Raw genomic sequence first — 45,248 nt, 5'->3', positions numbered from 1 at the left:
GGCCCAGCCCCCGCCCCGCCCGCCGCGCCATGACCCGCGCCGAAGTCCGCGCCTTCATCGAACAGCTTGCCGCCGCCAATCCGGACGCACGCAGCGAACTGAACTTCGTCGATGACTTCACGCTTCTGGTCTCCGTCGTGCTGTCGGCGCAGGCAACCGATGCGTCGGTCAACCGCGCCACGGTGGGCCTGTTCGCGGACGCGCCCGACCCGGCGGCGATGGTGGCCCTTGGCGAGGAAAAGGTCGGCGCGCATATCCGCTCCATCGGGCTGTGGCGGACCAAGGCGCGCAATGTCGTCGCCCTGTCGCAGCAACTGCTCGACCGCTTTGGCGGGAAGGTGCCGCATGATCGCGCGGCGCTGGAATCCCTGCCCGGCGTGGGGCGCAAGACCGCGAACGTGGTGATGAACATTGCCTTTGGCGACAGCACCATGGCGGTGGATACGCATATCTTCCGCATCGGCAACCGCACCGGCCTCGCCCCCGGCACCACACCCCGCGCGGTGGAGGAACAACTGGTCAGACGCATCCCCGCCGACATGCTGCGCCCCGCCCATCACTGGCTGATCCTGCACGGGCGTTATGTGTGCAAGGCGCGTAAGCCGGAATGCTGGCGCTGTCCCGCGTTTGAGCCGTGCCAGTACCGCCTGAAGGAGGATATCCGCAACGAGGCCCCTGCGGCGAAGACATAAGGAAGCGGATGTTCTTTTTTGCAAAAAAGAACCAAAAAACTTTTGTTAATTAAGAACCTTCCAGCTCCCGTTATTTTTTCAGAATTCAAAAGTTTTTGGTGAAGCTTTTTCCAAAAAGCTTCGAAAAACGCAGCCCTTCTGAAAAAAGTCCGCCCCCCCGAACACCCCTCACCGTTCACTCCGCCCGCGCCATCGGCAGGTTGGGCATCCCATGCTGCCCCGGCCCCATCACCCATGGCCGTGCGCCACGCACCTGCCGGTCGGTGCGCACCTCCACCCCCCGGGACGGGTCGAGGTACAGGGCCTGCGCCCCGGAACGCCACAGCGTCAGTGCATCGATCCGCACCACATCGCGGCACACCGCATGCCCCCCGGACAGCGTAACAAGCACATCCACCCCGGCGCAGGAGGGATCCGCCCCGCCGCGCAACTCCATCATGATGCGATGCGCCCCACGGACCAGCACGCACACCCCTGCCTGGCAGGTCAGGCGCCCGTCCGGCGTGGCCATGCCGTCGGCCAGACTCCCGGCCCGGCGGTCCAGCACACGCGCCCAGTCGCCAAGGACAAACCGGTCCACATGCCCCCGTGGCCCGGCCAGCAGGTCGGGACCATCCACAACCGCCAGCATCCGCCCCTGCGCCGGGACCAGCACATCGGGCACGCGCACCATCCATGGCGTCATCATGGCAAGGGCGATCGGTGCGACACCCCACAGCCGCCATGCCGGGCGCGTCCACAGGCACAGCCAGCACAGGCCGAGGAAGAACAGCGCCAGCCCCCATGCGGGCATCTGCGGCACGCCCACATGCGCGCCCGGCCATGCCGCGACATGGTGCGCCATCCAGATGACCACCGCATTGCCCCACCCCATCGGCACCAGCGCCAGCGCCTCCAACCCGAAGGGCATCAGCAGGAGTGCCACCATCCCGCATGGCATGATCCAGAAGGCCGCCAGCGGCACGGCAATCAGGTTGGCCAGCACGAACCACGCGCCGACATCCGCGAAATGCGCCATCCCCACCGGCAGGCACGCCACCCCGGCAAGGATGCTGGCCAGCGACAGGTGTCCGATGCGCCCGGCGGTGCGCTGCCACGCATGTTCCCCCTCGCGCAGCAGGCGCAGCGGGGTGGCGCAGGCCTCGAACCCCGCCACCAGCGCCATGACGGCGGCCACCGACATCTGCATCGGCAGTTCGAGCATCTCCTCAGGCTCCAGCAGCAGCAGCACTCCCGCCGCCAGCGCCAGTGAGCGCAGCGAGACGACCCTGCGCCCCGTCAGGATCGCCAATGTTGCCACCACCGCCATCACAAGGCTGCGCTGCGCCGGAAGGTGCGCGCCCGTCAGCAGCACATACCCGCATCCCAGCACCAGCCCCGCCACCGCCGCGATCTGCCGGCAGGGCCAGCGCAGCGCCGCATGTTCCGACAACGCCAGCATGCTCCGCACCGCCGCGATGCCAAGCCCCATGACGATGCCAAGGTGCAGTCCCGCCACCGCCAGCAGGTGCGCCAGTCCCGAATCCGCGAAATCCGCGCGCGTGCGTGCCGAAATGCCGCCCGAACGCCCCGTCAGCAACGTCACGGCCATCGCCCCGCGCTGCCCCGGCAGGACGTCCATGACGCGACCGGCAATATGCGCGCGCACCCGCCCCAGCCATGTGGCCCATCCCCCTGCCCCGCCTGCGGTGATGACGGGCACGTCCAGCGCACGGGCGGATCCCCCGATCCCGGCGAACCAGGCCCGTCGCTGCGCATCATACCCGCCCGGCAGGTCAGGCGGCCCCGGCGGAGCGAGCAGCGCGCGCACCGTCACCCACATGCCCGGCGCCAGCGCCTGCGTATCGTCATCACGCAGGCGCAGCCGGATCACACGCCGCATCGGCGGCATGCCCGCATCAATGCCGTCCAGCAGTTGCACATGCCCAAGGTCCACGCGACGGCGCGTGCCACCACCGGGTGCGGCCACGTCCTCCACCGCCCTGACCTGCCCGCGCAGGTGGGTCGCGCGATGCGGCAGGTCGGGAAAAGGCGGGGCATGGTGCGCCGCCACCCATGCGGCAAGAAACCCGCACGCCGCGGCACACGACAGGCCCGCACCGATGCGCACACGCAGCAGGTCGCCACGCCAGCGCACCAGCACCGGCCCCGCCAGCGCGGCCATGCCAAGGGCCACGACCCACCCCATGGCGGGTTCGCGCGACAGGGTGAAATAGGCCGCGTTCCCCATCCCCATCGCCACCGGCAGCCACAGCACCAGCCGCCCCCGCTGCGCCCACAGCCGCCCCGACAGAGTCGCCACGAGCGCAGGGAATATCCGCACGACATGCTGCCACAGGAAATGCCATCGGGCGTGGGGAATGGGGCGGCTCCGTCAGGTTGCGCGAAAGGGCGGCGATTCGTGCCTGTATATCATGGTCGGCACGCGTAACATCGGCAGGCCTGCGGGCGCGATATTGGCGGGCACGGACGCACCTGCCCCCTGTTGGCAGGGTCCAACACATGCTAAGGAGCCGTTTCATGACTGTCCGTACACGCTTCGCCCCCAGCCCCACCGGCCTGCTGCATATCGGCAATGCCCGTGCCGCCCTGTTCAACTTCCTCTATGCCCGCCACCACGGCGGCAAATTCCTCCTTCGCGTGGAGGATACGGATCGCGAACGCTCCACCCAGCAGGCGGTGGATGTGCTGTTCGACGGTCTGGCATGGATGGGAATCCAGTCGGACGAGGAACCCGTGTTCCAGTCCACGCGCCAGGCGCGCCATGCCGAGGTCGCGCACGAACTGCTCGAACGCGGGCTGGCCTATCGCTGCTACTGCACGGCCGAAGAACTCAAGGAAATGCGCGAGACCGCGATGGCGGAGGGACGCCCCCCCCGCTACAACGGCATGTGGCGCGACCGTGACCCGTCCGAGGCCCCGAAGGACGCGCCCTATACCGTGCGCATCAAGGCCCCGCGTGAGGGGGAGACGGTCCTTCACGACCTTGTGCAGGGCGAGGTCCGCGTCGCCAATGCCGAAATGGATGACATGATCATCCTGCGCGCCGACGGCACCCCGGTCTACCAGCTTGCGGTGGTGGTTGATGACCATGACATGGACATCAACCATGTCATCCGCGGCGACGACCACCTGACCAATACCTTCCGACAGGCGATGATCTATCGCGCGATGGGCTGGGACCTGCCGAAATTCGCGCACCTGCCGCTGATCCACGGCCCCGACGGCGCAAAGCTGTCGAAGCGCCATGGCGCGCAGTCGGTGGTGGAGTTCCGGGAGATGGGCTACCTGCCCGAAGCCCTGAACAACTACCTCCTGCGCCTTGGCTGGGGGCATGGCGATGCGGAAATCCTGTCGCGTGAGGAACAGATCAAGCTGTTCGACCTCGACGGGGTGGGACGTTCGCCCTCGCGCATGGACTATGCCAAGCTGCTGCACATCAATGGCGTGTGGATGCGCCAGGCCGATGATACGCGCCTGACCAACGATGTGATGGAACGCCTGTCGCACATGGAGGGCGTGGACACCGGGGATGCGACGCGCGCGCGCGTGCTGCGCCTGATGCCCGGCCTGAAGGAACGGGCCAAGACACTGGTGGAGCTTGCGGAAAACGCGGCGTTCCTTGGCCGTTCCATCCCGCTGCCGTTCGATGCGAAGGCGCAGAAACTGCTGACGCCCGAAAACCGCGCGATGCTGGCGCGCCTCGGCGCGGCGCTGGCGGCGCTCGACCCGTTCGACGGCCCCGCCATCGACGCGGCCCTGCGGAAGTTTGCCGAAGAAAACGAACTCAAGCTCGGCAAGGTGGCGCAGCCACTGCGCGCGGCGGTCACGGGGTCGAGCATGTCGCCCGGCATTGATGACACGCTGCTCGCGCTGGGCCGTGACGAGGTCCTTGCCCGGATAAAGGCTGTTGCCGATGAATGAGCGCGCGACACACTCCCCCGCCCCACCGCGTGCGACGGGGGGGCAGTTCTTTCGCGCGTCCCCCCGGCACCTGCTGGGGGTGCAGGGCATGCACCCGACCCGGATCACCCCGATCCTTGACCTCGCCGACAGCTATACGCTGCTGAACCGGTCGCGAAAGACGCCGCGCGACCTGCTGCGGGGCCGCACGGTCATCAACCTGTTCTTTGAGGACAGCACCCGCACCCGCACGTCCTTCGAACTGGCAGGCAAGCGTCTGGGCGCGGACGTGGTGAACATGTCGGTCGCCAATTCGTCGGTCAACAAGGGCGAGACGCTGCTGGATACGGCGGCGACGCTGAACGCCATGCATACCGACCTGCTGGTGGTGCGCCATTCGCAGTCCGGCGCCCCCGCCCTGCTGGCGCAGAAGGTGGAGGCCAGCGTCGTCAACGCAGGCGACGGCACGCACGAACACCCCACGCAGGCGCTGCTCGACGCGCTAACGATCCGCCGCCATTTCGGCGGGTTCCATGGCCTGACGGTCGCAATCTGCGGCGATATCAGCCACAGCCGCGTCGCACGGTCGAACATCCACCTTCTGACGGCCATGGGATGCACGGTGCGCGTGGTCGGCCCCCCGACACTGGTGCCCGGCGCGATCGCGGCACTGGGTGTCACCATCCATCACACGATGGAAGAGGGCCTGCGCGACGCCGACGTGGTCATGATGCTGCGGGTGCAGCGCGAACGCATGAAGGGCGGGCAGGTGCCCAGCCCGCGTGAGTATTTCCGGTATTTCGGGCTGGATAACAAACGCCTCGCCCTTGCACGGCCGGGTGCGCTGGTGATGCATCCCGGCCCGATGAACCGGGGGGTGGAAATCGACAGCCGCGTCGCCGATTCCGACCAGAGCGTGATCCGCGAGCAGGTGGAGATGGGGGTGGCGGTGCGCATGGCCGTGCTCGACCTCCTTTCCCGCGGGGAGGACACGCGATGAGCACGACCGTCTTTGAAAATGTACGCCTGGTCGATCCCGCCAGCGGGCTGGACCGGCCCGGCCGCCTGCTGGTGCGCGATGGCGTGATCGCGGGCGTGGACCTGCCGCAGGCCGAAGGCACGCCCGAAGGGGCCGCCATCGTGCGCGGCGACGGGCGCATGGTGCTGTGTCCCGGCCTTGTGGACATGCGCGTCACCATCGGGGAGCCGGGATTCGAATATCGCGAAACCGTGGCCTCGGCCGCGCGTGCCGCCGTCGCGGGCGGGATCACGACCATCGCGGTACTGCCCAACTGCCTGCCGACGATCGACGATCCCGCGCTGGTGCGCCTGCTCCGCACGCGGGGCGAGGAAACCGGCATGGTCGGCATCCTGCCCTATGGTGCGCTGACACGCGGGTGCGCGGGGGCGGAAATGGCGGAAATCGGCCTGCTGAACGAAGCGGGCGCGGTGGCGTTTACCGACGGCATCCGCGCGATTGGCGATACGCGCCTGATGCGGCAGTTGCTGACCTATTCCCGCGCGTTCGGCGCGATGGTCGTACAGCATCCGGAGGACCCGTCGCTGGCGCGTGGCGGGTGTGCGACCGATGGTGAACTGGCCACGCGCCTTGGCCTGCCGGGCATCGCCCCCGCGGCGGAGGCGATCCTGATCGCGCGCGACCTGCGCCTTGCACGCATGACGGGCGGGCGGCTGCATTTCGGCCATGTCTCCACCGCCGAGGGGCTGGACCTGATCCGGCAGGCGAAGGCGGACGGCCTGAATGTCACCTGCGACACGGCCCCCCCCTATTTCGACCTGAACGAGACGGTGATCGGGGATTTCCGCACCTATGCCAAGCTGTCGCCTCCGCTGAGGGCGGAGGCCGACCGGCGTGCGGTATGCGCGGCACTGGCCGATGGTACGATCGACGCCATCGCCTCCGACCACACACCCTGCGACGCGGATGACAAGCGACAGCCCTTTGCCGTGGCCGCGGCAGGTGGCACGGGCCTTGCCACGCTTTTGTCGGTGACGCTGGCGCAGGTGCATGCCGGCAGCCTCACGCTGGCTGATGCGATCGGCCTGCTGACGCACCGCCCCGCCGCCCTGCTGCGCAGCAAGGCGGGGACGCTGGCGGTGGGTGCGGCCGCCGACCTGTGCCTGTTCGATCCCGAACGCGCGTGGAAGGTGGAGGCCGGCGAACTGCCGGGCAAGGCGCAGAACACCCCCTTTGACGGCCGCGCGCTGGAGGGACGGGTGCTGGCGACATGGAAGGCCGGGCGGCAGGTGTTCAGCCTGGATCGGGCATGATCTACGGCATCCCGTCCTATGACCTGCCGCTCATGGCGGCGGTGGGGTTCCTGTCCTACCTGATCGGCAGCATTCCCTTCGGGCTTGTGCTGACCGCGCTGTCGGGCGGGGGGGATATCCGCAAGATCGGGTCGGGCAATATCGGCGCGACCAACGTCCTGCGCACGGGCAATAAAAAACTGGCGGCGGGCACGCTGGTGCTCGACGGGACCAAGGGGGCGTTCGCCGTCTTCTGCGCCTTCGTGCTGTGCCCGTTCCATACCGACGCGGCCGAGGCACTGGCGGCGGTGTGCGCGGTGGCCGGCCACTGCTTCCCGGTCTGGCTGAAGTTCAGGGGCGGCAAGGGTGTCGCCACGGGGCTTGGTTCCGTCATCGCGCTGTCGCCCGCCATCGGGCTGTGCTGCTGCGCCATCTGGCTGATCTTTGCCCGTGCGACGCGCATTTCCTCCGCCGGGGCGCTGGTGGCGTTCGCAACCCTGCCGCTGGTCATGATCTGGCCGGGGCATGTGCCGCCCTCCTCTCCCGTCTATCTGTCGGGGGTGCTGATCGCGCTGCTGATCCTGATCCGGCATCATGCCAATATCACGCGCATCCTTCACGGGACCGAACCCCGGATCGGCCAGGACAGGACATGACCGCGCCGGACCATGCCCATGTGGCCGCCTGCCTGCGGCTTGCACGCACACGGGGCATCGGTCCGGTTTCCTATCACCGCCTGATCCGCGCGCATGGATCGGCGCGCGCGGCGCTCGACATGCTCGCACGCGGGCGCGAGGCCGATCGCGTGCCGCCCATCGACGACATCGCCCGCGAGATGGAGCGCACGGCGGCCATCGGCGGGCGGATCCTTGTCCATGGTGACCCGGATTACCCCCCTGCCCTTGCGGTGGTGGCCGACGCGCCGCCGGTCCTGTCGGTCATCGGCGACGCGGGCCTGCTGCGCGGGCGGATCGTCGGCGTGGTCGGCGCGCGCAATGCCTCCGCCGGGGGGATGCGCATTGCGCAGAGCCTTGCGACCATGCTGGCTGCGGCGGACGTGACCGTCATGTCCGGCCTTGCCCGCGGGATTGACGCCGCCGCCCACCGCGGCGCGCTGCCGGCGCGGCGGACGGTGGCGGCCATCGCGGGGGGTCTGGACTGTCCCTATCCCCCCGAACATGCCCGCCTGCATCGTGAAATCGCCGAACAGGGCGCGCTGGTGACCGAGGCCCCGCCCGGCACCCTGCCCCAGGCGCGGCATTTCCCGCGTCGCAACCGCCTGATCGCGGGAATCAGCCTGGGCTGCGTGGTGATCGAGGCTGCGTTGCGTTCAGGCAGCCTGATCACGGCGCGCATGGCGCTCGACTATGACAGGATCGTGTTCGCGGTTCCCGGGTCCCCGCTCGACCCGCGCTGCCATGGCAGCAACGACCTGTTGCGCCAGGGCGCCGTACTGACGGAGAATGAGCGCGACATCCTGCGTGAACTGCCGTCGGGGCCCGTGCCGCCGCCTCTTTTCGCGCCAGTGCCCGATGCGGACCCGATCGTGACGGAAATGGCGGAAAACACGCCTTCGTCCCCCCGGATGGACGCGCAGGGGGCACATGCGGCGGTGCGCGAACTGCTGTCTTTTGCACCATCGAGTGTTGACGATCTCGTACGGCGCTGCCAGTTCTCGACGGCAACCGTCCTTGCGGTGCTGTCGGAAATGGAAATGTCGGGCCTGATCGACGTCCTTGCGGGGGACATGGTCGTCCTGTCTTCCGCCCCCCCGGCATGACCACGGACAACCGATGGATTGAAACGCGTGATCCGGAGACACAATGACTGACGTCGTGGTGGTCGAATCGCCAGCCAAGGCGAAAACGATCAATAAGTATCTGGGTGACAACTATACCGTTCTCGCCTCCTTCGGGCATGTGCGCGACCTTCCGCCAAAGGACGGCAGCGTCCGCCCCGACGAGGGGTTCGCCATGGTATGGGAAGCCGACGAACGCGGCGCCAAGCAGATGGCGGCGATCGCGCGCGCCCTGCGCGGGGCGCGGCACCTGTACCTGGCCACTGACCCTGATCGCGAAGGGGAGGCGATCTCGTGGCATGTCCGCTCCATGCTGGAGGAGAAGAACCTCCTCAAGGGCGTGGACGTGCAGCGCGTGACCTTCAACGAGATCACCAAAAGCGCCATCCAGACCGCCATGGCGCATCCGCGCGACCTCGATTTCCCGCTGATCGAGGCGTATCTGGCACGCCGCGCGCTGGACTACCTTGTCGGCTTCACGCTGTCGCCGGTGCTGTGGCGCAAGCTGCCCGGGTCGCGCAGCGCGGGCCGCGTGCAGTCCGTCGCCCTGCGCCTGATCTGTGAGCGCGAGGCCGAGATCGAGGTCTTCCGCCCGCGCGAATACTGGTCCATCGCTGCCACCTTCGCCACGCCGAAGGGCGCGACGTTCACCGCGCGCCTGACGCACCTTGACGGCGCAAAGCTTGACCAGTTCGACCTCAATGACGAAGCCCGCGCCATGGCGGCCAAGGCCACGGTCGAGGGCGGCAGCTTCAGCGTCGGCGCGGTGGAACGGCGCAAGGTCAAGCGCAACCCGCCGCCGCCCTTCACCACGTCCACCATGCAGCAGGAGGCGTCGCGCAAGCTCGGCATGGGCGCGCAGGTCGCGATGCGCACGGCGCAGCAGCTTTATGAAGGCATCGACATCGGCGGCGAGACGGTCGGCCTGATCACCTATATGCGAACCGACGGCGTGCAGATGGCGGGCGAGGCCATCGGCGCGATCCGCGCGCATATCGGCACGACATTCGGCGATGACTACGTGCCCGCCAAGGCGCGCGTGTATTCCACCAAGGCCAAGAACGCGCAGGAAGCGCATGAGGCCATCCGCCCCACCGATGTCCGCCGCAGTCCCGCCGACATGGCGCGTTACCTCAACGCGGACCAGAAGCGGCTGTATGACCTGATCTGGAAACGCTCCGTCGCCAGCCAGATGCAGTCGGCCGAACTGGACCAGGTCGCGGTCGATATCCGCGACGCAAAGGGACGCTGCACCCTGCGCGCCACGGGGTCGATGATCGCGTTCGACGGGTTCCTGCGCCTCTACAGCGAAGGGCGCGACGACAGCGCGACGAAGGCCGAGGACGATTCGGATCAGGACCGCATGCTGCCCGCCATGAGCGAGGGCGATGGCCTGAAACGCGGCGACGTCACGGCGGACCAGCATTTCACCCAGCCGCCGCCACGCTATTCCGAGGCGTCGCTGGTGAAGAAGATGGAGGAAATCGGCATTGGCCGTCCCTCCACCTATGCCTCCATCCTGACGGTGCTGCGCGATCGCAACTATGTCCGCCTCGAAAGCCGCCGCTTCATCCCGGAGGATCGCGGACGGCTGGTGACCGCGTTCCTGACCTCGTTCTTCGAACGCTATGTCGATACGCAGTTCACGGCGGGGCTGGAGGAGCAGCTTGACGACATTTCCGGCGGCCGGGCGAACTGGCGCGATGTGATGTCGGCGTTCTGGACCGACTTCTCCCACGCGGTGGACCAGACCAAGGACCTCAAGATCTCCGACGTCATCAGTGCGCTGGACGCGGACCTTGCACCGTATTTCTTCCCCCCGAAGGGCGACGGCGGCGACCCGCGCGTATGCACCGCATGCGGCACCGGGCGGCTGGGGCTGAAGCTGGGACGGTATGGCGCGTTCATCGGCTGCTCCAACTATCCCACGTGCCAGTATACCCGCCGCCTTGTGGCTGACCCCAAGGAGGCGGAGGATTCGGATTCCCTGAAGGAAGGGATGCGCGTGCTGGGCAACGCGCCCGATGGCGGCCCGGAAGTCACGGTGCGGCGCGGGCCGTGGGGGCTGTATGTGCAGCTTGGCGAACCCGACCCCGAGGACAAGAAGGCCAAGCCCAAGCGCGCGACCATCCCGCGCGGGATCGAGGGCGACAAGATCACGCTGGAACAGGCGGTGGGCCTGCTGTCGCTGCCGCGCATCGTGGGCATCCACCCCGAAACGGGGGAACCGATCGAGGCGGGACTTGGCCGCTTTGGCCCCTATGTGAAGATGGGGGCGGTGTACGGATCGCTCGACAAGGATGACGATGTCCTGACGGTGGGGCTGAACCGCGCGGTCGATGCGCTGGCGAAAAAGCTGGCCTCCATCCGCACCATCGGCCCGCACCCCAAGGACGGGGAGCCGGTCATGGTGCGCAAGGGCCGCTTTGGCCCGTATGTCCAGCATGGGCAGATCGTCGCCACCCTGCCGCGCGGGCAGGACATGAACGACGTCACCATGGACGAGGCGCTCGCCCTGCTGGCGGAAAAGGGCAAGCCGCTGAAGGCCAAGGGCAAGACCACCAAGGCAAAGGCAAAGACCACGACGCGCAGGACGAAGGCGACCAAGGCCACCGACAGCGCGGCCGAAGGCGACGCCCCGGCGAAACCCGCCCGCAAGGCGGCGGCGAAGACCACCGCGAAAAAGGCCACCACCACGAAGAAGGCAGCCCCGAAAAAGGCCGCGACCCCGCGCACCCGCAAGACCACAGCCACCAAGGCCGCGTCGGACAAGGCTACGTCGGACACGGACAGGGCCGACTGACGATGCGACAGCCGCGCTGGAACGACGCGGTGCCGGACATGCGAACCGACAGCACCCCCGACGGGCCGCGACCGATGCCCGACCGTGACAGCGTGCGGCAGTTCATCGCCAGTGCGAGCGGCCGCGTGGGCAAGCGCGAGATCGCGCGCGCCTTCGGCCTCGGGCCGGAGCACAAGGGCGCGATCCGCGACATGCTGCGTGAGCTGGCACTTGAGGGCACGGTCGTCCCGGCGGGGGCGAAGCGCTTCCGCGTGTCCGACCGCCTGCCGGAATCGGCGGTGGTGCAGGTCACGGGCACGGACCCCGATGGCGATCCCATCGCCCGTCCCGTGGCATGGGCGCAGGAAGGGGCAAGCCCCGTCATCTTCATGCATGCCGAACCCCGTGGCCGTCCCGCGCTGGCGCCGGGGCAGCGCGTGGTCGCGCGCCTGAAGAAGATCGGGCCGGGCAAGTACGAAGGCCGCACCCTGCGCCGCCTTGACGATGCGCCGCCGCAGGTCGTGGGGCTTTACCGCGTAACGCCCCCCCCCGATGATCTCGACCTTGCCCGCACGCCCGCGCGCTACCGCGAGGCCGGGCGCCTGATCCCCGCCGACCGCCGTGCCCGCGCGCAGTGGAGCATCCCCGCGGGCGAGGCGATGGATACGCCGGACAACGAGATCGTCATTGCGACCCCGCTGCCGCAATCCGGTCCCGGCCTGCACCCGGCGCGCATCATCGAACGGATTGGCCCCGCCGACAGCGCACGCACCATCAGCCTGATGTGCGCGTGCGCCCACGACATCCCCCATGTCTTCCCCACCGAGGCCATACAGCAGGCCGACGCCGCGCGCGCCGTGCCCGCGACAGGGCGCGAGGATCTGCGCGATGTGCCGCTGGTCACCATCGACGGGGCGGATGCACGCGATTTTGATGATGCGATCTATGCCGAACCTGACGGCACGGGGTTTCGCCTGATCGTCGCGATTGCCGACGTGGCGTGGTATGTCCGCCCCGGCAGCGCGCTGGACCGCGAGGCCCTGCGGCGCGGCAATTCCGTCTATTTCCCCGACCGCGTCATTCCCATGCTGCCCGAATCGCTGTCGAACGGGTGGTGTTCGCTACGCCCCGGGGAGGATCGGGGCTGCCTGTTCGTGGACATGCGGGTCGATGCCGGGGGGGCGGTCACGTCGCACCGGTTCGGCCGTGGCCTGATGCGCAGCGCCGCGCGCCTGACCTATGAACAGGCGCAGGCCGACTCCGAAGGGCACGGCGACAGCATCACCGCAGCCCTGCCCGACGGGATGGTCAGTTGCCTGTTTGCGGCATGGCGGGTGCTGGCCGCCGCGCGCGCACGGCGCGGCACGCTCGACCTCGACCTCGCGGAACGCAGGGTCATGCTGGATTCCTCGGGCCATGTGGAGGAGATCGGGCCGCGCATCCGCCTCGACAGCCATCGCGTGGTGGAGGAATTCATGATCGCGGCCAATGTCGCCGCCGCACGGGAACTGGAAAACCGACATTATCCGTGCCTTTATCGGATTCATGCCCCGCCTTCGCCCGAAAAGCTCGAGTCCCTGCGCGCCGCCCTCGCCACGCTCGACATACGCCTGCCGGCGGCCGGCATGATCGGGGCCTCGGACCTTGAGGGCGTGCTGCGCGCGGCGCGCGGCCTGCCATGTGCGCCACTGGTCAATGAACTGATCCTGCGCGCGCAGAACCAGGCGGAATACAGCCCAGACCCCATCGGGCATTTCGGCCTGACGCTGACGTCCTACGCCCATTTCACCAGCCCGATCCGCCGCTATGCCGACCTTGTGACGCATCGCGCGCTGATTGATGCGACCGGGCTGGAACGCGGCGGCCCGGACCATGGGCGCGCGGCGCTGGGACAACTGGAGGAAATCGGCCGCGCCGTCACCGCCACCGAACGCCGCGCCGCCGCCGCCGAACGCGACGCCATCGAACGCTATGCCGCGTCATGGCTGTCGGGGCGGGTCGGCACGGTCATGACGGGCCGTGTCACCGGCGTTTCACGTTTTGGCGTGTTCGTGACGCTGGACTCCACCGGCACGACCGGGCTGCTGCCGCACGGTGCGCTGCCGGTGGACCAGTGGCACCATGACGAGGTGACGCAGACCCTGTCGGGCCGCAATAGCGGGCTTTCCTTCCGGCTGGGACAGGAAGCCGCAGTACGGCTGACCGAGGCCTCGACCCTGACGGGGGCGCTGGTGTTCGGCCTGCCCGAGGAGGTAGCCGGGGCGAACAGGCTCCCGCCGCGCACACATGCCCGCAGGCGGCGCGGATGAAACGCCGCTCCCTGCTGCCCCCCCTGCGCGCCATGGTGTCCGTCACCATCCTGCGCCCCCCGCGGGAGGACATGCCGCGCGGGCTGCGCATGATCCTGCAGGTGCCGCGCGATACGTTCATCATGATCCTGGTCGTCGCGCGCCTGACGACGGCGGCGCATGCCGATGACGCGCTGGTCTCGACCACGCCGGCCGCCCCACCCCGGCCGCAGCCGGTACAGGCGACCGACGCCCCCGCGTCGGAGCATTTCGACCCCACGCTGACCTCCTCCGTCCTGCATGCCAGCCTGTCCTTCCTCCTGCCCCGCACGCTCGACAGCCATACGGTGCGCGATTTCAGCCTGTGGGGCCTGAACGGGCTGAGCGCGATCGACCCGTCGCTGACGGTGGAGGAGCAGCACGACATGCTGCACCTGTCGGTGGCGCAGCATACGGTCCTTGCGCTGGCCACGCCCGCCGCCGACGACCTTGCGGGCTGGACCGATGTCATCACCCGGATGATGCAGACCGCGTGGGACCGCTCCTCCGACATGCGCGCCACCGGGCAGGATGGCATGCTGCAGGGGTTCTTTGACGAACTGTTCAACCACCTCGACCCCTATTCCCGTTATGTCGCGCCCGACGCGGCGGTGTCCGACCGTGGCATCCGCACCGGCGGTACGGCGAGTGCGGGCCTGACGCTGGGGCTGGACCACCATGCGATCATCATCACGGCGGTGAACGCCAATGGCCCGTCATGGCCGACCGCGCTGTCGGCGGGACAGGTGATCTACGCCATCAATGGCCGCTCCACCCAGGACCGCACGGTGGAGGCGGTCAGCGCATGGCTGCAGGGACCGCCCGGCAGCCTCGTACGGCTGCTGGTCGCAGCACCCGGGCGACGGCGCATGACGGTCTCGGTCCGCCGGGAATCGGTCCCGCCGGAAACGGTCTTCGCCTATACCAGCGGCCATCACGTCGTCCTGCACATCACCGCATTTTCGGCCAACACCGCCGAGGAGATGAGCCAGTACCTTGATGAGGCGATGAGCATCGCGCATCTGAGCGGCCTGATCCTCGACCTGCGCGGCAATCGCGGCGGCGTGCTACAGCAGGCGGTGACGACCTCGGCGCTGATGCTCGACCACGGGGTCGCGGCGATCACGCAGGGGCGCGACCCGCAGGCCAACCATGTCTGGGCGGTGCAGGGTGGCGACATGACCAATGGCCTGCCGATCGTCATCCTTGTCGATGGCCGTACCGCCAGTGCCGCGGAAATCCTGGCCGCCGCCCTTGCGGACCAGAAGCGCGCGGTCGTCGTCGGCAGCGCGACCCTGGGCAAGGGACTGGTGCAGACGATCGGGCAGATGCCCAATGGCGCGGAACTGTTCGTGACGTGGAGTCGGGTGCTCGCCCCGCTGGGATGGCCGCTGCAGGGGCTTGGCGTCATGCCGCAGATCTGCTCCAGCCTTGGCGAAGCCAGCCTTGAGCGCCAGCTTCAGGACCTTGCCGAAGGGAACGCGGAAAGCGCCACATGGGTGCGGGCGTCGCGGCAGGCGCGCTATCCCATGGAGGTGTCGCGCACGCTGGCGATCCGCAAATCCTGCCCGGCGGCGATCGGCACGGACAACGACCTTGATGCCGCGCATTCGCTGCTGGACAACCCCGAGGAATACCGCGCAGCGCTGGCGACCATTCCCGAAGACCCCGCGATCCCCCCCGCCCATGCGGAATAGGGGTCGCAATATATTGTGTTATTCCTGCATGCCTCCCTTTGTATTTATGCAAAACTGGAACAGTCATGATGGATGAAGAACCCAGGCTGCGCACCGCGATCTGGGTCAGCGCGATGCTGCGGCAGGCCAGTCTGACGGGGAATCCTGCCGTTGTGCTGCATCGTGGCGACGCGGACGCGGGCGGCGTGGTGGTGGTGTTGCGTGACCGTCACGACGCGATGTCTGTACTGGCACAGACGCGTGCCCCCGATGGACGGCGGGCATGGTTCCGGGCTACAGGAGAGGCGGCCGTGGATCAGGCCGCCGTGGATGCGTATGTTGAACGGCAGAGGAAACGCGATCCCGATCTGTGGGTTGTGGAATTCGAGACGCCTGATCTGGCGCCACCATTTGAGGCAAGGCTGATATGAAGCGCGTGATCTTGCAAAGGTAACAAAGCGTCATCGAATACGCTGTGATGTGTGACATCTCGCACACAGTTGAAAATGACAGTAGGTCATGCCGCCGAAAGCGGCAGTATGGTCACCGCTTATGGATTGTCAGGGTGCGCATCTTTCCGCAAAAGAATGCACAGACTGACCGCCCAGAGGAACATGGCACGTTCACCCGACCGGGCAACATGTTGGAAATGGCCCGTCGAAGGGAGAAGAAGAGTATGAATCTGCGGTACGGACTGCTTGCAGGGTCTTTATTGGCTGGCTCGGTTACCCTGGGCTCCGTGCTTGTATCGGTTCCAGCATTCGCACAGCCCGTTCAGGGCCTGTACATGGCAGGTGAAGGCGGTGCCAGCCTGCCGCAGGGACAGGTCGTGCGCCATTCCGACGCACGTGACAAGTACAGCCCCGGTGACATCGGGGTCGGCAGTATCGGCTATGGTCTGGGCAATGGCTTCCGTGTCGAGCTTGAAGGTCATTTCCGGCATAACAACCTCGAATCCCTTGGCTCGACGGGTGGGAAATACAACGCCCACACCAATGGACGGCAGGAAGAATCCGGCCTGATGGCCAATGCACTGTTCGACCTCGACATCGGCAAAAGCTGGCTGTTCCCGTATTTCGGCGCGGGCATCGGCTATGGCTGGCAGAACATGAACGCGCTCATCACCGGCAATTACCAGGGGCAGGCCTACAGCCAGCATGTCGGCGGGACGTACGGCAACTTCGCCTATCAGGGGATCTTCGGCCTTGCCTTCCCGATTCCCTGGGCGGTCGGGCTGTCGGCCACGGCGGAATACCGGTTCTGGACCATGCTGGGGCCGCAATCCCACCATTCCGTCATCTCCGGCCCTGCCACGGCGGCGCTGAATTCGGATTACGGGTTCCGCAACGGCAACCGCGACACGCGCACGGACTTCAACCATTCGCTGATGCTGGGCCTGCGGTATGAGTTCAATCCCGCGCCGCCGCCGCCGCCGCCCGTCACCACGCCCGCGGCCCCCGCGCCGGTGGAAAACCGCACCTATCTCATCTTTTTCGACTGGGACAAGAGCACGCTGACCGATCGGGCCCGCGCCATTGTCGCCGTCGCGGCGCAGGCCTCGACCAATACGCAGACCACCCGGATCGAGGTCAACGGCTATACCGACAATTCCGCCAGCCATCCGGGGCCGCAGGGCGAACATTACAACCAGGAACTTTCCCTGCGCCGCGCCCAGACCATCAAGGCGGAACTGGTGCGTGACGGCGTGCCCGGCCCGTCGATCGACATCCATGGCTTTGGCGACGCCAATCCGCTGGTTCCCACCGGCCCCAACACGCGTGAGGCGCAGAACCGCCGCGTGGAAATCATCCTGCACTGATCCCCGCCCACATCCCCCTCTGGTGGGAATTGCGGACATGAAAAAGGCGGCCCCATTTCCGGGAGCCGCCTTTTTCATGTCCGGGTCAGGGAACGCTGCCTTTCCAGTCCGAAAGGCGGCCCCCAAAAAACTTTCACCCGTTTTCAGACATCCCCTCAGACAAGGCCGTTGAACAGCGACGTGGAGAGGTAACGCTCCGCAAAGGACGGGGCGATGGTGACAATCGTCTTGCCCGCGTTTTCAGGCATCTGGGCCAGTTGCATGGCCGCATGCAGCGCAGCCCCCGACGAGATCCCCACCGGCACGCCATCAAGGCGCGCGCACCGCCGTGCTGCGGCGATCGACTCCCGCTCCGACACCGTCATGATGCCGTCGAGGCTGTGCAGGTCGAGCGTATGGGGGCAGAAGCCGGGGCCGATCCCCTGGATGCCATGCGGGCCGGGTTCGTCACCGTTCAGGACGGCGCTTTCGACCGGTTCGACGCCAAAGACCTGCAATCCCTTCTTGCGCGGCTTCAGGCCATGGGCGATGCCGCTTGCGGTGCCCCCGGTGCCGACACCGGCGACGACAATATCGACCTCGCCACGCGTATCGACCCAGATTTCCTCCGCCGTGGTGGCGGCATGGATGGCGGGGTTGGCGGGATTGTCGAACTGGCGCGGCATCCATGCGCCGGGCGTGTTCTTCAGGATCGCCTCCGCCCGGGCGATTGCCCCCGCCATGCCAAGGCGCGCGGGCGTCAGTTCCAGTTGCGCATCCAGAAGGCGCAGCATCTTGCGCCGCTCGACTGACGCCCCTTCGGGCATGGTGACGATCAGGCGGTATCCCCGCGCCGCCGCGACAAAGGCCAGCGAGATCCCGGTATTGCCCGATGTTGGTTCCACCAGCGTCGTCTTGCCCGGCGTGATTTCCCCGCGCCGTTCGGCATCCATCACCATCGCGGCGCCGATCCTGTCCTTGACCGAACCAAGGGGATTGAAAAACTCCAGCTTCATCAGCAGGCGGCTTTTCAGTTCGTCCTCGCGCATCAGGTGGGGCAGTTCCACCAGTGGCGTTCCGCCGACCGTCTCTGTAATCGACCCGTACACCCTGCCGCGTGGCTGGGCGAAGCCGAATGTCATATCCTGGTCGGTCGAATCATTCATACGTCGGACTCCTGTTGGTGGGATCATTGTGGATCGTGCCCCCTGACATAATCCACTGTCACGATGAACAGAAGCGTGGATTATCCGGGCAATTGCTGATAAATTCACCGCCAGCTACTTTGTTTCACAAACGGGACCGTACGATATGCTTCTTCGGTGTGACAGGACGATGATCGCAATACTGATCATGCTTGACGTGGCATTTCATGCGGGACGCAACGGAACCGTCAGCGCGGCGGACATCGCCGACCGCGCGAACCTTGCCCGGCGCGGGATCGAACCGCTGTTGCAGACGCTGTCACGTTCGGGTTTGCTGGAAAGCATCCGTGGCCCGCGCGGGGGCTATCGCCTTGGCCGTCCGCGGCGTGACATCCTGCTGTCGGATGTGCTGGAGGTGGTGACGGCGGACGAATCCACCGACGGCGGCCCCACGGGCCAGCTTTTCGAGAAGGTGATCGAGCCGTGCTGGAAGGAGCTTGACGACATGGTTGAAAAACGATGCCGCAAGCTGACGCTCGATGATCTGGTGAAGCGGGCGGAACATAGCGGCATGCGCCGTCCCCTGCCCGAACCGATCACCTTTTCCATCTGAGCCATGCTGCCCCCCTGCACCGGGGGGACGGGCGCATCCGCCGCGTGCTGCCGCGGATGCCTGTGGTCACAAATCAGTGAGTCGCGTTATTTCGCCGCCGTGCCGACGCCCGGTGCCTCGACATGCGCCGTGATGTTCAGCGTATCGCGCGGTTCCTTTTCCCCACGGATCAGTTGCACGCGGAACGTATCATTGCCAGCGTACGCCGTGTTGGGCGTATAGGTCACATAAGTGTGATCGTTATAGTTGTAGATGAAGGCCTTGCCATGTTCCGGCGCGGGCGACACCCCGAAGGAAGCATAGGCACGGCCATCGGGCTTGCGCACCTCTACCGCGCAGTAGCCGTCATCGCTGCGCACCTGCATCGTGGTGGCCTGCGTATCCTTGCCCGTGGTCGTCAGCGGGTCCACATGGCACAGGCCCGACACCTTCATGTAGTTGTAGGGGTTGGGGGGGCCGCCGAGATTCACAGCCGGCTTGTTCATACATCCGGCGAGCAGAACGCCCGTCGTCATCATCATTGCAGACAGTCGCAGTCGCACTCGATCAGCTCCGCTCTCTAATAATCGTATCCATCCGGCATGCCCGCCCGGCCCGAACGCACCCGGCGCGGGACACATGCAAGGCGGACTGCCACCGCCCCGCTCTAGAGCAACATGGCCGCAGGCGAAAGACCTATCCTTGGTGCACACGAGTCGGTGACCATGACGACAGGGCATGCACTTTTTTTGTCCGGGGGCATGTCCCCTCCCTTTTGGCCGATATCCGATTAGGGTATAGAGCCTTTCAGCATTTCAATTCTGCCGGTTCATGTGGGGCTCCACGGATCCGGCGACACCCACGCCGCAAGATCTGGAGAACCGTCCTGATGTCTTTGTCCTTTTGGCGCGCCGCGGCCGCTGGCCTGGCTCTTGCCGGTCTTGTCAATTCCGGCCATGCGCTGGCCGCAGGTCCCTGCTCCCCCTCCCCCGCGCACGAGGCGTTCGACGTGCAGGGCCTCAAGAGTGAACTGATGGTCACCGCGCTTTCGTGCGGCGCGCAGGACAAGTACAACAGCTTCGTCACCAAGTTCCGCCCCAAGCTGGCGAACGAGGAAAAGGTCCTGACGTCCTATTTCCACACCACCTATGGCCGCAGCGCGCAGCGCCAGCATGATGACTACATCACGCAGCTTGCGAACGTGCAGTCCGAGCGCGGGCTGAAATCCGGCACCGCCTTCTGCCAGCAGCGCCTGTCGATGTTCGACGAGGTGCAGGTCCTCGACAGTGCCGCGGACCTGTCGAACTATGCGCAGGCAAAGGACATCCTGCAGCCCGCCTCCTACCTGACCTGCACGGCGCCGAACCATCCCGCGCCCGCGGCCGCGCGTTCCACCACGCGCTCCACACGCCGCACGGTGCGTAGCTGATAACGGGTCGCTGATACGGGCACGCCCGGCGGCCATGGCGCAAGATCGCCATGGTGCGAACTGAAAAGGAAGGCCGGTCCATGCGTCCGGCCTTTTTTGCGTGCATCCCCCGGCGCATCGGGCATTATTGTCGCGCGCAGGCATCCCGGTCTTGACATCCCACGGTCCGAAGGCACAAAGAACAGTTCATGAACGACGATCTTTTCTCCAAGCCCGCAGCCCAACGCCGGACGCAGGCGCGCAAATCCCGCGCCCCCGCTGACACCCCACGGGCCGGGAGCGAAGATTACGACGCCAGCGCGATCGAGGTGCTGGAGGGGCTGGAGCCTGTGCGCCGTCGCCCCGGCATGTATATCGGCGGCACGGATGAAACCGCCTATCACCACCTGGCGTCCGAAATCCTTGACAACGCGATGGACGAGGCCGTGGCGGGCCATGCCTCGGTCATCGATGTGTCGCTGGAGGCCGGGAACTGGCTCACAATCCGCGATAACGGGCGCGGCATCCCGGTCGATCCCCACCCCAAATTCCCGCAGCGTTCCGCGCTGGAGGTCATCCTGACGACGCTGCATGCGGGGGGCAAGTTCTCCGGCAAGGCCTATGCCACCTCCGGCGGCCTGCATGGCGTGGGATCGTCGGTGGTCAACGCCCTGTCCGCCCGCATGGAGGTGGAGATCGCGCGTGACCGCACGCTGTGGCAGCAGGTCTATGAACGCGGCGTCCCGCTTGGCCCGGTCGAAGAGGTCGGCCCGACGCAGAACCGGCGCGGCACGCAGATCCGCTTTGTCCCCGACCCGCAGATTTTCGGCAAGCTCCACTTCTCGCCCCTGCGCCTGTACCGGCTGTGCCGGTCCAAGGCGTTCCTGTTTCGGGGGGTCACCATCCGCTGGTCATGCGATCCATCGCTGATCAAGGGCACGGACGTCCCGGCGGAGGCCGTGCTGCACTTCCCCGGCGGCCTGGCCGACAGCCTGCGGGACGAACTGGGCAATACCGCGCTGCTGACGGATATCTGGGCCGGGGATGCGGACCTGCCGACCACGGCGGATGGCGAAAGCACCGGGCGCATGGAATGGGCCATCGCGTTTGTCGAACGCGGCACGACGGGGCTGTCGTCCTACTGCAACACCATTCCCACCCCCAATGGCGGCACGCATGAAACCGGCTTTCGCACGGCCCTGACCAAGGGGCTGCGCAACTGGGGGGAGCAGCGCTCCAACAAGCGTGCGGCCACGATCAATGCCGATGACATCATGGGCCTGATTTCGGCCAAGCTGTCGGTCTTCATCCGTGATCCGCAGTTCCAGGGCCAGACCAAGGAGAAACTGACCAGCAGCGAGGCCAGCCGCCTTGTGGAGACGGCGCTGCGGGACCGTTTCGACCACTGGCTGGCGGGCAACCCGCCGCAGGCGGACAACCTGCTTGCGGTGGTGATCGAGCGCGCGGAAGAGCGCCTGCGCCGCAAGGAGATGAAGGACACCCCGCGCAAGAGTGCGACGCGCCGCCTGCGCCTGCCGGGGAAGCTGACGGACTGCACCCGCGAAAACGCCGCCGAGACGGAAATCTTCCTCGTGGAGGGGGATTCGGCAGGCGGTTCCGCCAAGCAGGCGCGCAACCGCGAGACACAGGCCGTCCTGCCGCTGCGTGGCAAGATCCTCAACGTCGCCAGCGCCTCGGCGGAGAAACTGCGCGCCAACCAGGAACTGCGCGACCTGGTGGAGGCGCTGGGCTGTGGCATTGGCGAACGCTTTGACGCCAGCCGCCTGCGCTATGGCCGCATCATCATCATGACGGACGCCGACGTGGATGGCGCGCATATCGCGTCGCTGCTGATGACGTTCTTCTATCGCGAACTGCCCGCGCTGATCCGGGGCGGGCATCTCTATCTTGCGCAGCCGCCGCTCTATCGCCTCACGCAGGGGGGCAAGACGGTCTATGCGATGGATGATGCCGACCGCGAACGCAGGCTGAAGCGCGAGTTCAAGCCCAATGCGAAGGTCGAGGTCTCACGCTTCAAGGGGCTTGGCGAAATGCCACCATCCGACCTGAAACAGACGACCATGGACCCGAAGCACCGCACGCTGCTGAAGGTCGTGACCCCGATGGAGGACAGCAACCTGACACGCGAACGGGTCGAGCACCTGATGGGACGCAAGCCCGAACTGCGTTTCCAGTTCATCCAGGAACATGCGCGGCAGGTGGAAAACCTCGATATCTGAGGCAACGGACTGCCTTTAAGTTCAAAAAGTTTTTGGTGAAGCTTTTTCCAAAAAGCTTCAAAAGACGCCGCCTTTTTCGATCAAAAGGCGGCACCCAAAAACTTTTATCCGTAAAAAAAGGACGCCCCACCCGACAATGCGGTGGCGGCGTCCTTTTTCCTTGGAGCAGCCTTACCCGGCGGCGGTCCGCACCACAGGGGCCACACTGTCGGAGGCCACGACCGGCGCAGGCTGCACGAGGCTTGTGACCGTGGGGTTGAACACCCGCAGGAACGTGCCCGGATGGATGCCCATCCACAGTGTCACCACCGCAAGCGGCACCAGCACCGCAAGTTCCGGCCCCGTCAGGTCCCGCAACAGGGCGACCATGCCGCCCGCCGCCTGCCCGAACATCACGCGGCGATACAGCACCAGCATGTAGACCGCGCCGAGGATCATGCTCGACCCGCCAAGGAACGCCAGCCAGAAGGACACGTGGATCGCGCCGACCATCACCAGCAGTTCGCCCACGAACGCCCCGGTGCCCGGCAGGCCGATATTGGCCATCACGAACAGCATCGTCAGCGTCGCCAGCACCGGCATCTTGTGCGCCACCCCGGCAAAGGCCGAGATTTCGCGCGTTTCCGCCCGCCACGACACGGCAGAGACACAGAAGAACAGCGCCGCGATCACGATGCCATGCGACAGCATCTGGAAGATCGCGCCATCAATCCCCTCCGGCGTCAGGGTGAACAGCCCGATCGCGATCACCCCCATGTGGGAGAAGGAGGAATAGGCAATCACCCGCTTCATGTCCGTCTGCGCCAGCGCGATGATCGCGGCATAGATGACGGCCACGACCCCGAGCGTCAGGACATAGGGCGCGAACACCCGCGCCGCGTCGGGGAACATCAGCACGCCAAAGCGCAGCAGGCCATAGGCCCCGGCCTTGGACAGCACGCCCGACAGCATGACGGAGGCAGGGGTCGGGGCCTCGGTATAGGCATCGGGCAGCCACGCATGCAGCGGGAACAGCGGCAGCTTGACCCCGAACGCCAGGATGAAACCCGCCAGCAGCCAGCCCTGCATCGAATGGGAGAAGGTGGTGTGCTGCAATGTCGGGATATCGGTGGTGCCCGCCACATTCCACATCACCAGCAGCGCGACCAGCATGAACAGCGACCCGCCAAAGGTGAACAGGAAGAACTGCAGCGAGGCCCAGACCCGCTTCGGTCCGCCCCACACCCCGATCATCAGGCTGCCGGGCAGGAGCGTCGCCTCGTAAAAGACATAGAACAGCACGAGGTCCAGCGCGGAAAACAGGCCGATCAGCGTGGTTTCCAGCAGCAGCATCGCGACCATGTAGTCACGCACCCGCGTATTCACCAGCTTCCACCCGCCAATGATGGCAAGCGGGGTGAGGAAGGTGGACAGCAGCACGAACATCAGGCTGATGCCATCGACGCCCGCATGGTACGACACGCCAAAGGCGGAGGCCCATGATGCGCGCTGCTCGAACTGCACCCCGGCATGGGTGGGATCGAACTGCGCCCACATCACCAGGGACAGGACGAACACGATCGCACTGGTCCACAGCGCCACCCAGCGCGCGGAGGTTTCGACCGCTTCGGTCGTACCTCGCGTCAGCATGATGGCCAGAACGCCCCCTAGGGGCAGATATGTGACGAGGGAAAGCAGGATCGGGTGCACGTCAGTCTCATCGCCATGAAAGGATGGACCGAACTTAGGGACATTACGGAAATGAAATCCAGCCGCCCGCCGCTCACGTTCTGCCGAGCAGCCCGCCCCGGCACCCCGTACACACCGCCCGCGCGCACCGGAATGGCGGGGTGCGCCATGGGGTCAGCGGCGTCCGAACATCCGCTCCAGATCGCCTTTTTCCAGCTTCAGCCATGTCGGGCGACCATGTGAACAGGTCCCGGCGCGGGGGGTTTTCTCCATGTCACGCAGCAGGGCGTTCATTTCCTCGTGTGTAAGGCGCCGGCCCGCGCGCACGCTGCCATGGCAGGCCATGCGCGCGATGATCGCATCCAGCCGCCCGTCGATCGCCTGCGCCTGCGCGGGGGCCAGCAGTTCGTCTTCGGCCAGTTCCTCCGCCAGGTCACGCAGCATCGCCGCCGCATCCCCACCGCCCAGCAGCGCGGGCACGGTGCGCACCATCACGGCATCACCCCCGAAGGCGTCGATCTCGAGTCCCAGCGCCGACAGCGTATCGGCAAAGGACACCAGCAGGTCGGCCTGCCCCCGCCGCATGGTCACCACCTCGGGCAGGAGCAGGCGCTGGGCACGGATTTCCCCGCCAAGATACTGCGCACGCAGCCGTTCATGCGTCAGGCGTTCATGGGCCGCATGCTGGTCCACCAGCACAAGTTCCCCGCGCGCCGTCTGGGCAAGGATATAGGTATCCAGCACCTGCGCCACGGCCGCCCCAAGGGGAAAATCGGCTGCCGCTTCGCCATGGGACTCGGGGTGGGACGCTGCGGGGATATCCGCTTCGGACCATGCGACGGTGCGGCGCGCGCCCGGTGCTGCATCCATCAGCGGCAGGCGGCGTTCCGCCACGCCTTCGGCCATGACCGGCGGCGCATCGGGCAGGTCATCCGGGGATGGGGGCGCATGGGCCGGGATGTCCCGGCCGGACGATGCCGCCGCGGGTTCCGGCGGATACCAGATGCGCGCCCCGCTGCTGCCACGTGACTGCAACAGGCCGGGGCGCACGCCTGCAACGCCCGCGCCGATTCCCAATGCCCGGCCCAGCGAACCGATGACCAGCGCCCGCACGGCCGCCGCATCCGCGTAACGCAGTTCGGTCTTGGCGGGATGGACGTTCACGTCCACCTGTTCGGGCGGGATCTGCAATGACAGCGCCACGACGGCATGGCGGCCATGTTCCATGACGTTGCGATAGGCCACGCGCACCGCCGTACGCAGCACCGGGTCCACCACCGGCCGGCCGTTGACCAGCAGCAACTGCCCGTTGGCCGTCGCGCGATGCACCGATGGCGCACAGATATAGCCCGACAGGCGCAGGTCGCCGCGTTCGCCCTCCACCGGGATCAGGCCATCGGCCTGCCCCGCCTCAAGGATGGCCGCCGCCCGCGCCGCCATGTCCTGCGCCGGGAGGTCGAGGACCACGCGCTGGTCGAACTGCAGGCGGAAGGCCACATGCGGAGCCGACAGGGCAAGGCGGCGGACCGTGTTTTCCGCATGCCCCGATTCCACGCGCGCGCTCTTGAGGAACTTGCGCCGGGCGGGGGTGGCGAAAAACAGGTCCTCCACCACCACGCGGGTGCCCGCGACCCCGGCACAGGGACGTGGCTCCTCCACCCGTCCCCCTTCCACGCGGATCGACCATGCGCTGGGCGCGCCATGCGGGCGTGACGTGACACTCAGCCGCGCGGCCGCCCCGATTGACGGCAGCGCCTCCCCCCGAAAGCCAAGGGTGGAGATCCGCACCAGTGTCTCGTCCGACAGCTTGGAGGTGCAGTGACGCTCCACCGCAAGGCGCAGGTCCTCCGGCGTCATGCCACACCCGTCGTCCGTCACCTCGATCCGTTCGATCCCGCCCTGCTCCAGATGGACCGAAATCCGCCGCGCCCCGGAATCGAGCGCGTTTTCCACAAGTTCCTTCAGCGCCGCCGCCGGACGTTCGATCACTTCGCCCGCCGCGATGCGGTTGACGACCCGTTCGGACAGGCGACGGATCACAGGACGATCCGGGGAGGGGGAATGTTCGGTCATGGCGATATCATGGACATCCCGTGCCACCGCCGCCACCCCTTGCAGGTGGAACGAAAGGACGGGGTGGCCTTCATCAGGTCAGGAATGGCCGGGCGGGATGGTCCCGGCCCGCCCATCGCGACGGGTTATTTCTTGGGCGGGGCGGCCACGGTCGGGGTCGCGCCCTGCGTCAGGTTGCGGCCCAGCGCCGAATCCTCCCGCAGGCGGGCATTCTCGGCCTTCGCATTGACCACGCTGCCGGCGCCACCGCCATGCCAGAACATCAGGCGATCGACAAAGCTGGTGCCCGCCTTGCCCAGTTCGCCGTTATCCGGCGCGTTGGAGGCTTCCTTCGCCTCCCCCACCAGCGCGGTCTGGCCGGGGCTGTCATCGCCATACGTGCCCTGCAGCGCGACATTGGGCGACAGGGTTTCAAGCGCCTGCATGCGCGGGTTGGAATCCTGCGCGCGCTGGATCGCCACGCTGCTTGGCGCGCCCAGTTCGTCCGAAGGCGGCATCGACAGCGGCGTGCGGGTCGTTACGGTATATTCGTCGGGCATGCTGCGTTCGAGGCCGAACGCGCGTGAAACGTCCCCCCCCGAACACCCGGTCAGGGAAAGACCACCCGTGGTGACCAGCGCAAGAGTAAGGGTTCTGAAAGCCGTGGATGCCATGATTCGCCTCTTACCGCCCCTGCAACAGTTAGACAAGCACCGCTTTGACATTCTGTCCTATCCCCTGTCGCGATCGAGAAGATTATCAATGATCAGCACGGCCACGCCGCAGTCTATCGCCGCATCGGCAAGGTTGAACACCGGCCAGGACCACCCATAGGCATGCAGGTGCACGAAATCCACCACGGCCCCGAACTGCAGCCTGTCGATGACATTGCCCACGGCGCCACCCATGATCGCACCCAGCGCACCCGCCACCCACGGGCGCGGCGTGCGCGCCGCCCACAGGCCCAGCAGCACGACGATGAACAGCGCCACGACCGAGAAGATGATGCGCCCGGCACTGCCCGCGCCGCCCAGCATCCCGAACGTGATGGCATGGTTCCAGACCATGGTGAAATTCAGCCCCGGCATCAGGGCGACGCTCTGCCTGTCCGGCAGGTCGTAGCCATGGAGCATCCAGTGCTTGCTCCCCTGGTCGAGGGCGAGGACAAGGCAGAAGAACAGCACCGTCCACCCCACCCTGCTGACCCTGCGCCGGCGTCGCGGCGCAGGGTCCAGCATGCCGGATCCTGACATGATGGACGAACTCACGCCCGGCCCTGCACCACGTCCGCGCACCGCAGGCACAGTTGCGGGTGGGCGGACACGGTGCCGACTTCCTCCAGCACCTTCCAGCAGCGTGCGCATTTGTGTCCCGGCGCCGCGCAGATGACGGGGCCGCCATGCGGCGCGCCCTGCGCATCGGTGGGGGTGTCGAGGTAGATCGAAGCGCTCCCCGCCTCGATGTCCACGTCAACCTGCGAGACGATGGCCAGTTCGCACCAGTCCACCTCGCCAAAGGTCGCGGCCTCGTCCTCCGACAGGGGCAGCGTCACCGCCGCCTGCAGGGACGATCCCACCACGCCGTCGCGGCGCGCGGCCTCGATCTCGGTCGTGATGATGCGCCGCACCCCGCGCAGCGTGGCCCAGCGATCCTCCAGCGCAGGCTGGTGCCACTGCGCCGGAAGGTCGGGGAACGGCTGGAGATGGATGCTCTGCGTATTGCCCGGCCGCGCCAGCCACGCTTCCTCCGCCGTGAAGACCAGCACCGGAGCCAGCCATGCGCACAGGCAGCGGTGCAGGTGGTCAAGCACCGTGCGCGCCGCCCGCCGCTTCAGGCTGCTGGCGGCATCGCAGTAGATCGTGTCCTTGCGCACGTCGAAATAGAACGCCGAAAGGTCGGCGGCGCAGAAACCGTGCAGCGCGGGATAGACGCCCACCCATTCATGCGTCTCCACCGCGCGCGCCACCAGGCCGCCCAGTTCGCACATCCGATGCAGCACCCAGCGCTCAAGCTCCGGCAGGTCGTCATAGGCGACGCGCTCCTCTTCCGAAAAGCCATCCAGCGCGCCGAGCAGCCAGCGCAGCGTGTTGCGCAGGCGGCGGTAAAGCTCGCCCTGCTGCTTGAGGATGTCCTTGCCGATGCGCAGGTCCTCGTTGGTGTCGGAGTTCATGACCCACAGGCGCAGGATATCCGCGCCGAGCGAGTCATTGACATCCTGCGGCGCGATGACATTGCCCAGCGACTTGGACATCTTGCGGCCCTGCTCATCAAGGACAAAGCCGTTGGTCACCAGCGCGCGGAACGGCGCGACACCCTTCGTCCCCACGCTTTCGAGCAGCGAGGACTGGAACCAGCCACGATGCTGGTCCGAGCCTTCGAGGTAGACATCGGCGGGGAACGGCATGTCGCCATGGCCCAGCACGAAGGCATGGGTGGAGCCGCTTTCGAACCACACATCGACGATATCGAACACCTGTTCGTAATCATCGGGGTTGCGCCCTTCGCCAAGGAAGCGCGACGCGGGCGAGGCATACCACGCATCCGCGCCCTCGGCCGCAAACGCATCGACCACGCGCTTCATCACCGCGGCATCGCGCAGGACCTCGCCCGTGCGCTTCTCCACGAACACGGCAATCGGCACGCCCCATGCGCGCTGGCGGCTGATGCACCAGTCGGGACGTCCCTCCACCATGGAGGTCAGGCGGTTGCGCGACTGCGCCGGGACGAACGTCACGTCATCAAGCGCCCTGAGCGCACGTTGCCGCAGCGCGCCTTCGCCATCCATGCGGATGAACCATTGCGGCGTCGCGCGATAGATGATCGGCGCGCGCGACCGCCATGAATGCGGATAGGAATGGACCAGCGTCGCCCGCGCCACCAGCCCGGCCGGGGTCTGCCCGGCGCCTGCCGTGCGGCGCATGACCTCTTCAAGCGCGGTGCAGACCGGCTCCGCCGCCTTGAAGACATGGTTGCCCGCGAACAGCGGCACCCAGTCGGCATAGCGCCCGTCATCCATCACCAGTTCGGTGATCTCCAGCCCATGCTGGCGGCCAAGGTTGAAGTCGTCCTCGCCATGTGCGGGGGCGGTATGGACCAGGCCCGTGCCCGCCTCGGTCGTGACATGCCCGCCCGGCAGCATCGGGACGTCGAAGTCATAGCCCTGCCCGCGCAGCGGATGGGCGCAGACGGCCCCCGCCAGCGCGCTGCCCGGCAGGGTATAGAGGACATGATGCGCGCTGATGCCCGCGGCGGTGCAGAATGGCTCGATCAGGTCCTCGGCCACCAGCACCTTCGATTCCGGCTCCAGCAGGGCGCCGTCGGCCACGTCATCGACCCGCACCACGGCATAGGTGATGTCCGGGCCATAGGCGATGGCGCGGTTGGCCGGGATCGTCCATGGCGTCGTGGTCCAGATGACCGCCGCCACGTCCTCCAGCGCATGGGCCGGGGTGGGGTCGTGGATGATGGGGAAGGCCACGTGGATCGCGGTGGATTCATGGTCGCGATATTCGATCTCCGCCTCGGCCAGGGCGGTCTTTTCCACCGGACTCCACATCACCGGGCGCAGGCCGCGATACAGCAGGCCGTTGAGCAGGAACTTGCCGATCTCCCCCGCGATCGCCGCCTCGGAGGAGAAATCCATCGTGGCGTAGCGGCGCGCCCATTCCGCCTGCACGCCAAGGCGGCGGAATTCGGCGGCCTGGATATCCAGCCATTTCTGTGCATAGGCACGACATTCGGCGCGGAACTGCAGGACGGGCACGCTGTCCTTGTCCTGCCCGCGCTTGCGGTATTCCTCCTCGATCTTCCATTCGATCGGCAGGCCGTGGCAGTCCCAGCCCGGCACGTAATGGATGCCATAGCCCGACATGCGGTGCGCGCGGTTGATGACGTCCTTGAGGATCTTGTTCAGGGCATGGCCGATATGGAGGTGGCCGTTGGCGTAAGGAGGGCCATCATGCAGCATGAAGACCTGACGCCCCTGCGCCTGCGCGAACAGGCTGTCGTCAAGCTTCTCCGCCGCCCAGCGCTCCAGCATCTCGGGCTCCCGCTTCGGCAGGCTGCCGCGCATGGGAAAGGAGGTGGTGGGAAGAAACACCGTCTCCCGGTAGAGATCCTGTGGTTTTGACTCGGTCATGACCCTGTTTTCTGACTGCTTGATCCAAAGAAACATGGAGGGACGGGACACGCCCCGTACAACCGCAACGCAACGTTATGGGGAGGGTGCGGGCCTGCGGTCAAGCTTTCGCGACACCGCCACGCCCCACCCGTCATGCCCCGCCCGTCGCCAGCAGGTAGTCGCGCGCCGCCTGCGTATCGCGCGCGATCTGCGCACGCAGGGCGTCAAGCCCGTCAAACCGCCGCTCCTCCCGCAGGAGGGTATGCAGCGCGACCGACAGGGTCTGGCCATACAGGTCGCCCTCGAAATCCAGCAGGTGGACCTCAAGCCGGCTGATCTGCCCGTCATTGATGGTGGGACGACGCCCGATATTGGCGACACCGGGACAGACGCGGCCATCGCCCATGCGCACGCTGACGGCATAGACCCCGCGCGCGGGTTCCAGATGTCGGCCCAGCGCGATGTTGGCGGTGGGAAAGCCCAGCAGGCGCCCGCGCTTGTCCCCATGTTCGACCACGCCGCGGATCGACCATGCACGGCCCAGTTCCTCCGCCGCGCGCTCGGGATACCCCTCCTGCAGCAGGCGGCGGATGCGGGTGGAGGAATACGGCCCCGCCGCGTCACACAGGGCAGGTACGACCGTAAGCCCGATGCCAAGGTCATGCGCCTCCTGCGCAAGGAAGGCGACATCGCCGCGCCTGCGGTGGCCGAACGCAAAATCCGCGCCACAGGCGACATGCTGCACCCCAAGGCCCGCATGCAGGACCCCGGTGACGAATTCCTCAGCACTCATGGCGCTGAATTCGGGGGTGAAGGGAATCTGGAACACACGCCGCACGCCCAGCGCGACAAGGGCGGAAAACCGCTCGTCCGGCAGCGTCAGGCGAAAGGGCGGGTCCTGCGGGCGGAACAGTTCGCGCGGATGTGGCTCGAACGTGACAACCGCCAGTTCGCCTTCGGGCCGCGCCGCCTGCAGCGTGCGCAGCAGGTGGGCATGGCCGAGGTGCACGCCGTCGAAATTGCCCAGTGCTGCGACCGTGCCGCGCGCGGCGTCGGGAATGTCGCGCCAGTCGGTATAGAGATGCGCCTTCATGCCGCCACCGGCAGGCCGAACATGCGCGCGGCCCCGTCCAGTGTCGCGGCCACCGGGTGCGTGGTACCGGCCACCGTCCCGTCCTCCGGCCGCACGATCTGGCAGGTGCGCAGTCCCGCCTGCGCCGCCGCGTCAAGTTCGGCCACGACATCGGACAGGAACAGGACCTCGCCCGCCGTCCACCCTGCCTTCGCCAGGATGTTGGCGTAACTCGACGCCACGCGCTTGCCGCCCATGGCAAGGTCGTAGAAGCCACAGAACAGGCCGGTGACGTCGCCTTCGTCCGTGTGGCCGTAAATCAGTTCCTGCGCAGCCGCCGAGCCTGAGGAATAGACCGCAAGCACCACCCCCGCCGCCGCCCACCGGCGCAGCGCGGGGAGTACGTCGGGGTAAAGCCGCGCGCTGAGTTGCCCCGTGCGGTAGCCCTGCGCCCATGCGATGCCCTGCAGGGCCTTGAGCGGCGCGACCTTCTCGTCACGGTCCATCCAGGCCTCAAGCTGCGCAAGCGGCGGCACGCCGGGGGCGAGGCGCGCGATCTCCGCCACCTGCGCGCGCACCTGCGGGTCATCGGCATGATCGCGCAGCAGGCCCGGCAGCACGCTGCGCGCATAGGGGAACAGCACGTCATGGACGAAGGAGACCGGGATGGTCGTCCCCTCGATATCCAGCAGGACGACACGCGGCGGTGTGGGAGGCGAGACGGGATCAGACGGCAATTTTACACCCTTCATCATCGGGGGCGGCAAAGCGGGTGGCGATGTCATCGCCGGTATAGTGCGCAATCCAGCCGTCGCGGTTGGTAAAGACCCGCAACGCCACGAAATCCGGCACCGCCCCGCCATCGAACCAGTGCGGCACGCCGGCGGGCACAGAAATCAGGTCCCCCGCCGTGCAGCGCACGTTGAACACCTGCCCGTCAACATGCAGGACGAAATCCCCCTGCCCATGTACGAAAAAGCGGATCTCGTCCTCGTCATGGATATGTTCGCACAGGAATTTGCGCCGGGTGGCCTCCCACCCCTCGCCCGCGCCATGCATGCTGATGACATCGGCGGACCCGGCCCCGGTTTCCCCCATCAACTGATCAAGGTAGGGGCGATAGGCCGCCAGCACATCCTCCGCCGCAGCGTCGCGCGCAGGGGTTACGGGACTGTCCCAGCGTTCGAACCGCACGCCGACCGTGCCGAGCACCCGCGCGATGCGCGCGGGGTCCGACGTCCGTTCGACCGGGGCTCCGGGCGCGTCATCGCGATAGAGCGCAAGGCTGCTCATGTGCGGATCTTCCGTTTTTCCAGTTCACACGCCAGCAGGAACTCCAGCCCCTCCAGCCGGGCGAGCGCCATGCCCATGTCGTCACCCCAGACATAGACGCCATGCCCGCGGATCACGTAGCCAAGCGGCATGTCGGGCATGTGTGGCGCAATGACGCGGACAAGGCGGGCGATGTCCTGGTCATTGTCGAACACCGGCAGGCGCAGGCTGGTGTCATGGGTCGTCTGCCCCTCGAACACCTTGAGCACTTCGTACCCCGCCAGCGTGATCGCATCACCCGCCAGCATCGACAGCACGGTGGACGCAACGGAATGGCCATGCAGCACCGCGCCGGTGCGCGGCGATGCGGCATAGACCTGGCAGTGCAGCAGGGTTTCCGCACTGGGCCGGTCGCCTTCATGCACGGGCGCGCCTTCTGCCGTGACCTCGATCACGCCATGCGGGGTCAGCATGCCCTTGTGCCCGCCCGAGCGCGTGATCGCGATCAGCCCGTCAGGCAGGCGGCAGCTTATGTTGCCCGCCGTCGCCGGGACCCAGCCGAAGCGGTCCATGCGACGCCCGGCCGCGATGATGTCACTGACCGCGACCGCGCGCGGGTCGGAAGAAATAACCTTGTCCATCGAACCTTCACGCAACCCCGTGACGACCCGCCCGCCGCGATACCCCGCCGTGACGGACGGCCGTCATGTCCTTATTTGACGTTCTGGCCCGACGGCTGCCCGCTTTCGCTGAAGCTTGCGTCGTGCTGCTGCGTGCCCGGCCCCTGAATATGACCGCCCGCGCCCTGCTGCGGCGGGGTGGACGGTTCGTCATCGGCCATGTTCTTCTTGAACGTCTTGATGCCGCGCGCCATGTCGCCCATCAGCGAGCTGATCTTGCCCCCGCCCCCGAACAGCACGAGCACGACCGCAAGAACGATCAGCCAATGTCCCCAGCTCAAGCTACCCATAACATCCTCGATTCCCGCGTCGCCGACGCAAAAGCTGTTTTCCCTGTGGCCCATGCCGCCATGACATGCGCCAGACGCGTCTTCCCCCTCACATGAGGGCACAGGCCCGTCCATGCAAGCATTGCCTCGCCGCTTTTGCGCAGCGCTCCGCCATGACCTGCCCCACCCCGCGCATTACCTGAGCGGCAGGATGAAACCATACGCAGGATAGACACTTTTCCCCATGCCGTGAATGGGGGCCCACCAGACCTGCACCCGTGACCAGTCATTGCGAGTCGAAACATCAATGACCGGATCCGCCCGCCCGATGCGCCCGGGCACCCAGTTCGCCTGTTCGACCACCACCTCACGCGGGCTGCGCACGGAGCGTACGACCGCGACATGCCCGTCCGGCAGGCGGCCCGTCGCGCGCAGCACCAGCACCGCACCCGCCTTTGGCGCATGGGTGCGCGGGTACTGCCCCGATGCCTGCGCCCACCAGCTTGCGGCCGAACCACGCAGGTTCACCCCCGTCACCTGCCGCGCATAGGGCGCGCACTGCAACGCGCCATGCCAGCTTCCGCTGCCGCTGCCCGCGCATCCGGCCATGGCCGGCAGTGCGGCCACCGCCAGCACGCGGGCCATCCGCCGCACGGCCCGGCCCCTTCCCGCGCCGCGCATCACGCGGATTTCATGCGCCATATGCGTTCCTCCGCCTCCTGCGTGTCCATTTCCAGTGCGCGCATGGCAATATCGCGCGAAAATCCCGAACGCGCCATTGCTTCCATTGCGCGGCGGTCGCGCGTGGCCGCCTCCTCCGCCGTGGCATCGGGACGGGCGAAGGGACCGGCCCTGCGCTTGCGCACGAACACGAGGGCGGCGGCCAGTTCGGTTTCGTGCGCGTCCTCGCCACGCGCGCCCAGCGTTTCTTCCATCACCTGTGCGACCACCGCGCCATCGACGCCGCGCGCCTGCAGGTGTGCGCCCACCGCACGGCGCGAACGCCCCGCCCGCGTCAGGGACCGGGCGCGCGATTCGCTGAAGCGCGCGTCATCCACGGCGCCAAGCGCGCGCATGTCAGCAATGACGGCGGCGATATCCGGGGCCGCCGCCGCGATGTGCGCCGCGACCGCCGATGGTTCCATCCCCTCGGCCTCCGCCCGGCGGCCCCAGCGCTGCATCACGCGGCCGAGCATGCGCTCCATCCCCGCGATGGTGGTGGCGAAGCGCGCGACATGGGCCAGTGCCGCCGCACGCAGCGCCGCGCGGTCCGGCGCGGGACCGGCCGGGGGCGGGCGACGCGGGCCGCGCGCATCGCGCCGGGCGTGGCGCGGGGACTTGCGCCGGGGGGACGTGCCATCCGGGGGCGTATCAGGGTCCGTCATGTCCCGCACTGTGCCATATCCACGCCCCCCATGGCGACATGCCGCGTCCATCGCGCAGGCCACACGGCGCCGTGTCCCCCAGCGCGACGGCCATGGATGCGGGCGTGCATGGTTGCATTCGCGCCATTTGGGCAATATTCTTTTCTATTCCGCGCGGCCCGGCATACCTGCACCGGCAGGTCCGTGCCCGCGGAAAGACACCATGGACCACGACACAGGCCCACCCCCGACGGCGTGGGCTTTTCGTGTTCCCTTTCGCGAACGATTTTCAATCAAGCAACCGAAACCACAAGGCAATTCCATGATTCCCGCCCTGATGCCGACATACAATCGCGCCGACCTCGCCTTCGAGCGGGGCGAAGGCGCCTGGCTGTACACGGTGGACGGGCGACGATTTCTCGACTTCGGGGCGGGAATCGCAACCTCCTCGCTGGGGCATAACAACCCGCACCTTGTCGCCGCCATCGCGCAGCAGGCGGCGCGGGTGATGCATGTCTCCAACCTGTACCGCATCCCGCAGGCCGAGAAACTGGCGGAGCGACTCGTCGCGGCCAGCTTTGCCGACAGCGCCTTCTTCTGCAATTCCGGCGCGGAAGCGAACGAAGGCATGATCAAGATGATCCGCCGCGCGCAGGCCAAGGGCGGCCATCCCGAACGCGTGCGCATCATCTGCTTCAACGGCGCATTCCATGGCCGCACGCTCGCCACGCTGGCGGCGACGGGCAATGCGAAATACCTCGACGGGTTCGGCCCGGTGGTGGAGGGTTTCGACCATGTGCCGATGAACAACATGAACGCCGTGCGCGCCGCCATCACGGCGGAAACCGCAGGCATCATGATCGAACCCGTGCAGGGCGAAAGCGGCATCAACCTTGCCGATCCGCGCTTCCTGCGCGAACTGCGCACCGCATGCGATGAATACGGCCTGTTCCTCGGCATGGACGAGGTGCAGTGCGGCATGGGGCGGACGGGCAAGCTGTTCGCGCATGAATGGTCGGGCATTGCGCCGGACGTCATGTCCACGGCCAAGGGAATCGCCGGGGGCTTCCCCATGGGCGCGATCCTGGCGGTGGAAAAGGTCGCCCGCCACCTGACACCGGGCAGCCACGGCACCACGTTCGGCGGCAACCCGCTGGCCTGTGCGGCGGCGAATGCGGTGCTCGACGTCATCCTCGCCCCCGGCTTCCTTGAACAGGTGCAGGCGCGCGGCGCGCTGCTGGGCCGGGAATTCGACAGGCTTGTCGCGGAATATCCCGACATCTTCGCCAGCCATCGCGGCATCGGCCTGATGATCGGCCTGCAATGCGCGGCCCCCGTGGGCGTGGTGCAGGACGCGGCGATGCATGAAGGCCTGCTCAGCGTCACGGCGGGCGGCAATGTCCTGCGCCTTGTCCCCCCGCTTACGATTACCGAGGCGGAATGCCGCACGGCGGGCGAAATGCTGTCGCGCGCGGCACGGCGCGCACGCGCCCACATGGCCGCAGCACCGGAGAATGTGGCATGAACGCGCTGTCCACCAACACCCCGAGCCGCGCGCAGCCGCGCCATTTCCTCGACCTGAAGGACCTCGACGCGGCGACCCTGCGTGCGATCCTCGACGTCGCCGCGGGCATCAAGCGCATGCAGCACGGCCGCGCCCGGCCGCTGCACCCGCGCCTGCCGCTGCGCGGGCGGATGCTGGGGCTGATGCTGTCGAAGCCGTCCACGCGCACCCGCGTCTCGTTCGAGGTCGGGATGCGCCAGTTGGGCGGCGACGTGATCCTGCTCTCCCCCGGTGACATGCAACTGGGCCGGGGCGAAAGCATCGCCGACACCGCGCGCGTGCTGTCGCGCTTTGTCGATGCGATTGTCCTGCGCACGGGCAAGACGCAGAACCTGCGCGAACTTGCGAAATGGAGCAGCGTGCCCGTCATCAACGGCCTGACGCCGGATTCGCATCCGGTGCAGATCCTGGCCGACATCATGACGTTCGAGGAACATCGCGGCCCCATCAGGGGACGGACGCTGGCGTGGGTGGGTGATGGCAACAATGTCGCCACCTCCTTTATCGAGGCTGCGGCCCTGTTCGGCTTTCGCCTGCGCCTTGCGACACCGCCGACGCACATGCCCGACGCCCGCGCGGTGGAATGGGCGCGCGCGCATGGCGGCGACATCACGGTGGGCACCGACGCGGCGCAGGCCGTCGCCGGGGCGGATGCGGTCATTACCGACACATGGGTCAGCATGTCCGACAACGCATCCGAACAGCGCGCGCATGCGTTCGAGCCGTATCGCGTGGATGCGGCGCTGATGGCGCGCGCGGCCCCCGACGCCCTTTTCCTGCACTGCCTGCCTGCCCATATAGGCGAGGAAGTGACCGCCGACGTGTTCGAAGGCCCCAATTCCGTGGTCTTTGACGAGGCGGAAAACCGCCTGCACGCACAAAAGGGCCTGCTGGTCTGGGCCCTGTGCGGCGACGACTGGCAGAGCTTTGGAAAGGAAACCGCCTGAGATGACCGGCCCCGCAGAACAGCCCGCCCTGCCCAGCACGACCGAGGATACCGCCAGTGTCCCCGGATGGGTGGAAAAAAGCGTCAATGACATCTTTGCCGCCCTGCCGGGGCAGGGTGCGCCGCTCAATGCGCTGCGCGACGCCTATCTCGACTGCCTTGCGGGCGCGGGCCGTGGGGACGACATCGACGCGGAACATGACAGTTGCCGCCAGGCGCTGCTCGACCAGGTGACGGAGCGCAGGCTGCTCGACACGGCGACGACGCAGGCGCTGACCCAGCGGCTTGAGGCGCTGGAGGCGGACATTACCGCCAACCTGTAAAAGGCGCGGCAGGGTGGCCGTTCCGCGTCGCCCTGCCCGTCCCTTCCTTCCGCCCCATCCCGCCTGCCGGAACCTGACGCCATATGATTGATACCCCCGCCTTCCTTGACACCAACCGTCCCGACACCCCCAACCTTGTGGTGGACCAGGGCGTCGTGCCCTTCTACCTCGCCAGCCGTCCGGTGCGCGGCCGCCTCGTGCGGCCGGGCGTGCTGACGGACACGCTGCTGACGCGCCATGACAATCCCGACGTGGTGCTGCGCCTGGCGGGGGAGGCACTGGCGCTGGTCGCGGGACTGGCGTCGGCGCTGAAGTTCAAGGGATCGTTCTCGCTACAGGCGAAGGGCGACGGGCCGGTGACGCTGCTGGTGGCGGACTGCACCGATGCGGGCGCGCTGCGCTTCCATGTCCGCTCCGATGATGAAAAGGTCGCAGCCCTCCTGCGCGAACATCCCGAACCCACGGCGGCGCAGATCCTGGGGTCGGGCTACCTCGCCTTCAGCGTGGACCAGGGGCCGGATACCGACATCCATCAGGGCATCGTGGAAATCAAAGGCGAGAGCCTGTCGGACATGGCCGCGCATTATTTCACCACCAGCGAGCAGCATGCCTGCTGGGTGCGGCTGTACTGCCACAAGGGGGAGGAGGGATGGCGCGCGGGCGCGCTGATCCTCGAACGCATCGCGACCGAAGGGGGACATGTCTCCGACAGCGCGCCCGAGGATGGCGACGATGCGTGGGAGACGGCGACGACGCTGGCCGCCACCCTGACGGAGGCGGAGATCCTTGACGACAGCCTCTCGTCGGAGACGCTGCTGTTTCGCCTGTTCCACAGCGAGGATCCCTGCATCGGCCAGCCCCGCGCGCTGGCGTTCGGCTGCCGGTGCAGCCGTGCGCGCCTTGCCGGTATCCTGGAGACGTTCCCGACCGACGACCTTGACCACATGGCCGAGGACGGGACGATCACCATGAACTGCTCCTTTTGCAACCATGCCTTCCATTTCCAGCGTGACGAGGTCGGGCGCGCCGCCGGATAGATAGGGGCCGCCTGCGCCATCATCGCGCTGTCGCGCACAGGGCGCGGGATGTGGCATGGTAGATGACGTTTCAACATGACAGTCGCGCGTCCGTACCAGAGCCGGACGCCAGAGCTTTTCCGGGAAATCCGTTCATGCATCCGCACTCGCCCATCCCCCGCATGTCCCGCGCCACCCGGCCCGCACGCATGCTGCGCCTCTTTGCGCTTGGCCTGCCACTTGTCATGCTGGGCGCCTGCCACAGCGACCAGCAGCAGCCCACCATGACCTTTGCACAGCCCAATTACAGCAGCCTTGCGCCGCTGCCGCTGAATGTCGCCAGCATTTCCGTCGTGGACCGGGGACAGCCCGGGATCGTGCCCGGCGACCTGTCAAGCCGCGCGCCCACGCCGCCGGACCAGGCGCTCAAGCAGATGGCGCATGACCGCCTGATCGCATCGGGCACCGGCGGGCATGGCGTGTTCACCATCGACCGTGCCTCCATCCTGCATGAACCGGGCGGCATCCTTGACGGGCAGATGAATGTCCACCTCGACGTCGTATCCGCGGACGGGCTGCGCAAGGGCTATGCCGTGGCGCAGGTCACGCGCTCGTACGATCCGAAAACGCGCGCGGACGGCAATACAGACACGGCGGCGAACCTGTATGACCTGGTCAACCAGATGATGCAGGACATGAACCGGGAACTGGAATCACAGATCCGCACCAACCTGGGCAACTGGCTGACGACCGCGCCGGTCGCGGGCGCCGTGGCGGAACAGTCGCTTGATGGCACGTCCGCGCCCGTCCCGGCGCAGACCGTGACCATGCCGATGCCCAACACGACATCGGAGGCCGCCACCCCGGCCGTGACCACAACGCCCGCCGCCACCGCAGCCCCCGTCCACGCGAATGAAGGGCCGGATGCGGTCTTCCCCGAAGGGTACTCCTCCGACACGGCCACCACCGCCACGAAACCGGCGCGCCAGTTGTCCCCCAAGCCGGGATACCTGACCCTGCCCGCGGGCAGTAGCGCCAACTGATGACCAGACGTTTCCGGTTTTGAAGGAAAGGCGGGCGGGGCTTTTTTCCCCGCCCGTTTTTTATTGTGCGCCGATCGTATGCAGGACCAGTCCGGGGGTCAGCACCTGCGGCAGGACGACCCCGTCCCCATGCGCGGGGTAATAGACATAAAGCGGCACCCCGTCGCGCCCGTGATCGCGCAGGAAGGCGGTGATCGCAGCGTCGCGACCGGTCCAGTCCCCCTTCATGTAGACCACGCCCTGCCGGGTGAAGGCGTCGCGCACCCGCTGCGGCGACAGGGCGACACGTTCATTCACAAGGCAGGAGATGCACCACGCCGCCGTCATGTCGATGAAGACGGGCTTTCCCTGTGCGCGCAGCGTCTCCAGCCGTGTCTGTGAAAATGCCTCGCTCCCGTCCCCCGGCGGCGGGGTGGCGGACGCGCCCTGCGGGGCCAGCGCGGGCGGCACCATCGTGACGGCCCCCACCGCAAGGGCCACGGCCAGCAGCGCCCCGCCCCGGCAGGCAAGGACCAGCCCGTCGCGCCAGCCGCGACCGGCCATCACCATGTCCTGCGCCTTGCGCACCAGCCACGCGGCAAGGGCGACCAGCACCAGCCCCCCCGCCAGCAGCGGCACCGCGACCTGCCCGCCCTGCAATGTCGCGACCCACGCCAGCCAGACACATGTCGCCAGCATGGGAAACGCCAGCACCTGGCGCACGATTTCCATCCACGCCCCCGGCCGGGGCAGCAGGCGCACCAGTCCCGGCACCGACGCCAGCAGCAGGTAGGGCGCGGCCAGCCCCAGCCCCATGGCGACAAAGATCGCAATCCCCGCCACGGGCGAGGCCGACAGTGCCCCCGCAATGGCTGCCCCCATGAACGGCGCGGTACACGGTGTCGCCACCACGACCGCCAGCACGCCGGTCAGGACATCACCCAGATGCCCCGACAGCCGCCCCGCACCGCCAAGCGCGGCGATTCCCGTCCCGAAGGAGAAGACCCCCAGCAGGTTGAGCGCAATGGCGAACAGCAGCCAGCACATCAGCATGACGAACGTGACCGACTGGAACTGGAACCCCCATCCCACCGTATCGCCCGCCATGCGCAGCCCCACGATCAGCGCACCCAGCACGACGAAGGCCACGACAATCCCCCCCGCATACAGCCCGGCCCCCAGCAGGGCCGCGCGCCGTTCGCCGCGCGCCATGCGTTCGAGCGACAGGACCTTCATCGCCAGCACCGGAAAGACGCAGGGCATCAGGTTCAGGATCATCCCCCCCGCAAACGCCAGCACCAGCAGGCGCGCCAGCGCCGCGATGCCGCCACCCCGCGCCGCCGCGATCGCGGGCGGCCCACCGGGGCGCGCCGTCACCGCCAGCGCCTGTTCACGCCCCGACACGTCGCGGATCACCACGATGCCCGACAGGGGCACGTCCCTGTGGAACCCGTCCGCCGTCTTCAGGCCAAGCTGCAGCAGGCCGTTGCGCACATGCAGCACCTGCGGGGCGTCATGGTCGATCTGTCCCGGCTGTTCGGGCATGAACCACGCATCGCGGACCATCGCGGGAGACAGCCCCTCCCCCGACAGCGAAAGCGTGCCATCCGGCGCGATCGCCGCCGCAAAGGGCGAGGCCACGGGCCGCTGTGCCGCAGCACGCGCGAACAGCGGCGCCTGTGGGGAGGGATAAAGCGGCGCGCGCGGCAGGGTCATGCTGAACTGCGCATGTTCGGGCACGCACACCGTGGCGCACACCAGCCAGTCGGCCGTGGCCTCCACCACCATGTCGGCACCTTCCTTCGCCTCCTGCGGTTGCAGGCGCACCGGCAGCACGACATCACCGGTATAGGCATATGACATCAGCGGCCCGTCCCGCAGCCGTTGCGGGACCGGCCATTCGATGGGACCACCCTCCCCCACCGCGCCACCGGAGGCATGCAGCGCCAGCGTCACCGCCTCCCCCGCGTCACCGGGATTGAGCCAGTAGGTGTGCCAGCCCGGGGCAAGCTGCAGGCGCAGGCCGAAATGCATGTCCTGCCCCGGCATGAAACTGTCACTGTCGCTCAGCAGCGTCGCGGTGCCGTGCGCGGTGGTGACCGGCGTGCTCTGCGCCGCATGTCCCGCGCGCGACAGGGCGGGGCCAAGACAGGTCAGGGCGCACAGGACGGACAGGAACACGACGGTCGGTAAGCGCAGGATTGCCAAGCAGGGATACTCCGTCAGCAGGGATCGGGGCCAGGTCACACGGCACGCCACGCAACATGGCCGGCCATCATGGAACGCGCGGATTATAATGAAGATGACAATCCTGTCTTCATGGGCTTTTGGCGCGACGTCCCGCCGGCGACGGGTCAGCCATTGCCGCGCGGGGGCCACGCACGCCATAAAGCATGCCATGGCGTCCGATCCATCCCCCCAGCACCCGCTTTTCCCCGCCGGCCTGTTCGCGCCCGGCCTTTCCTCCCCCGAGCAGGGACTGCCCGTGGCCGAGGCCCTGCCCCGCCTGCGCGCCGCACTCCATGACGGAGCCAACGCGGTGCTGGTCGCCCCGCCCGGCGCGGGCAAGACGACGCTGGTGCCGCTGGCGCTGCTGGCCGCCCCGTGGCGCGGCGACGGGCGCATCGTGATGCTGGAACCGCGCCGCCTGGCCGCGCGCGCCGCCGCACGGCGGATGGCCGACCTGATCGGGGAAGAACCGGGGGGACTGATCGGCTATCGCACGCGTCTGGATGGTGCGTCCTCCCCCGCCACGCGAATCGAGGTCGTGACCGAGGGCCTGCTGGTGCGCCGCCTGCTGTCGGACCCGACGCTTGAGGGCGTGGCGTGCGTCATCTTTGACGAAATCCATGAACGCTCCGTCGATGCGGATGCGGCGCTGGCCTTCTGCCTCGACCTGCAACGCGAACTGCGTCCCGACCTGCGGCTGGTGGCGATGTCGGCCACGACCGACGCCGCCACCCTGTCGCAGCGCATGGAGGCCCCCATCATCGAAAGTGCCGGGCGGATGTTCCCGGTCGATATCCGTCACGCACGGCGCGACATCCCCCACCAGCGCGACCTGCCCGACGCCATGGCGCGCGCCATCCGCACCGCACTGGCGGAGGAAGAGGGCGATATCCTCGCCTTCCTGCCCGGTGTGGGCGAAATCCGCCGCACGCAGGCCGCACTGTCGGATGTGGGGGCGGAGGTCCTGCCGCTTTATGGCGAACTGCCCCCGGCGGAGCAGGATTACGTCCTGCGCGCCGATACGAAGGGCGGGCGGCGGGTGATCCTGTCCACCTCCATCGCGGAGACATCGCTGACGGTGCCGGGCGTGCGCATCGTCATTGATGGCGGGTTCCGCCGCACGCCGCGCCTTGATGCCGGGACGGGGCTTACGAAGCTGGAGACCGCGCGCATTTCCCGCGCGGCCGCGACCCAGCGTGCGGGCCGCGCGGGGCGTGAGGCACCGGGCATTGCGATCCGCCTGTGGAGCGAGACGACCTCCCGCGCCATGCCGCCGCACGACCGGCCCGAGATCATGGAGGCCGAACTGACGGGCCTGCGGCTGGACACGGCGGCGTGGCAGGCGGCGATGGGCACCGTGCCCGCCGAACTGCCCTTTGCCGACACGCCCCCCAATGGCGCGTTCGAGGCCGCGCGCAGCCTGCTCATCGCCCTTGGCGCCCTGTCGGAGGACGGGCGGATCACGCAGGCGGGCGTGCAGATGGCGCAACTGGGGTCGCACCCGCGCCTTGCGGCGATGATGCTGGCGGCCCGCACCCCGGAGGAGGCCGCGCTGGCCGCCGACCTTGCCGCCCTGCTGGAGGAACGCGACCCGCTGCGCCCGCGCCCGTCGGGACGGGGGCCGGGCGGCAACGCCATCCCGCCCGCCGATATCCGACTGCGCCTCGACCTGATCGCGGGGGGCGACCATCCTGCCGCCGACCGTGGCGCGCTGTCGCGCATCCGCCAGGCCGCGCGGCAGTATCGCCGCCGCATGGGGATCGGGCGTGACGTGGTGGCGCGGGGCGACTGCGCCGCATTGCTGGCGGCGGCCTTTCCCGACCGCATTGCGCAACGGCGCGGCGATGTCGGCACGTTCCGCCTGTCGGGCGGGGGCAGCGCACGGATGGGCAAGACCGACACACTGGCCTCCGCCTCCCTGCTGGCGGTGGCGGGGATGCATGTACGCACGGCCTGCGAAATCCGCCTTGCCGCGCCGCTGGACCCCGACAACCTGCCCGACAGCGTGCTGGCGCGCGCGCATGAACAGGTGGAGACCACCATCGACCCGGCCACCGGCGCGGTCATGGCGCGGCGCAGGCTGCGGCTGGGCGCGCTGATGCTGCGTGACCGCACGGTGACGGCGGATGCGACGGAGGTGGCGGGCCTGCTGCTGCAACAGGTGGGGCAGAACCTGGCCGCCGCGTTTGAATGGACCGATGCATGCCGGCAGTTGCAGGCCCGCGTCGCGTGGGCGCGCGACGCGCTGGGGCGCACCGACCTGCCGGACCTGTCGGACGCGGCGCTGGCGGCCGATGTCGAAGGGTGGCTGGGCGCATGGGTCGGCGGCATGTCACGCATGAGCGAGATCCGCGCCCTCGACCTGCTGGCGGTGCTGCGCGCGATGATCCCGCATGACGCGCTTCGCTGGCTGGACCGCACGCTGCCGCCCGCGCTCGACCTGCCGGGGGGACGGGTGGGCATCGACTACCTCCAGCCTGTGCCGCTGGCCTCCGCGCGGGCGCAGACCTTCTATGGGCAGTGCGAGACGCCGAAGCTGGCGGACGGGCGCATCGGGCTGCGGATCGCGCTGCTGTCGCCCGCCGGCCGCCCGCAGGCGATCACCGCCGACCTGGCCGGGTTCTGGGCCGGGTCATGGGCGGACATGCGCCGTGACATGCGCGGGCGCTATCCCCGCCATGACTGGCCGGAGGATCCGGCCCGCGCGCAGCCCTCGCAACGGCCGGCCCGCCGGAAAACGTAACAGGGAACGTGACATGAACGCCGCAGTGGACAATGATTTGCCACCGCGTCGTGACACATCATGGCATTGCCTTTTTTTTCGCCTATCATCACGGCCGTATGAGCAATCCTGCTCCTTTCGACCCGTTACGGATACACATGGCCCGCCGTCTTTCCCGCCTGTCTGTCATCGCGCCGCTGGCGCTGGCCTGTGTACTGCCGTCGCGTCGTGGCGCATGGGCGCAGGACGCAGCCCCCGTGGCCACGGTGTCCCCCGCCCCGGCCACGCCCCCATCGC

The 45,248-nt window shown here is 67.6% G+C and carries 36 protein-coding genes; 20 read left to right on the top strand and 16 right to left on the bottom strand.

Annotation, left to right across the window (positions count from 1 at the left end):
* The coding region (gene nth, locus HNH97_RS14330; protein WP_244949475.1) for an endonuclease III at positions 1-692 on the top strand (692 nt) is incomplete at its 5' end.
* A gap of 175 nt (positions 693-867) precedes the next feature.
* Here the strand turns inward: nth and HNH97_RS14325 are convergent.
* Entirely contained in the window at positions 868-2,994 is a 2,127-nt protein-coding gene (locus HNH97_RS14325; RefSeq protein ID WP_265176110.1) for a ComEC/Rec2 family competence protein, read from the bottom strand.
* Positions 2,995-3,212: 218 nt separating this feature from the next.
* Here HNH97_RS14325 and gltX point away from each other — a divergent pair, with 218 nt between their 5' ends.
* From gltX to HNH97_RS14275, 10 genes are all read left to right on the top strand, one after another.
* On the top strand, positions 3,213-4,616 hold the full coding sequence (gene gltX, locus HNH97_RS14320; RefSeq protein WP_171791332.1) for a glutamate--tRNA ligase: 1,404 nt from the start codon (positions 3,213-3,215) through the stop codon (positions 4,614-4,616).
* Entirely contained in the window at positions 4,609-5,595 is a 987-nt protein-coding gene (locus HNH97_RS14315; protein WP_227744240.1) for an aspartate carbamoyltransferase catalytic subunit, read from the top strand. Before gltX ends, HNH97_RS14315 begins: the two co-directional genes overlap by 8 nt.
* Positions 5,592-6,887 carry a dihydroorotase gene (locus tag HNH97_RS14310; protein WP_171791331.1) on the top strand — a complete coding sequence of 432 codons (1,296 nt, stop codon included), beginning with the start codon at positions 5,592-5,594 and terminating at the stop codon, positions 6,885-6,887. The genes HNH97_RS14315 and HNH97_RS14310 overlap by 4 nt, the downstream gene beginning before the upstream one ends.
* Positions 6,884-7,522, top strand: a complete 639-nt coding sequence (gene plsY / locus HNH97_RS14305) for a glycerol-3-phosphate 1-O-acyltransferase PlsY (RefSeq protein ID WP_110913454.1) — start codon at positions 6,884-6,886, stop codon at positions 7,520-7,522. Before HNH97_RS14310 ends, plsY begins: the two co-directional genes overlap by 4 nt.
* Positions 7,519-8,646, top strand: coding sequence for a DNA-processing protein DprA (gene dprA / locus HNH97_RS14300; protein ID WP_171791330.1), 1,128 nt, complete (start codon positions 7,519-7,521; stop codon positions 8,644-8,646). Before plsY ends, dprA begins: the two co-directional genes overlap by 4 nt.
* Positions 8,647-8,689: 43 nt before the next feature.
* Entirely contained in the window at positions 8,690-11,467 is a 2,778-nt protein-coding gene (gene topA / locus HNH97_RS14295) for a type I DNA topoisomerase (protein ID WP_171791329.1), read from the top strand.
* Between the two features lie 2 nt (positions 11,468-11,469).
* The gene (locus HNH97_RS14290; RefSeq protein WP_171791328.1) at positions 11,470-13,755 is read left to right on the top strand and encodes a ribonuclease R family protein; all 2,286 of its coding nucleotides are present in this window, start codon (positions 11,470-11,472) and stop codon (positions 13,753-13,755) included.
* The gene (locus tag HNH97_RS14285) at positions 13,752-15,470 is read left to right on the top strand and encodes a S41 family peptidase (protein ID WP_171791327.1); all 1,719 of its coding nucleotides are present in this window, start codon (positions 13,752-13,754) and stop codon (positions 15,468-15,470) included. Before HNH97_RS14290 ends, HNH97_RS14285 begins: the two co-directional genes overlap by 4 nt.
* A gap of 65 nt (positions 15,471-15,535) precedes the next feature.
* Positions 15,536-15,880, top strand: a complete 345-nt coding sequence (locus HNH97_RS14280; RefSeq protein WP_171791326.1) for a DUF1491 family protein — start codon at positions 15,536-15,538, stop codon at positions 15,878-15,880.
* Positions 15,881-16,125: 245 nt separating this feature from the next.
* Positions 16,126-17,268, top strand: a complete 1,143-nt coding sequence (locus HNH97_RS14275) for an OmpA family protein (RefSeq protein WP_167400332.1) — start codon at positions 16,126-16,128, stop codon at positions 17,266-17,268.
* Positions 17,269-17,423: 155 nt separating this feature from the next.
* Here the strand turns inward: HNH97_RS14275 and cysK are convergent, their stop codons facing one another.
* Complete coding sequence (gene cysK, locus HNH97_RS14270; RefSeq protein WP_171791325.1) at positions 17,424-18,413, bottom strand: cysteine synthase A; 990 nt, start codon at positions 18,411-18,413, stop codon at positions 17,424-17,426.
* A gap of 145 nt (positions 18,414-18,558) precedes the next feature.
* On the opposite strand from cysK, the gene HNH97_RS14265 reads away from it, so the two are divergent.
* Positions 18,559-19,005, top strand: a complete 447-nt coding sequence (locus HNH97_RS14265) for an RrF2 family transcriptional regulator (RefSeq protein ID WP_110913460.1) — start codon at positions 18,559-18,561, stop codon at positions 19,003-19,005.
* Positions 19,006-19,091: 86 nt separating this feature from the next.
* Here the strand turns inward: HNH97_RS14265 and HNH97_RS14260 are convergent, their stop codons facing one another.
* Entirely contained in the window at positions 19,092-19,490 is a 399-nt protein-coding gene (locus HNH97_RS14260) for an Ig-like domain-containing protein (protein ID WP_227744239.1), read from the bottom strand.
* 383 nt (positions 19,491-19,873) lie between these two features.
* Between HNH97_RS14260 and HNH97_RS14255 the strand changes: the two genes are divergently transcribed.
* Both HNH97_RS14255 and parE read left to right on the top strand, forming a co-directional pair.
* Positions 19,874-20,413 (top strand): hypothetical protein, encoded by a 540-nt coding sequence (locus HNH97_RS14255; protein ID WP_171791324.1) that lies wholly within the window; start codon positions 19,874-19,876, stop codon positions 20,411-20,413.
* Between the two features lie 188 nt (positions 20,414-20,601).
* The gene (gene parE / locus HNH97_RS14250) at positions 20,602-22,632 is read left to right on the top strand and encodes a DNA topoisomerase IV subunit B (protein ID WP_171791323.1); all 2,031 of its coding nucleotides are present in this window, start codon (positions 20,602-20,604) and stop codon (positions 22,630-22,632) included.
* A gap of 171 nt (positions 22,633-22,803) precedes the next feature.
* Here the strand turns inward: parE and HNH97_RS14245 are convergent, their stop codons facing one another.
* The 12 genes from HNH97_RS14245 to HNH97_RS14190 all read right to left on the bottom strand — a co-directional run bounded on the left by HNH97_RS14245 (position 22,804) and on the right by HNH97_RS14190 (position 35,150).
* Positions 22,804-24,321 carry an NADH-quinone oxidoreductase subunit M gene (locus HNH97_RS14245; protein ID WP_171791322.1) on the bottom strand — a complete coding sequence of 506 codons (1,518 nt, stop codon included), beginning with the start codon at positions 24,319-24,321 and terminating at the stop codon, positions 22,804-22,806.
* Positions 24,322-24,474: 153 nt separating this feature from the next.
* Entirely contained in the window at positions 24,475-26,373 is a 1,899-nt protein-coding gene (gene mutL / locus HNH97_RS14240) for a DNA mismatch repair endonuclease MutL (protein WP_171791321.1), read from the bottom strand.
* Between the two features lie 125 nt (positions 26,374-26,498).
* Positions 26,499-27,026 carry a DUF3035 domain-containing protein gene (locus tag HNH97_RS14235; protein WP_171791320.1) on the bottom strand — a complete coding sequence of 176 codons (528 nt, stop codon included), beginning with the start codon at positions 27,024-27,026 and terminating at the stop codon, positions 26,499-26,501.
* A 57-nt stretch (positions 27,027-27,083) separates the two neighbouring features.
* Complete coding sequence (gene lspA, locus HNH97_RS14230; RefSeq protein ID WP_110913464.1) at positions 27,084-27,590, bottom strand: signal peptidase II; 507 nt, start codon at positions 27,588-27,590, stop codon at positions 27,084-27,086.
* 26 nt (positions 27,591-27,616) lie between these two features.
* Positions 27,617-30,490, bottom strand: a complete 2,874-nt coding sequence (gene ileS, locus HNH97_RS14225; protein WP_171791319.1) for an isoleucine--tRNA ligase — start codon at positions 30,488-30,490, stop codon at positions 27,617-27,619.
* A gap of 133 nt (positions 30,491-30,623) precedes the next feature.
* Positions 30,624-31,565: a bifunctional riboflavin kinase/FAD synthetase gene (locus HNH97_RS14220; protein ID WP_171791318.1), complete on the bottom strand. Its 942-nt coding sequence runs from the start codon at positions 31,563-31,565 to the stop codon at positions 30,624-30,626.
* The gene (gene mtnC, locus HNH97_RS14215; RefSeq protein ID WP_110913467.1) at positions 31,562-32,296 is read right to left on the bottom strand and encodes an acireductone synthase; all 735 of its coding nucleotides are present in this window, start codon (positions 32,294-32,296) and stop codon (positions 31,562-31,564) included. The genes HNH97_RS14220 and mtnC overlap by 4 nt, the downstream gene beginning before the upstream one ends.
* Positions 32,271-32,837: a 1,2-dihydroxy-3-keto-5-methylthiopentene dioxygenase gene (locus HNH97_RS14210; protein ID WP_171791317.1), complete on the bottom strand. Its 567-nt coding sequence runs from the start codon at positions 32,835-32,837 to the stop codon at positions 32,271-32,273. The genes mtnC and HNH97_RS14210 overlap by 26 nt, the downstream gene beginning before the upstream one ends.
* Complete coding sequence (locus tag HNH97_RS14205; protein WP_171791316.1) at positions 32,834-33,457, bottom strand: methylthioribulose 1-phosphate dehydratase; 624 nt, start codon at positions 33,455-33,457, stop codon at positions 32,834-32,836. The genes HNH97_RS14210 and HNH97_RS14205 overlap by 4 nt, the downstream gene beginning before the upstream one ends.
* A 71-nt stretch (positions 33,458-33,528) precedes the next feature.
* Positions 33,529-33,786 carry a twin-arginine translocase TatA/TatE family subunit gene (locus HNH97_RS14200; protein WP_110913501.1) on the bottom strand — a complete coding sequence of 86 codons (258 nt, stop codon included), beginning with the start codon at positions 33,784-33,786 and terminating at the stop codon, positions 33,529-33,531.
* 174 nt (positions 33,787-33,960) lie between these two features.
* Complete coding sequence (locus HNH97_RS14195) at positions 33,961-34,410, bottom strand: CHAP domain-containing protein (RefSeq protein WP_171791335.1); 450 nt, start codon at positions 34,408-34,410, stop codon at positions 33,961-33,963.
* Between the two features lie 35 nt (positions 34,411-34,445).
* Positions 34,446-35,150: a regulatory protein RecX gene (locus HNH97_RS14190; RefSeq protein ID WP_171791315.1), complete on the bottom strand. Its 705-nt coding sequence runs from the start codon at positions 35,148-35,150 to the stop codon at positions 34,446-34,448.
* Between the two features lie 301 nt (positions 35,151-35,451).
* Between HNH97_RS14190 and HNH97_RS14185 the strand changes: the two genes are divergently transcribed.
* The 5 genes from HNH97_RS14185 to HNH97_RS14165 all read left to right on the top strand — a co-directional run bounded on the left by HNH97_RS14185 (position 35,452) and on the right by HNH97_RS14165 (position 40,021).
* On the top strand, positions 35,452-36,654 hold the full coding sequence (locus HNH97_RS14185) for an aspartate aminotransferase family protein (protein ID WP_171791314.1): 1,203 nt from the start codon (positions 35,452-35,454) through the stop codon (positions 36,652-36,654).
* Positions 36,651-37,640, top strand: a complete 990-nt coding sequence (gene argF, locus HNH97_RS14180; protein ID WP_171791313.1) for an ornithine carbamoyltransferase — start codon at positions 36,651-36,653, stop codon at positions 37,638-37,640. The genes HNH97_RS14185 and argF overlap by 4 nt, the downstream gene beginning before the upstream one ends.
* A 1-nt stretch (position 37,641) precedes the next feature.
* Positions 37,642-37,962: a hypothetical protein gene (locus tag HNH97_RS14175; protein ID WP_171791312.1), complete on the top strand. Its 321-nt coding sequence runs from the start codon at positions 37,642-37,644 to the stop codon at positions 37,960-37,962.
* A gap of 83 nt (positions 37,963-38,045) precedes the next feature.
* The gene (hslO, locus tag HNH97_RS14170) at positions 38,046-38,999 is read left to right on the top strand and encodes an Hsp33 family molecular chaperone HslO (protein WP_171791311.1); all 954 of its coding nucleotides are present in this window, start codon (positions 38,046-38,048) and stop codon (positions 38,997-38,999) included.
* A 134-nt stretch (positions 39,000-39,133) separates the two neighbouring features.
* Positions 39,134-40,021 (top strand): hypothetical protein, encoded by an 888-nt coding sequence (locus HNH97_RS14165; RefSeq protein WP_171791310.1) that lies wholly within the window; start codon positions 39,134-39,136, stop codon positions 40,019-40,021.
* A 60-nt stretch (positions 40,022-40,081) separates the two neighbouring features.
* Here HNH97_RS14165 and HNH97_RS14160 read toward each other — a convergent pair whose 3' ends face one another.
* Complete coding sequence (locus HNH97_RS14160; RefSeq protein ID WP_171791334.1) at positions 40,082-42,199, bottom strand: protein-disulfide reductase DsbD family protein; 2,118 nt, start codon at positions 42,197-42,199, stop codon at positions 40,082-40,084.
* A 199-nt stretch (positions 42,200-42,398) separates the two neighbouring features.
* Between HNH97_RS14160 and hrpB the strand changes: the two genes are divergently transcribed.
* Positions 42,399-44,972 carry an ATP-dependent helicase HrpB gene (gene hrpB / locus HNH97_RS14155; protein WP_244949476.1) on the top strand — a complete coding sequence of 858 codons (2,574 nt, stop codon included), beginning with the start codon at positions 42,399-42,401 and terminating at the stop codon, positions 44,970-44,972.
* The last annotated feature ends 276 nt before the right edge of the window (positions 44,973-45,248 follow it).

Source organism: Gluconacetobacter entanii, from assembly GCF_013155425.1.
Classification (GTDB): Bacteria; Pseudomonadota; Alphaproteobacteria; order Acetobacterales; family Acetobacteraceae; genus Novacetimonas; species Novacetimonas entanii.
Note: the sequence above shows the minus strand (reverse complement) of the source record. Positions and strands in the feature narration are given on the sequence as shown.

Coding starts and splice junctions, on each gene's coding strand:
- gltX (WP_171791332.1), top strand. CDS start 3,213: ATGACTGTCCGTACACGCTTCGCCCCCAGCCCCACCGGCCTGCTGCAT.
- HNH97_RS14315 (WP_227744240.1), top strand. CDS start 4,609: ATGAATGAGCGCGCGACACACTCCCCCGCCCCACCGCGTGCGACGGGG.
- HNH97_RS14310 (WP_171791331.1), top strand. CDS start 5,592: ATGAGCACGACCGTCTTTGAAAATGTACGCCTGGTCGATCCCGCCAGC.
- plsY (WP_110913454.1), top strand. CDS start 6,884: ATGATCTACGGCATCCCGTCCTATGACCTGCCGCTCATGGCGGCGGTG.
- dprA (WP_171791330.1), top strand. CDS start 7,519: ATGACCGCGCCGGACCATGCCCATGTGGCCGCCTGCCTGCGGCTTGCA.
- topA (WP_171791329.1), top strand. CDS start 8,690: ATGACTGACGTCGTGGTGGTCGAATCGCCAGCCAAGGCGAAAACGATC.
- HNH97_RS14290 (WP_171791328.1), top strand. CDS start 11,470: ATGCGACAGCCGCGCTGGAACGACGCGGTGCCGGACATGCGAACCGAC.
- HNH97_RS14285 (WP_171791327.1), top strand. CDS start 13,752: ATGAAACGCCGCTCCCTGCTGCCCCCCCTGCGCGCCATGGTGTCCGTC.
- HNH97_RS14280 (WP_171791326.1), top strand. CDS start 15,536: ATGATGGATGAAGAACCCAGGCTGCGCACCGCGATCTGGGTCAGCGCG.
- HNH97_RS14275 (WP_167400332.1), top strand. CDS start 16,126: ATGAATCTGCGGTACGGACTGCTTGCAGGGTCTTTATTGGCTGGCTCG.
- cysK (WP_171791325.1), bottom strand. CDS start 18,413: ATGAATGATTCGACCGACCAGGATATGACATTCGGCTTCGCCCAGCCA.
- HNH97_RS14265 (WP_110913460.1), top strand. CDS start 18,559: ATGCTTCTTCGGTGTGACAGGACGATGATCGCAATACTGATCATGCTT.
- HNH97_RS14260 (WP_227744239.1), bottom strand. CDS start 19,490: ATGAACAAGCCGGCTGTGAATCTCGGCGGCCCCCCCAACCCCTACAAC.
- HNH97_RS14255 (WP_171791324.1), top strand. CDS start 19,874: ATGTCTTTGTCCTTTTGGCGCGCCGCGGCCGCTGGCCTGGCTCTTGCC.
- parE (WP_171791323.1), top strand. CDS start 20,602: ATGAACGACGATCTTTTCTCCAAGCCCGCAGCCCAACGCCGGACGCAG.
- mutL (WP_171791321.1), bottom strand. CDS start 26,373: ATGACCGAACATTCCCCCTCCCCGGATCGTCCTGTGATCCGTCGCCTG.
- HNH97_RS14235 (WP_171791320.1), bottom strand. CDS start 27,026: ATGGCATCCACGGCTTTCAGAACCCTTACTCTTGCGCTGGTCACCACG.
- lspA (WP_110913464.1), bottom strand. CDS start 27,590: ATGCTGGACCCTGCGCCGCGACGCCGGCGCAGGGTCAGCAGGGTGGGG.
- ileS (WP_171791319.1), bottom strand. CDS start 30,490: ATGACCGAGTCAAAACCACAGGATCTCTACCGGGAGACGGTGTTTCTT.
- HNH97_RS14220 (WP_171791318.1), bottom strand. CDS start 31,565: ATGAAGGCGCATCTCTATACCGACTGGCGCGACATTCCCGACGCCGCG.
- mtnC (WP_110913467.1), bottom strand. CDS start 32,296: ATGAAGGGTGTAAAATTGCCGTCTGATCCCGTCTCGCCTCCCACACCG.
- HNH97_RS14210 (WP_171791317.1), bottom strand. CDS start 32,837: ATGAGCAGCCTTGCGCTCTATCGCGATGACGCGCCCGGAGCCCCGGTC.
- HNH97_RS14205 (WP_171791316.1), bottom strand. CDS start 33,457: ATGGACAAGGTTATTTCTTCCGACCCGCGCGCGGTCGCGGTCAGTGAC.
- HNH97_RS14200 (WP_110913501.1), bottom strand. CDS start 33,786: ATGGGTAGCTTGAGCTGGGGACATTGGCTGATCGTTCTTGCGGTCGTG.
- HNH97_RS14195 (WP_171791335.1), bottom strand. CDS start 34,410: ATGGCCCGCGTGCTGGCGGTGGCCGCACTGCCGGCCATGGCCGGATGC.
- HNH97_RS14190 (WP_171791315.1), bottom strand. CDS start 35,150: ATGACGGACCCTGATACGCCCCCGGATGGCACGTCCCCCCGGCGCAAG.
- HNH97_RS14185 (WP_171791314.1), top strand. CDS start 35,452: ATGATTCCCGCCCTGATGCCGACATACAATCGCGCCGACCTCGCCTTC.
- argF (WP_171791313.1), top strand. CDS start 36,651: ATGAACGCGCTGTCCACCAACACCCCGAGCCGCGCGCAGCCGCGCCAT.
- HNH97_RS14175 (WP_171791312.1), top strand. CDS start 37,642: ATGACCGGCCCCGCAGAACAGCCCGCCCTGCCCAGCACGACCGAGGAT.
- hslO (WP_171791311.1), top strand. CDS start 38,046: ATGATTGATACCCCCGCCTTCCTTGACACCAACCGTCCCGACACCCCC.
- HNH97_RS14165 (WP_171791310.1), top strand. CDS start 39,134: ATGCATCCGCACTCGCCCATCCCCCGCATGTCCCGCGCCACCCGGCCC.
- hrpB (WP_244949476.1), top strand. CDS start 42,399: ATGGCGTCCGATCCATCCCCCCAGCACCCGCTTTTCCCCGCCGGCCTG.